The following is a 57,671-nucleotide window of genomic DNA, read 5'->3' as shown; positions in this document are numbered from 1 at the left end:
ACTATTACACAGCACAACCTTTCCTTTTAAGATGAAATTCAAATCGGTATATAAAATTTCTTTTTGTAAAGTTATTTTAGGTTTAAATTCGTTTGAAACAGTCGAATTACTTTCCATTTTGATATCGTATAATTTTCCGTCAATGGTATAATTATCAGGTGTTACATTATTAAAAACCACAACACCATAGGTATTGGTAGTACCCGACTGTACCACATCACCTTTTAAATTTTTGACAACAACATCTGCCTGTGGTAAAATTTCTTTGGTATATTTATCTCTAGCAGTTACTGCTAATGAATAAATAGGACAGCTTGCACAAACTTTTTCAGTTTTATTCGATGTTAATTTTAAACTAATTCCAGCAAAAACACCTATTGAAGAAATATCACTTTTTGAAGTTTTCAATCTCGTCACGGGACCATTTTTCGGGTCTAAAGTGGTCACGTTTTGCCCGTTTGAACCAACAGTACTAATAAAAGGTTGGTAACTTGAAGTAATTCCCAAAGAAGGATCTGTCATCTCTTCAACATCAAAATGTCTCATGTAATAAGCCCCTGCATGTACTCCAAAATAATTATTGAAGAAGTAATTCACTCGTACTTGTGCTTTGGCAGTAACGACATTGGTAGCATTATATCCTGCGTGAAAATTTAGCAATTGTCCTAATGGTACTGGAGCAGTAGTCGTTTCTCTCAATTCGGTACGGCCTCCTTTAATGCTGCTTAACCCTGCCCTTGTGTTTAATTCGTACACCCATTTTCCATTACTACTTTGGTGTTTAAAATCGGGACCAATACCGTAGAAGAATCGTTTTATTCCATTTTCAGATAAATCAAAACTTGTAAGCAGGATGTTTCTGCTGTTCAACAATCCTTGTGTTGGATAAGTACTTTCGGGACTGTTGGAAATATAATCTACATCAGCACCTATACCAAACCATTTCCAGTAGTAATCAACAGATAGTCCGATATCGAGGCCACTATTGTAATCAATATAAGGTGTATTATTAGAATAAAAGGGAGTATCGAATCCTCCTCTTGGACTAATTTGAAAATAATTTTCATTTTTCAAAGCTGTATTTTTAACTACAGATTTTGCTGTTTGTGCTGAACCTACTTGAAAGAGCATACTAACTAAAAGTAGAGCAATTAATTTGAAGTGATTTAAAGTTTTCATAATGTGAGTGTTTTAAATTATTATTTTTAAATAACTCCTATTCAATATTTATTTGAATAGTGAGTGGTTTACATCTTTATATCCCCAACACTTCAATATTGTTACCCATGAAATGAATAAAAAAATATAAATATTTCTAAAACCCACAATAAAAAAACTACTAATCACTCATTATCAATAACTTAAAAATTTTATTTTATTTTTTTAAATATTAAATAAGTCTCTTATTAACCAAAAAATAATCTGTTTTTAAAAATTTCACTTATCGAAAAGAGACAAATACTCATACCTTTTCATCACTAAAATAAGCAATCTTATTTTTTTCGAAAATTAAAAAGCAATTGATACTTATTCTAGCATCGCTTCTGCCGACAAATACAAATCTTCCAAAGCTTTTTTAGTTTCTAGAGATGGATTTTGCCATAAACCTCTTTGTATAGCTTCCAACATTCGCTCAGACATATCTTTCAAAGCCCATTTGTTATGTTTTTCGATAAAAGCATTATTTTCTTTGTTTAGTAAATAAGCCTCGGTGATTCCTTCGTACATAAAATCTTCGACCAAATTAGTGGTAGCATCATAAGCAAATAAATAATCCATGGTGGCTGCCATTTCGAAAGCGCCTTTGTAACCGTGGTCCCGCATACCTTGCATCCACTTTGGATTTACTACTCTAGATCGATACACCTTCAACAATTCCTCTTTCAAGGTTTTAATTTTTGGATTTTCGGGTCTGGAGTGGTCGCCAAAATAAGTTTCGGGTGTACTACCTTTAATGTGAGTTACTGCAGCATTCATTCCCCCTTGAAATTGGTAATAATCGTCTGAATCTAATAAATCATGCTCGCGGTTGTCTTGGTTCTGAATCACCAATTCGATTTTCGACAAACGTTTCTCAAAAGATTCGTGTGCAGATGTACCTTGGTTCTTAGGACCATGATAGGCATACCCGCTCCAATTAATATACACTTGCGCCAAATCGGCTTGAGTTTCCCAGTTTTTACCATCAATTAATCCTTGTAAACCCGCACCATACGCTCCAGGTTTGGAACCAAATACTCGGTACAAGGCTTTTTCTTCTGCTTTGTCTTCACTGATATTCTTTTCTATCCATTCATATTTTTCTAATTTAAATAGAGCTTTCAATGGATTCATACTGTCTTCTTCGTCTAGCTTGGCCACTTTTTCGACAGCAGCATTGAAAAGCGAAATCACATCTGGAAATGCATCCCTGAAGAAACCAGATATTCGCAACATCACATCCACACGAGGTCGGTTAAGTTTTAGCAGCGACAGGACTTCAAAGTCAGTTACACGCCTATTCATCCCTGACCAAATGGGTTTTACTCCCATCAAAGCAAAAGCCTGAGCAATGTCATCACCACCCGTACGCATGGTAGAGGTGCCCCAAACGGATAGTCCGATAGAAGTGGGATATTCTCCATGATCTTGCAAATACCTATCAATGATGTTTTGAGCACTTTTGACTCCCAATTCGTAAGCCGCCTGCGACGGAATAGTACGCACATCTACAGAATAGAAATTTTTTCCAGTTGGCAAAATATCCAATCGTCCACGTGTAGGTGCTCCCGATCCTCCTGCGGGTACATAACCACCATTGAGTCCCGTTAATAAGTTCGACATTTCGTCTGTGGTTGCATGGACTTTGGGAATGGTTTGATTTTTTATATACTCAATAACCGCCAATGTTTCTGGTCCTAGTTTATCAGATTCCAACTCATTATAGAGTACATCATCAATCAAGTTTTTGGCATGTAATTCCAAAGTTTCAACAGCTTGTCCATACGTTCTACAAAGAATCCCCATGACCTCTTTATTGAAAATTTGCTCATAAACTACATTAAGTGGGTCAAAATCCAAGGTCAAATCATTTGCAAGTGCTTGCGTAAAACCGCTCACACCTGTATTGGGCAAACGGTGCAAGGCTACAATTAAATCGGTTAATTTTTCTCCTTTTGGATACTGTCCAAAAATATGCAATCCTCCACGAATCTGCGCTTCCTTCAGTTCACACAAATAGCCATCAATGACTTCTAGCAAAGCATCAATATCTTTACCATCACTGTTTAAATCGCTATGAAGGTTTGTGCTACTAACTAACTTTTCTATTTTCAATTTAATTAAATTAGCCCGTTTGGGGTCTAGTAAAGCCGATTCGTAATACTCGTCAATCAACAATTCCAGTCGGAGTAAATCGCCATAATTCTCCGCTCGGGTCATGGGCGGAATTAAATGATCCAAAATTACGGCATGGGTTCTGCGTTTGGCTTGTGTTCCTTCGCCAGGATCATTGATGATAAAAGGGTAAAAATGTGGAATCTCATGCAATATCGCTGCTGGAAAACAACTTTCTGGACTCAAGGCCAATCCTTTTCCAGGCAACCACTCTAAATTTCCGTGTTTACCTACGTGCACAATTGCATCTGCTTGGTACAGCTGTTGCAGCCAAATGTAATATGCAAAATAAGCATAAGTAGGAGGTAAATCGGGAGAGTGGTAAGTGGCTTGCAAATCGATATCGTAGCCTCTGCTAGGTTGAATACTCACAAAAATTTTCCCTAAACAAATTCCTGGAATTAGAAAATGTCCGTTTCTATAATTGGGAGATTCAGTTGGATGTCCCCATTGCATTTCAATTTTTTCTCTTAATCCCACTGCAATGCGATTATAATGCTCATAAAAATCGGCTTCACTGATTGCTATTTCAGCTTTTCCAAAATGGAGTCGGTCTTGGTCGTTGGTAATGTTTTCTGTCAAACGTTCAATCAATTCGTCTGAAGTTTTTGGAACATTCGAACCTAAATCATAGCCTGCTGCAATCATTGCGTGCAAACAAGCAACTGTACTTTGGGGAGTATCCAAGCCCACACCATTGGCCAATCGGCTATCTTTGTTGGGATAATTGGGTACAACTAATGCAATCTTTTTATCATAATTCTTTTTTTCTGCTAAGTTAATCCATGCTTTGGCTTGCTTGGCAACTGATAAACATCCTTCATCAAAAGCCACATAACGTACCACTTCTGAGTCGGTTAGGATGTCTTTGTCTCCAGCTTCTTTAAATGAAATGACGGTTGTAATAATTTTACCGTCAACTTCGGGTAGAGCGATATTCATAGCTACATCTGTAGGAGGCAAACCAAAGCTTCCCTCCTGCCATGTTGTACGATTGCAACTTGCCATAATGGCCTGCAAGACAGGTACTTTTAAGGCATCAAACAAACCAGGCTCATTGCCTTGGTGGAAAGATTGCAACGAAAATCCGGTAGTATTCACAATCACAATAGGTTGAGATAATCCAACTGATTCTAGTACTTCCAAAATTTGGTCTTTGATCGATTGGTCTCTGTAACTCAATGCCATTAAAGTCACCGCCAAAACACCTTGATTTTCTAAAGCGGCTGTCAACTGAATCATGGGATCCAAATTATCGGCTAGAAAATAACTTCGGTATCCAAAAATCAAAACTAGTGCCTTGCCATTTTGTTCTATTGGAGCCGTAATTTGTCCATATTTTGGATGATACAAAAATAAATCCGGCAAACAGATGCGGTCTTCAATAGCAAAACTCCCTTCCAATGTGACATTAAAAATAAACTTCAACGCTTCTTTGGTATTCTGATTTCCACCAGATAGTAAATAATTCCAAACCAAATCAACAGTTTCCAAAGGAACAGTAGACAATTGCATCAACTCCAAATCGGGAGTATCGTCACCGGGTAAAAATAGCAGCTCAATATCATTTTCCGCAGCACATGCAACAATAGCTTCACACAAATACGGATAGTAACCCGTTCCACCCAGTAATTTCAAGACTACCACTTTCGCTTTCGAAACTACTTCTTCAATATAAGTATCAATCGTAAGTTCTTGCTTGAAATAGGTAAGGTTGGCCATTCGCAGACTCGGGAGAGCTTCCTCTGTTTTTGTTAACGTTTCATAAGCATTGCGCATGCTGTACAAATCGGTATCTGCCGCAGACAAATACAAAAGATCTCCAGGACTTTGTTCTATATAAAAAACACCGTCATCATTTGGATTCCAACCGCCGGGTATTGTTGCTATTAAATGCATGGAACTATTTTTTGAAGTGGATAAGTAGCAAAACTATTAAATTTCGTTATTCTATTATTTTGTTGGTAGCTGTCTTTTTATAAACTGTAAAATAAAGCCAGTACTTGCCTTGCATCTGTAGCAATGTAGACAACAAGAGTCCGGATTATTAGGGAATAAAGAGTATTATTGTAAAAAACCAAGCAATCAATTGTTATAAATAGACTGCTTGGTTTTGTTCCTTAATGTGAATGATTGTGATCATGATCATGATCCTGATCGTGTGCGTGAGCTGCTGCTTTTTTCACAGGATCAATGTTTCGACCAATAACTACCAAACGGGTTTGGCGCAGTTCTCCTTCTTTCCAGGCACGATCAAAATAATAATCAAAACGTTCTCCAACACCTTGTAATACCATGCGCATGGCCTTATTTGGAATATTTACAAAGCCTTTGATTCTATAAATTTCTTCTTCTTGCACGCGTTTTTTCAAGGCATTTACCAGTACTTTAATATCAGCTGTTTCTGTTTCTGTAATCATCACCGTATGCATGTCATCATTGTGATGGTGGTGATTGCCTAGTTCATGGTGACGCTCATGAAGTGAAATACGGTCGTCTAGATTGTCTTCCCCAGCAGCTTCAATACCTAGCAATACTTCATTGGTAATCATACCATTGACCATAGGAATAATTTTAGCAGTGCTTCTTGCTTTACTTTTTACATACGCTAGCACTTCTTCCAATCGCTCTGGAGCAACTAAATCTGTTTTACTTAACAGAACCAAGTCTGCACAAGCCAATTGATCTAAAAATAATTCTTCGATTGAGGTATCGTGATCCAATGTCTCATCGGCCAAACGTTGAGCTTGCACAAGCTCTCTATCACAAAGTTCGCCAGTTACGACACCTACTGCATCTACTACCGTTATTACTGCATCTACCGTAATGTGTGGTTTCAGGTCTGGCCAATTGACTGCTTTTACCAACGGTTTTGGCATCGACAAGCCCGATGTTTCAATCACGATATGGTCAATGGTATCTTTTCTTTCGATCATGGTTAACATCGTTGGCAAAAATTCCTCTTGAACCGTACAGCAAATGCAACCGTTGGGTAATTCTACCAAATTGCAAGCATCATCTTCACAACCACCTTTTATTAGTTCGCCATCAACATCTACTTCTCCAAATTCGTTCACCAAAACAGCTATACGCTTTCCGTTGGCATTTTTAATCATGTTGTGTACCAAGGTCGTTTTTCCAACGCCCAAAAATCCGGTCACAATTGTTATAGGTATTTTTCTCATGTTTGTATTGTATCTAAATTTATTATTCGCTAGGTGCTACTTTTTTCTTTTTTTTATATAAAAATAAATTCCATTTTTCTTCCGCAACACCATGCTTATCCATTTCGGCTCTGGCCATAATGAAAAACAAATCCGATAAACGGTTGATGTAAGCCGAAATATACTCGTGTACACATTCTGGATCCTCGTGCATTAACGTTACCAAGCTGCGTTCGCCTCTGCGCATTTGCGTTCTACACACATGACATAAAGCCGAAATTTCATTTCCTCCTGGTAGTAAAAAATAATCCGATGCAGACGAAATTCCACTTTCCAAGGCGTCTATCCACTGCTCACAAAATTCGGCACCATCCTTTGGTTCTGGATTTGTATTGGCTTTATTAGAGTCAGACGGACGCGCTAAATGTGACATCATATCCATCAAATCTTTCTGAATACGGTGTAGATTGGGTTGCCATTCGTGGGTATCACCCAATTTGCAACGCAACAAACCAATAGTCGAATTGGCTTCGTCTAAGCTACCCAAACATTCAATTCTAGGTGCATCTTTAAATTCTCTTTTACCACCAAACACACCTGTTTTTCCAGTATCTCCTTTTCTAGTGTAAATTTTCATACTTCCTTATTTTTTGTTTCTAGTCTTACTTATTCTATTTCAAATCCACATAAATCTGCAACTGCTTTTGGACTGCCCAAATAGTAGTGCATATACGAGGCACTTACATTTTTATAACGGTAAAATTGTGTTGTAACAGCCATCCCTCTTGCATTGGTAAATGTTCCAATTGTATTTTGCTGGTGATCATTTACAAGACTTGAATAATGAAATTCATGACCTTTCAAAACTACATCTCCCATCTGAAAGCTGCGGTATCCCAACGTCAATTTTTTATTTTCTAGTGTTGAGCTAAAGTCAAATACCCCCACCAAATAATGTTCTTTTCCCTCCAGGTCAATCAGAGATTTGCCCAAATACATCATTCCGCCACATTCTGCCAAAATCCGACCGCCTTTCTCGGCATACTGTTTTACGGCCTCCAACATCGATTGATTACTAGCCAATGCTGCCGTATATAATTCTGGATAGCCTCCTGGAAAATAAACCAAATCGGCTTTTGGTAATTCAGAATCGTGCAAGGGGCTAAAAAAACATACACTACCAAGTTCCTCCAAACTGGCAATATTTTGAATATAACTAAAATTAAAACTCTCGTCCTTGGCCACTGCAATTCGTAACTTGCCCTTGCCTTTTGGTATAGGAATTACTATTGGTTTCTCCTTATTTGTAGTCGCTTTCAGTAAGGAATCCAAGTCAACCGTTGCTTCTATGACTTCGGCTATTGTATCTATCAAAGGATCGTAGGTAGTAATTGCACTAATCGATAACCCCAAGTGCCGCGACGGAATCTCACAATCCGAAACCATCGGAACATACCCAAACGAAGGCATACCTACATCCTCACAAGCTTCCTTCAAAAACTGATAGTGCGACTCGGTATTCACTTTATTAAAAATCACACCCGCGATCGTTACTTTTGGATCAAAATTCTTAAAACCATACAACAGCGGTGCGACAGAATACGCCACCGATTTGGCATTGACCACCAGTACCACTGGCAAATCCAATACCTTTGCTACAGCTGCGGTACTTCCTTCATCTTTTCGAGCACCATCAAACAAACCCATCACACCTTCTACACAAACAACATCTTTTTCTAGCGAATAGGCCGCATACTGCTCCAAAATCTCCGCTTCAGACATCATGTATAAATCCAAATTTAAACTCGGTTTGCCATTGGCCAATTCGTGAAATTTGGGATCAATATAATCGGGTCCTACCTTAAATGCCTGTGTACAATTGCCTCGTTTTTCCAAAGCTCGCAACAATCCCAACGTCAAAGTAGTTTTACCCGAATTGGATGTAGGAGCTGCGATGATAAACTGTGGTTTTTCCATTTGGATTCTTAATGCTTCTAATTAATAATATGAATTTGGGCGTGCCCCTTCGTAAAAACTACGGGTCGGGTTTTTCGTTCCCGCTTTTTTTTATTTGGTCAAAAAACCAAATAAAAAAAGAGCTCCACTACACCCCCTCACGCAAAATAGGAGGGCGACAACAGCCTCCTAAATAAAATATTACTTCACCCTCAACGGCAATCCCGACACCATAAACGTGGCATAGTCGGCTTGTTGGGCCACATATTGATTGATTTTTCCTTGAATATCTACAAAATTCCGTATCGATGACTCCATCGGAATTACACCCATTCCTATTTCATTTGTCACCACGATTACCGTGATGTCTTTTTCACAAAGCAAATCCCATTCTTCCTGTGCATGTGCAATGGTTTTGGCTACATCGTATTGGTACGCATCAAAAATATTTGTAATCCAGAGCGTAATGCAATCCATCAGCACCACATTACCTTGAAAAATTACACTACCAATATTTATTTCTTCTTCGATAGTATGCCAAGCATCACTTCTTCTATTTTTATGAACAGTGATACGTTTTTCAAAAGCATCATCCCAAATTTTTGAAGTTGCCAAATAATTAGGCGCTTCTGATAAGCTCAAAGCTACCGATTCGGCATATTCACTTTTACCAGAACGTTGCCCACCAGATACAAAATGTATGGTTGCTTTTTTCATCTTAGTATAGTAAAGGTTCGTAATCCGCGCTAATTTTATAAGCAAATTTTTGTGCAAAAGCCAATTTAACTCCACCTCTTTCTGCATCAATCACTCGTTTGTGCTGTATTGATTTACAGTACATTTTGAAACCCAAAACAGCTTGATCAAAAGCATTCCCTTCCTCTGATGTGAATTTCCCATCTGTAACCATAATCAACTCTTGATTTTGGTTGTTATCTTGTCGTATAATTTCTTTTACTGCTTTAAATGCTGCTACTACATCTGTTTTTCCACCTGTTTCTATAGCATTCAAGGCAAGTGTAAATTCTTTTGTACTTTTTAGTTTTCGAGCCAAAACCTCTGCTTTATTATTAGAAATACTTACTAAAGAGAACAATGGATTCTTTCCCTTCTCTTGATCGGCTATCTTTTGTACCACTCCTTTTGCGTAAGCGATCACTTTGTCTTTCAACATCGATCCGCTGGAATCCAGTAAAAAAATAAGGTGTCTTTGCATTGGTTGTGCTTGTGCTTTGTGTTGCAATTCAAAACGATCTGTTGCGATATAATTGCAGACAGTCTTTTTTATATCTACACTTTGTTTTTGGGTAGCAAAGGCTTTTTTAATTGTGCCTTGTTCGTTCCCAATTGCAGAACTATCTTTGGAAACCTCATTAACGTCTACACTACTTTTTTTTAATTCCATGTTGGGCAGTACTGATTCAAATACTTGCTGCCTTCCTTGTAGCTTTGATTGATTTTCTTGCGGTTGTTCTTCTTGCGATGGGCTAGAATCCGACTCTGGGTTTGCCTTATCATTATTTGAACGATGGTTTAATACCAAATCTTTTATTAGTTGCACGTGAGCAACAGTCACCAGCGTATCTCCAACATAAGCAGTATAAGCTCTTGCTGTTTTCAATAACAAAATATCGGCGCGATGCCCTTCTACCTGATGATTTAAAACTAAGTCAACAATTTCTTCATATACAGCTTCATCAATTTTTATTCCATGTAACAATGCGATGGCTGCTTTTATACTGTGGTATACGTTTTGCTCTTGCTCAAAAAATAAACGTACAAATGCTGGTGCATCATCATCAAATGCCAATCTATTTTTTATAATTTGCAAACGTTCGCTAGCTTTAAGGTTAGTTTTTACCTGAACACTCAACCCAAAACGATCCTGCAATTGCGGACGCAATGAACCCTCTTCGGGATTCATCGAACCGATCAAACAAAAACGACTTTCCAAATAAACGGAGAGTCCTTCGCGCTCTAAATAATACCCACCAGAAGCCGCAGCATCCAACAGGCTATCCATCAAATAATCGTTTAATAAATTAACTTCGTCAATATATAAACATCCTTTATTGGCTTTCGATAATAAACCCGGAACAACTTGTTCTTTTTTGTCGTTGATTAATTTTTCTAGATGTATATGACCCAACACTCGATCTTCTGAAGCTCCAATTGGTAGATTGACAAAAGGAAAATCCTCTTGATTCTCCATCAATCCAGCCAGCGACCGAATTAAGGTTGTTTTCCCCGTCCCTTTGTCTCCTACGGCCAAAACCCCTCCGATACTAGGATCGATGCAATTGAGGAGCAATGCCAATTTAAAATCATCTTGCCCTACTATGGCCGTAAAAGGATATGTTATTTTTTTCATATTATACGTTGATTGTATTGTATAACCAAAATATTCCGATGAGCATGGATGCCAACCCAGCAATACCATTCATCCATTTGAATACAGCTACATTTTTTTCTAAAAAGCGACTCATTACAGCAATCAAACTATAACTGTAAACCCCCATCGCAATAATGATTCCGAGTGACTCAACACAAAGTATTATGATTGCGTCCCCTGTGGTCGCTGCGCTCAATACCAAGGCAGATGTTAAAGCACCTCCAGTTCCTGCCAAACCATGTAACATACCAACCCAAAAGGATCGATTCATGGGGTTTACTCCAATTTCTTCCCCCGATTTTCCGTGTAAATGTATCGCTTTATCTACATGTGCATGATCATCAATTTGTTTGTGTTGCTCAATTATGGCTGCAATTTTGTAATTACGTCTGATAGCTACAATACCCAACCAAATCATAATTGGACCCACAAATAAATCTGCCCAGAATGAAATACTCCCTACAAAATGTTCCAAAGAGGATTTAAAAATAAGTGCTATACCTCCAAACAATAACAAAGTTGCCGAATGACCAATTGCCCATTGTGATGCTCTAAACATTGTTTTTATAGATAGTTTTTTTTTACTTACTGCATTCTCTGCCGCCAATGCCGAAATAGCGGTTACATGATCAGGTTCAAATGAGTGCAACACTCCAGCCATCAATGGCCTAATTAAGTTTACTCCTAACATTATTTGATGTATTTGATGATTTCTCCATTTTTTCCAACTAAAAAGAGATTTAATTCGGTTTTACTCATGATTTTATGACTGTGTTGGTAACAATGTTTTAGCATTACTTGATAAAATATTTCTTCTTGTTCGAAAGGAAAAATTTCAATCAAACGTCCCCCCATATTCAGATCTAGAATAGCTTCTGCAATCTCATTTGTACAATATCCTGATTCTTGTGCCAACTCCACCACAAATTCTTTATCCCAACTTGATACACAGCTGTGCGTATCGGTACGACCTCCTGCTAGTTTTACTGCCTTGCCCAACATAATACCGATACTCACTTTTTGAATAGCCGAATTTTTAATTTTCTCTAAGGTTTCTCCAATCCAATTTCCGTAATGAATAAATGACTGCTCAATTAAATCGGGAAATAACCCTCGAATAAATTTTTCACTTCTCGCTCCTGAGTTGATGACCAGCTCGAGTATACCATTGGCAACAGCAACATCTACTCCTTGCTCGATACTTGCAATGTAGGACGAAGCCGAATAAGGTTTCACTATTCCAGAAGTCCCTAGAATTGAGAGGCCATTCATAATTCCAACTCTTTCATTCAAGGTTCGTTTGGCCAATGCCTTTCCATTCACCACAAAAACTGAAATAATGACACCCAATTCCAAATCGTAATCGTGCAATAGTTTTTGTACCGCACTAGTCATCATTTTTCTAGGCACAGGATTAATCGCAGGTTCACCAACGGCCAATTCCAAACCAGGTAGCGTTACGGTCCCGACTCCTTCTCCTCCCACAAACTGAATCGATCTGTCGGTGGTCAATTGTATTTCGCAACCTACCTCTGCTCCATTGGTTACGTCGGGATCGTCTCCTGCATCTTTGATTACAGAAGCTTTAGCCCAATTTTCTGTATATTCATTGCTATGTATCTTTATTTCTAATACTTTATCTATTGGCAATTGTACCTTTACATGATACTGATGGCACTGCTTTATAATGGATATCAAAGCTGCTTTGACTGCCGCCGTCGCAGAAGTTCCGGTAGTGAATCCGTCACGTAAAGGTCCATCTGGTATTTTTTCTAATCCCATTTTTTATACTTTTCGTATCGTATTTTCTAATGCTTCTTTGCTTTCCATCAAGATAAAATGAGCTGGTAATATTGGTTTTTTGATGATTAAAATCGGGATACCACAGTGTGATGCAGCAGCAATTTTTAGTGACAACGAACCGCTTTCGCCACTTTCTTTGGTAACCATAAACTCAATTCCTAAGGATTGTATTAGCTTTATTTCATTTTCTATTATTTTGTTTGGCATACCCAAAATCAATTGACTTTCTGGAAACTGACTTTCCAAAGCCATATCAATTGATGATTGTCTGTCTAAAATTCGAAAATAGCTACACTGCTCTTTCCAAAAATACTGCAGACGAGAAATGGTTTGTACACCTGTTAAAAACAAGCCTTTTTTATGGCTAAAGTTTTGCTTCAACTCTGTTTTTAATCCTTCGTAACTGTCTAGATAATTTACATTTTGTTCTTTTTGCCTTAAGGGATATTCGCGTTGCAAACGATAAACAGGAATTTGATGCTGTACCGCAGCAATTGCAATAGTTTGGTGCAACACTTCAGCAAAAGGATGTGAGGCATGAACAATCATCTTAATACCACTATTTTGTATATAATTACTTAGACCTTTTACTGTAAAAGCTCCAAAGCGATACGTTCCAAAATCTCCAACGACAGGTTCGATTTCTGTTTTTGTAGAATATACAAACGGCTTTCGAAGTGTATTTAACACTTCAATTACTTGTTTCCCTTCCGTTGTTCCTCCAAATACTAAAATCATGGTTGTTAAATTTGAATTATGGTTGTTTTCACGACAGTTTGAATGCTATTAAGTTTACCTATTTAAAATTGCTAATCAATATATATTTTGGTTTATTCTTTTTAATAGAATTAAAATCTTAACGTATTGAAACCTATATTGAGTTCATGCTCCCATTAGATATCAATGATAAAAAAGTTAAACCCCTATCTATTCATTAACCACAAATTTCTTGTTAGTTCTAAAAATGTGTTTCCATTCTGGACTATACAAGTACGATCTGTTTTTACGAGCGCCTATCGCTTTTCCAACAACAATCAATACAGTTCTTGTTTTCTTGCTATCTTTTACAATCTGTGCTAAATCTTTTAGTTTACCCGTGTAAACTGCTTCGTCTTTCCAAGTCAATCGGTACAAAACTGCTACAGGTGTATCTGCATCAAAATGTTCCAACAATTGAGCTTGAACATTTTTGGCTATTAAAACACTCAGAAAAATACACATCGTTGCGTTTGTTTTGGCAAAAGCAGCCAGATTTTCTCTCGAAGGCATCGGTGTTTTTCCTTCGCCACGTGTCAAGACAATCGACTGTACGACTTCTGGAATCGTAAATTCTGATTTCAAAACAGCAGCGGCAGCACTAAAAGAAGAAATTCCGGGAACAATAAAATACTCCATGTCCAAGGCGTCAAAAATGGTCATTTGCTCTTGGATGGCACCATACAACGAAGGATCTCCACATTGCAAACGCACAATCGCATTTCCTTTCGAATACTGTTCTTGCATGATTTCTATCTGCTCCTCTAGGGTCATCATCGCCGAGTTACGAACGATCGCTCCTGGCTTACACCAATTGGTCATTTCTTCAGGAATTAAACTACCAGCATACAAAACGCAATCTGCTTTTTCAAGATATTCTTTTCCTTTTACTGTAATCAATGATTCATCTCCAGGACCGGCACCAATAATTGCAATAGCCGATTTTCTTTCTACATTTTTATCCAAAGCCACCGCAAAAGTGAATTTTTCGTTCGTAGTTTCTATTCTATTTTTTTGTTTTTCGACCAATAATTTTTTGTTACCAGACAACAACATCGCTGTCGATTCTGAAACGCCATCTACGCCAATTTTCTCCAATACGACTGCACTAGGATTCGGAACTGTTACTTGGTTAATGTCTTCAGCTGTAAATGTTACAAATGGAATAGAATACTTAGTTGCCCAAACCAAGTATGCCTCCTGCTGCCCTTTTATGTCAATCGAACCCAAATTTTTAATTGCTTCGAATAGTAAACCTTGGTCTACTAAACGTTCTCGCAACTGCCCGTCAAAAAGTACTGGATCCAAACTTTTGGAACATCCTGATCCAATAGACAATACTTTTGGAATATAGGTTAAATATGGTTTCTTAAAATGATATATTTTATAAGTAACTGCTATAATTAACTCAAAATCAGATTCATTAATATCATTTACATCATAAAAAACTTTAACCTGCTTCGCTGATGTTTTTTCTAAAAAAGTAGTGCCTTTATCCTTAATATCCAATAATAGCGCCGTAGGTTTATTATTGACAAATAATGCAATAATTGTATTTAGCTTATCACTACATGCTATTGTCCATCCAAATTGATTGGCCAATGTATCCAAAGCCCAAATATTTTGTTGATCGCTTGAAGTCGATATAACTGCTTGAGCTCCCAACAATTGTGCAACCTTTAATGCAAAATCATTAGCACCACCCACATGACCACTCACTACTGACTGTACAAAAGTGGCCTGATCATCTACACAAATAACTGCAGGGTCGCTGTTTTTATCTTGAAGATGCGGTGCAATCATACGGACACAAATTCCTAATGCACTCACAAAGCAAATACCATCCAACTGGCTGAAATTATTTGCAACATAATTATCGATAGCTTCAATCGTTGATACATTGGGATCATTATGTTTACGTGTAGTTACTACCACCGATTTTGGAAATTGTTTTTGTAAAATCAAGGCTTTACTAATTGCGTGATCTGTAATGGCTATAAAGGCTACTTTTTTCATCTTCTTATTTTGTCTTCACTGCAGCGTGAATCATTATTTTATTATGTTCATTTACTTGTAATGCAAGGCTATCTATCGAAAAACCTTTGTCTTTTAAAACTGAATTAAAGACCAAACTTGTCTTTTCCTGCACCGCATTGGTAACCAATCTAATATTCGGATTTAAATCAAGGAGTTTCTCCAACATTTCTTCCAATCTATCTCCGTGACCTCCTATAAAAACGACATCGGGACAAGGATAATTTTGCAAATTCAATTCAAAAAAGTCTGCAATCACTACCTGAATTCCAGGAGCTGAGAAGCGTTCTTTATTTTCCTGAATAATAGCTTGACAGTTATCTCTTTTTTCGAAAGCGATGACTTTCAAGCTAGGCTCGTACCTTTTTACCTCAATGGCAACAGCTCCAGTACAGGATCCAATATCCCAAAACACTTCATTTTCGACACAATTTAATGCATGAATTGTAGTTAATCGAACTGGCATTTTGGTAATCATGTTCTCTCTATTAGGTAAGTGAACAAAGCGGTTATCTGTATTACCCAGTTGTTTCTCTTTAACTTTAATTCTTTCCAATAAAATACAATTTAAAGGACTATATTCCTTATAAATTATCGATTTTAAGTTGGTTTGAATAATCTCTTCATCATTACCATCCAAATTGACGCCAATTGTAATGCTATAATTATCAAAACCATATTGCAACATTCTTTTTGCAATAGCAGAGGGATTTCTGGTGCCATCTGTCAATACACCAATTAATGCTTCTTTGTTGATTAAGGCGGTATCCAAGGCCGACCAATCCCTTCCGTGAACCGAAACTGTTTTCAAAGTATTATAGTTAGTTTGCGTTTTATGGCAAAGTCTTTGAATACTATTAAAATAAGGATAAACAGTAAGGCTAGCCTTTGGTAATAAACGTTTGATAGTATTGCCAAAACCATAAAATAAAGGGTCACCAGAAGCAAATACTACAATAGATGCTGTTTGAGCAATATAGGCATCCATCAAAGCCTCCATACTTCCGCTAATGAAAATCCATTCGTGTATTTTGGGTAAATAGGGACTTACTAAATCATAATGTCGTTTTCCTCCCGAAAAAACATGATGACTACCTATAATTTCTTTTAATGTTACAGTAAACTCTGGTACAGGATGATTTCCTATACCAATAAGTATAATATTGCTCTTTTTATTTATTACTTTCAATTACTATATTAAAAATACTGATTAACAGTACGTTATTAATTAATTTAAAAATATTCATTCGCTTCCTCTAGTGTAAAGGCTGCGTTCACAATTGCAGCAGCAACATTACTACCTCCTCGATTACCTTCGATCAAAACCCAAGGAATATTTTTGTTTTGTGACAACTGTTCTTTCGATTCTATCACGTTAACAAAACCAACGGGAACTCCAATTACTCCTGCCAATTTTAAGTCTTGATTGGTGCGCAATTGGTCTGTGATTTCCATCAAAGCTGTAGGAGCATTCCCAACTACATACAAAGCGTTTGGATACAATTGCAACGCTTTACGAATTCCGGCTTGTGATCGTGTAATGTGTTGTTCGATCGCCATCGCAATAGCGTCTTCATCATTGAGGCAACACACAATTTGGTTGTGATATTGCGCACTGAAAGCCTTCGTTATTCCAGATTGCACCATAGTAACATCAGTCACGATAGTTCCGCCATTTTGTAAAAATTTTTGCCATTTAGTGATTGCGTTTGGTGTAGAGTTATAGAATTGGTGATCGTCTAGCACTCCCGTCGTATGAATGATTCGTGTAATGGCCCATTTGTCGTCTTTCGCTTTTGCTAAATCCTGAATATGGTTGGTAACAATTCTGAAACTCTCTTGCTGAATTTCTTTTCCTGTATGAGGTTTTCTATCTAAATAACCTCTAGGAGTAACCAAAAAGTTTTTGAATCTAAAGGTTTGTGAATTACCAATCATTACTAGACTGAACATATCTACATCTTCTGGATCAAAAGCTCCCAATGTGGTAATTTTGATGTGCTCTTCTGGTCGTGTCACTTGCTTGACAATCGCTACAGGTGTATCAGGGGAACGTTCTTCTAAAAATAATTTTTGTAAACGACCCAATTGCCAGTGGCGCTTGATACTCTTAGGATTGTACAAACTGGTTACAAAATCCCCCATTGCTGCCGCACGTATTCTTTTTTCGATTACGTTCCATGGTGTCATTAAATCAGACAAGGAGATACAGCAAAAATCATGACCAAGTGGAGCACCCAATTTACTACCCGAAGCCAAAAATGCAGAAACACCCGGTAAGGTTTCTAGTTCTAAACCAGCATGGTCTTGTTTGGCTACCATTTCATAGACGATTGCTGCCATAGAATAAATACTAGCATCACCCGAACCAATTACAACCACATACTTTCCTTCTTTGGCTTTTTCGATCGCTTTTTCGGCCCTCGCTTCTTCTTTACCCAAGGGCATTGAGATCAATTCGGCATCCTCTTTAAAAAAACTTTCTCCAAATTGAAAATAATAGTCGTACCCAATTACTACATCAGCATTTTGTAATGCTTTTTGAACTATTGGTAAAATATATTCTATGTCTCCGGGACCTAATCCTGCAACTGTTATTTTCATTTTTTTATCATAATTAAAGAGAAATACGGAATCACTCTTGTTCTTATTTCGTCCCAATTGGAAGAAATAAAGGTTTCTTTTGTTCCTAACTTTTCGCTATAGAAAACTTTGTAATTTGAATTCACGAGCACTTCATCTAGTATGGCTACCACAGAAACTATCTTCATCAAAACTACTGTATCGTTATTTTGAATCGCTTCCAACAACAAAACTGTAGATTGTACCCTTGGCAATATTAAGAAACGTTCGTTTTGCAAACACAAAGGTTCTTTGTGTAAAGCCGCGCCTGCTGCATACGAGCTAATTCCTGGTACCAAATCAACTTCCAAACCTTGTTCTTCGGCTTTTTCGAGCAAATACGAAAAAGAACTGTAAGTGCTAATGTCGCCTTCGGCTACTACAGCCACTGTTAAACCATTTGCTACATCCTTTTGAATAGCTACAAAAACTTCATTATAAATTTCCTTAGCTTGTGTGCGTGCCAAACTCATTTGGAGATAAAATCCGATACATTTATCAGGATCCAAATCATAATGTTCCAGAATAGATAAAGAATAACTCGTTTTGGTTCCATCTTTGTACAATGATCCCGGATAGTATATTTTATCAACGGATTTTAAAATATTGAGCCCTTTGACAGTAATCAAATTGGGATCACCAGGACCTAAGGAAATACCATATAATTTTGTTGTACTCATTTTTATATTCCTAAAACTTTTTTAATTTTCGATAAAAACGAATTCGATGCGTCAACCTTGTTATTTTCTTGAAATAAAATTCCTTTAACATTCAAATGATGACCAACTTGTTCTTGACCTTGCTCGGCTTCAAAACCTACAATTTGTTTGCGGTATTTACACAGCTGGCAATTCATATTGGCAGTACCATTGATAGCTTCTTCCAATCGTTCGTCAAAAGCTTTCAACACAAATTCATCAGATCCAAACGCATCGGTGTATACATATTCTTTGGTTGAAGTAGCATTAAATGCCTCAATTTGACCATAAATACGTTCCAATAATACTCCGGTAAAAAAGAAAAACGGAATCGCAATGGTTCTATCAAAAGGCAATTGATCCACCAATTGTAAACTTTCTGTTACCGATGGATATGCAGTACCACTGTAAGCTACGGTTGTAAAACCAAATCCCATTCCTTCCCCCAGCATACAGGCCAATTTATGCACATCAGAGTTCGCATCTGGATCTGTTGTACCTCTTCCTACGACTACCAAGCAGGTTTTTTTTCGATCTAGAAAAGGATGCTTTGCTTCTTCTTCCAAAATTCGTTTCTTGGACAACTCTAGTAAATGAGTATTGACACCCAAATGAGTTCCCATTTTGATGGTCAATCCTTCGTAATTGCGTTGGATCGTATTCATCTCAAAGGGAATATCGTTTTTGGCGTGTGAACCTGCAAAAAGAATTACTGGTAAAGCATAGATTTCTCTAATTCCTTTCTCATACATCCTAGCCACGGCTGCCTCGTACAAAGGGTGATTGAATTCTAGAAAACCATAATCCACTTCATAATCGGTGTATCGTTTTTTTAATAACGAGACCAATTGCTGGAAAGCAGCTGTTCCCGATTCTCTCCTTGATCCATGACCGCAAAGTAAAATTCCTTTTTTCATTTTGTAATTATATAATGATACCGTTATGCTTCGACTATAGGGTCTTGCATACCAAGTAATTGTATTTTTAAGCAATACTCCCAAAATAAGCTATCGCTTGGATTTATGTATAGCATAGCTATGAGTTTTCCGATTTTGTTTTTGAAACGAATTCCTTTCTGGTTGTTATCTATCGAAATAAAATACTCCGTACTCGAAATTTTTGATTGTGCCACTTCTAAAGATTCTTCTTTCGGTACACCACCAATGGTTAAAAACTCTTGTTTTTTATTTTTAAAATTTAATTCTAAAGTAAAAAGACTTTCATACACCACCGATTCCAATTCACTAATAGAATAGGTCAAATCCGATGCGAAAATAATTTCACCTTGAATATTTTGTTCTGATAAATATAAAAATAAGGGATACAAATATTGATCGGAACTAAAACCTTTGGTTATAAAGCAAGTTCCTAGTAGGTCGTCTTTTTTGACATCAAATGGTTTCGGTTTTACGGCAGCTATTTCCTTTTTGGAATTCATTTTAAAATCTTTCTCTTGGTATAAAAGATAAGCTTCCACCGGTTTCTGATGGTCTAGATGCGAGATCACGACCTCTTTTATTTTATCAGGTGTTAATTCTTTATACCAAAAATCGCCCGAATGAACGATACAAGTGGGTGCATCTTCGCAACGACCATTACAACGGGTTTTAATGGTGTGGGTATTCTCCCATAATCCATTATTTCGCAAATAAGATCGTGCAGCACGAACTACGTTTTCGCTTCCTGCCTTTTGGCAAGAACCTCCGTCGCAGAATAGGAAAGTTTGTTGTGATTTTACTAAATTTTTACCCATGACAAACCTTTAAATTGTTGGGATAAAACAGTAAAGTAGTTTTTTGTGGAAAATGTGTGTCCATGTAAATAACTCTTGTTTTACCGATAGAACACACAAAGAGTTAATACACTTACTAAAATAGTAGTGTTTCATAACACCTGGACCTTTCTTCCCGAAAATCCTGTATTGCAATCGAAAAAGTTATTGGTAGGTATTCTGACTCACTCTTGACTTTTGCAATCCTTCCCATTTAGAATATAAACAGTGGTTATGTCACAAAAGCGTTTTTTATACAAAAAACTAAGTTTACAGCTGCGGGTACAGTTTTGGATTTACACCAAATTCCCTATTAAACCTCTAGAAACTAAAGGTGCCAATAAAGTTCCAAAGATATTACTTTTATTGTAAAAGAGCTGTTGTTTTTTTCAAGATAAATTTAATTCGACTTTCAACCGAAACTTTAGACAAGATCACACAATTAAACCCGAAGCGCTGGTAAACCTCTTGAAGTTTCTCTGCTAAACCCTGAAGTTCACTATATTGCTGTGGTCTTTGTGGATCTATTTTGTAAATTTCTTGCCATGAAGGAGCAAAAAATACAGTCTGATGATAGTAAGTAGAAAAAGGAAAATTTAACAAATCATCAAACACCAATTTATTATAAAACTCCAAATAGGCAATAATATCTAGCATACTACGGTCTGTAAAAACGGCTTCTGGATTGTTTTTTAATCGGTTTTTTATCGCTTCAAAAACCAAAACTGCATAAGTTTCTATATCTTCCCATGGTACTGCTTTACCGTTGTTGAGTTGCTGAGCAATGATAATTTCTCTCGAAGCCTCCGGAATAATTATTACCCCTTCTACAGCCAACTGATTGATTAAAGTTGTTTTTCCAGCACCGGGTGGCCCGGTGATAATGTACTTTTTTACCTTCATATACTAAATAAATAAAGAGCTCCAAAAAAAACGAAAATAAAGGCTACACGGTAATTAATAGCAGCAACAAATTGAATTTCATGATGTTCCAATTTTCGATCATTTTCACCAATAAAGGGTTTATAAACCAATTGACCATGATATACATTGGGACCACCAAACTGACAAGACAAAATATACGCCAAAGCTGCCTCTGGATACCCTGCGTTGGGACTACTATGATTTTTTCCTTGAGTAAAAACAACTGACAGTCCTTTTAATTTTCCTGTTACCAATAACATCAATACCGCAGTAAGTCGTGACGGAATATAATTAGCAACATCATCTAACTTTGCAGAAAACTTACCAAATTGCTCGTAACGTTCACTTTTATACCCAATCATGCTGTCTAATGTATTGATCATCTTGTACACTAATGCACCTGTAATACCAAAAAAAATAAAATAAAACAAAGGAGCAATTACCCCATCACTAAGGTTTTCGGACATGGTTTCGAAAGTTGCTTTGCGAATTTGTTGGGCTGTTAATTTGGACGTATCTCTTCCTACAATCCAAGACAATCTTTTTCTACCGGCTTCAATTCCATCCTTTTTTAAGGCATTAAAAACGGATTTCCCCTCGGTAACTAAGGTTTTATTTGCCAAACAGTAGTACAGTAAGATAATTGAAATAATAAAATATACGACTTTGATTTCGAAATAAGTACAGACGAAAGACAACAATAAACTAGCTCCCCAAACTAAACCCACACAAAATAAGGTGCATCCCATTCCTTTTAAGAATTGCTTATTTCCATTATTCCATTTTTTCTCGCTCCAAGAAATTAAATTTCCAAATCCTACAATAAGGTGTGGGATCCCCCTTGGATCTCCAAAAATTAAATCTAAAACATAACCAACGAGTAGAACAATCATTAATTCCATTTTTCTAATGCTTTAATTAGAGCTTCATTCGAAGAGCTTTTTTGAACTGCTAACCGAATATATTCTCCTTCTAATAAATTAAAATTGGTAGCATCTCGAACTAATATTTGATGCTCCATCATCAAATACCGCTTTAAATCGGCTGCTGAACCTTTCAAAACTTCTACCAAAAAATAACTAGTGGCGGAATCTTCAACTTTTAGATTGGAAATTGTATTGATTTGGGCTTGGAACTTTTGGGTTTCAATTGTTAAATCAACTACCGAAAAAAGCAATTTATGGTAATTTTTAAAAATATACAAACCCGCTGCAATTGCTAAAGCATTTACTGTCCATGGTAGTTTATAAGCTAATAACCTCTGAATTATTTCGGGTTTACCAACCATATACCCCAAGCGAATTCCAGGTATGGTAAAGGTTTTTGTCAGAGACTTTACAAGTACTAAATTGGAATACTGCTCCACCAATGGCAGAGAAGAACAAGTTGCAGTAGTAAATTCAACATAGGCTTCGTCAATTACAAAAAGGCTTTGTGGTGCATTACGAATTAGAATTTCGATTTGTTCAGGTTGTAAAACTGTTCCTGTAGGATTGTTGGGATTACAAATAAAAACCAAATCAGAAGTGTAACAGTCAGGTAATTGTTCCCAAGAAACCATTTGGGTTTTAATTTGAAACATTGTACAAGCATCTTCGTATTCCGAAAATGTAGGCCCGACAATCGTAGCCGATCCTCCTGCATACAGTTGCGCTATCAAATAAAACAATTCTGTGGCACCATTACCAAATAAAAATTGATCTTTTGAAAGACCAAAATAGAGTGCTGCAGCGGCATTCAGTTCATTCGCTATTGGTGATGGATAACTTTCGACCGTAAAAACTTTTGATTTTATTTCTTCCAATAATCCAATTGCACAGCCTTTGTTGTATACATTCGAGCTAAAGTTATGCAACACTTTTTTTGGATACTGGTACGCATCATCCCCATGACCCTTAATCATTATTCAAGTTACTTTGCGAATACATGTATTCTATATCCAATGAGGCACGTAGGATAGTAGCTAGTGCATCAAAATTCTTTTCTTTAAATTCTTGATAGGTCTCTACTCGCTTGATCGAAAAACTTCCCAGTAAATCATCAATCACCAGTTGATTGTCTAAAATACCATGTACATAAGTTCCCCAGCAATTATTATTAAGCAGATAACCTTCTGGTTTTCCATCAATAGTATGTAATAAAGGTGCTGATTCTACTGTTTTTGATTCTCCCATATGTATTTCATAACCTTTGCAAACTGCTTTATTTTCTTTGAATAAAAATTCACGCTGTACGGTTACTTTTTCTTTGGTCATGATCGTTTTTATAGGTAATAACCCCAATCCTGGCAAAACAGTAAAACTACTTTCAACCTCGTAAGGGTCCTCTACAAGTTCCCCCATCATTTGGTACCCACCACAAATCCCAATGACTTTATTTCCGTTTTCATAACTATTCAAAATAGCTTGTGCAAGGCCCTCTTTTCTTAAAAAATGTAAATCACTTAAGGTATTTTTGGTACCAGGAAGAATTACAATGGCAGCTTTTGCTATTTCCAGCGGATCTTTGGTGTAGTACAAATTCACCCGTTCGTCTCTTTCCAATAGATTAAAATCAGTATAATTAGACAAATGGGGCAACAAAATGACAGCAATACTTATTTTATTTGAAAATGATCCAGCCGATACTTTTTTGGTATTTAATGCTACTGAATCTTCCTCTTCGATATATATGTCTTTTGCATATGGCACTACGCCCACTACCGGTATACCGGTTAATTCCTCTAGCTTGGTTCTTCCCGAATCAAATAAGCTGATATCTCCTCTAAATTTATTGATAATAATTCCTTTAATCAAGGCGCGCTCCCATTCTTCCAATAATGCAATCGTACCGTAAACACTACCAAATACGCCACCTTTGTCAATATCTGCAACCAGATATACACAGGCATTCGCATGGGCAGCCATACGTAGATTCACAATGTCACGATGTTTAAGGTTCAACTCAGAGATGCTCCCGGCGCCTTCCATAACCACTGGAAAATATTCTTTTTCGAGGGCATCAAAAGCAATTTTGGCTTCTCCAAAAAGGTTCTCTTTATTGTTACCCAAAAAATACTCTTTGGCAGATTGGTTGCCAATTGGTTTTCCGTGTAAAATAACTTGTGATCCAGTTAGTGAAGTTGGTTTGAGAAGCACGGGATTCATTCTTGTATCACACTCAATACTGCAGGCTTCTGCTTGCACAGCTTGCGCACGACCGATTTCCAAACCATCCTTAGTAGCAAAACTGTTCAAGGACATGTTTTGCGCTTTGAAAGGAGCTGGACGATAACCATCCTGTAGCAAAATCCGACAAAATCCAGCCGTAATAATGCTTTTACCCACGTCAGACCCTGTGCCCACAAACATAATAGGTCGCATTTTCATATTTTTTCTTTAAAAAACAAAAGTATCATTTTTAAAAGAAGTAAAATAAATATTCTGATGAAAGGTTTTTCTATCCCGAAGAAAAGTACAGCACAGAGTGTATTTGAATTTATTCTCGAATAAAAGAATTTGAAATAAAATTAGCAATAAGATCAAAAGCAATCACCACCTTTTAATGATTAGCGCAAATGTTTTTTAAAGTTTCAAAACTCAATAGAAAAAAAATGGATACAGTTCAATTAATGATATTTTGAAAGATAAAGAATATCAAAAAGGCATACTCTTTGCATACTTCTATTCATAACTTGTAATTGTTGAAAATCTAATTATAAACAATACTTTTGCTCAAATGAAAATCCATATGCGAAAAATTATACTTATAAGTTTTATTTCTATACTAATGATAAACTGCGGTGTGCGAACTACACGTAATTTATTAACGTCCGGAAACTACGATGAAGCAATCGACAATGCCATTTCGAATTTACGATCAAATAAAGACAAAAAAAGCAAACAAGATTATGTTTATATGCTAGAAGAAGCTTTTGCAAAAGCCAAACAAAGAGATTTAAACAGCATCAATCTAATGAAACAAGATGGGAATCCTGCCAACTTAGAGCGAATATACAATACATACCTTGCACTCAACAACCGCCAACAAAGTATTACCCCTATCCTACCGTTGAAAATAATAAACCTGAGACGAAATGCTATTTTCCCATTTGATAACTATAACAGCCAAATTGTAGATAGTAAAAATGCACTTGCTAGTTATTTGTATATTAATAGCAAAAAATTAATGCTTTCGAATAACAAAATGGACTTTAGAAAAGCATTTGACGATTTTAACTACATCAACCAAATTAGTCCTAATTATAAAGATATTTTAAAATTAAGAGATGAAGCTCAATTCAAAGGGACCGACTTTGTAACGGTTTATACACGCAACGAAACCAATTTGATTATTCCAACTCGCTTACAAAATGAGTTATTAGATTTTAACACGTATGGATTAAATGATAAATGGACTGTTTACCACAGTATCAAAACCAAAGGTATTGATTACGATTACGAAATGGCAATCAATTTTAGAGACATTCGGATTTCACCAGAACAGATAAAAGAAAGAGAATTCATAAAAGAACGTATCATTAAAGACGGATTAAAAAAACTATTAGATTCAAACGGAAAAGTTGTTTTGGATAAATCAGGAAAAGAAGTTTTAATAGATAATATGCTGAAAGCAACAGTTCGAATCTATGAAATAAGACAATTAAAAACCAGTATGGTTACTGCAAAAGTTGATTATTATAACACTCAAACCAAGCAATTGATACAAAGTTTTCCGATTAGCAGCCAATTCATTTTTGAAAATATTTACTCGAATTACAAAGGAGATCGACGAGCGGCAGATGACAATTACTTGAACTACTTTAATAATAGAGTAGTTCCTTTTCCTGATAATCAACAAATGATATACGACACAGGAGAAGACTTAAAATTAAAAATAAAAAACATAATAGCACAAAATCATTTTAACTAAAATTAACTGATTTTTTCAATAGTATCATTAAAACCATTAAAATTTTAAGAGTAATTACTTAAATATCTTAATGGTTTAACTTTTTAAAAACGTTCTTTTTTTTAAAAATTCAGATGAAGTCAATTTGATAATTTAAATAACTGTTTGTATTGACTACAAATCTATTTTTTAACTCTGACAAAAAGAACCAACTACAAGGCAGTTAAATTGACTAATTCATGACCCTTTTTCAAGATACAACAGATAACGATTAAATTGTTATAAAAAATAATTTCGTACTGCTAATTTTCAAAAATAATTGTACTTTTGTTCTATGAATAATAAACGTGTACATATTACTTCTAATTCACGGATGAACAGACCCGTTACCTCTCCCGAGGTACGGATGCTATTAGTATAGTATCTACCATGTTTGGCTCAATCACATTTTATTCATTTTTCATTTTTTTTGCTTTGGAATTGCAACTGTTATCTAGCATTGGATTAACAAATCCTATTTACAAAAGTTATAGTCAATCTTCGTATCCATTTATATGGTTGCACTGTGCTATTATATCTATTAGTAATTCCGAAAAACAATCAAAATTTGTCTCACAACGCAATAAATCAACTCTCAAATGAATATTGATATCGTAATAGCTCAGGAAGAGCATTTCAAATATGCACAAGAAATTTGTGATACCATAGAAACTTCTGCCAAGTTGAGAGGTACAGGAATAGCTAAAAGAACTCCAGAGTACGTTCAAAAAAAGATGATGAACCAAGATGCTGTAATTGCATTGGCCAATGGCAAATTTGCTGGTTTTTGTTATATAGAGGTTTGGGAACATGGAAAATTTGTGGCACATTCTGGATTGATTGTGCATCCTGACTTCCGTAATCTAGGTTTGGCTAAGAAAATCAAATCATTTGTTTTTGATTATTCGCAAAAGAAATACCCAGAAGCTAAGGTTTTCGGTATCACAACTGGATTAGCAGTAATGAAAATCAATTCGGATTTGGGGTACAAACCTGTTCCGTTTTCAGAGTTGACCACTGATCCAAGTTTTTGGAAAGGATGCCAAACCTGTACCAATTATGAGATTTTGAAAAGCAAAGAAAACAAACTTTGTTTGTGCACCGGAATGCTTTTTGACCCGAAAGAAAAACCGAAAGATCCGCCCAAACATCCTTTTAATGTCAAGGTATTAAACCGATTAAAAGCCATAAAGCAAGCCATTCTTTTGACTATCACAGAAAAAAAATAAAAAACAAGCATCATTTGTTAATAATGATGAACAACAATAAAGCAACATTCAATAATAATCAACTAGGTACCAAACGGACCTGGCCAAAAGTAAAAAATGATGAAAAAAGTAGTACTAGCATACAGTGGAGGTCTTGATACCTCATATTGCCTTAAATATTTAAAAAACGAAAAAGGATTCGAAGTACACACTGTATTAATCAACACAGGTGGATTTGACGATCAAGAACTTAACGATATTGAGGAACGCGCGTATGAGTTAGGTAGTGCCAAACATGCCAACCTTACTATTGTAGACAAATACTATGACAAAGCAATCAAATATCTAATTTATGGTAATGTCTTAAAAAACAATACTTACCCACTTTCTGTAAGTGCCGAAAGAGTTTTTCAAGCGATCGAAGCGATAAAATATGCTAAATCTATTGGAGCAACCGCTATCGCACATGGTAGTACAGGTGCAGGAAATGACCAAATTCGTTTTGACCTTATTTTCCACACCATCGCTCCAGAGATCGAAATCATCACTCCAATTCGTGACTTGAAATTGTCAAGACAAGAAGAAGTTGATTATTTAGCTCAAAACGGCGTGCACTACTCTTGGGAAAAAGCACAATACTCCATCAACAAAGGTCTTTGGGGAACATCTGTTGGAGGAAAAGAAACTTTGACTTCACACCAATCGTTACCAAACGAGGCTTACCCTTCACAATTGATAAAAGAAGGAGAAGAAAAAGTAACTCTTGAGTTCAAGCAAGGTGAACTAGTATCTATCAACGGCAAAAAAGACAAACCTTCGAACAATATTGTAACCCTAGAAAAACTAGCCAATGCCTATGCAATTGGTAGAGATACGCACGTAGGTGACACGATTATTGGAATTAAAGGTAGAGTTGGTTTTGAAGCTGCTGCTCCCCTAATCATCATCAAAGGGCACCATTTATTGGAGAAACACACACTAGGAAAATGGCAACAATATTGGAAAGAGCAACTAGGAAACTGGTACGGAATGCTTTTCCACGAAGGGCAATTTCTAGATCCTGTGATGCGTAACATCGAGGCTTTCCTTGAAGACACGCAAAAAAATGTAAACGGAAAAGTATTTGTAACTTTGAGACCGTATCATTTTGTGTTAGACGGAATCGAGTCTGAAAATGACTTGATGACAAACAGTTTTGGTCAATATGGCGAAATGAATAACGCTTGGACGTCTGACGATGCCAAAGGGTTTATCAAAATTTTGGGTAACGCTCAAAACATATTTTCGGCAGTAAACAACGAAACTTACGAATAAATAAAAGTTTTTCTAAGGAGCAGAAACATTTTGCTATGCAGGAAATTCCGTCCCGCTATTCGTTACAATCTTTTTGGGCTGAACCCCAGCCCAAAAAGGATTTTCACTGCTATCGGGGCTAAAGAGAAAGTTTAAGTTTTTCAAATGAACTTTTACAATCTTTTTAAACCATTAAGAAATCAAGAAAAATTCAAATGAATAAAACTTAATTTCTTAATGGTTAAAATAATAAAAATGTTTAAAAACAAAGAGTTATGATTTCAATCGGAATAATTGGAGGTTCGGGATATACAGCAGGAGAATTAATTAGAATCTTGATGTTTCACCCTAATGCAAAACTAGATTTTGTCTACAGCACCACAAACGCTGGAAAACCATTAACTACTGCGCACCAAGATTTGATGGGCGATATTGATATGAATTTCACCGATACCGTTAACCCAAATGTAGACGTGCTTTTCTTGTGTTTAGGACACGGAAAATCAATTTCGTTTCTAGAAAATAATACATTCTCTGACGCGACCAAAATCATCGATTTAGGAAACGACTTCCGTTTGACCAAAGACAATCAATTTGACGGAAAATCATTTGTTTATGGACTTCCAGAATTGAACAAAGCCAATATCAAAAAAGCACAACATATTGCTAATCCAGGATGTTTTGCAACCGCTATTCAATTGGCATTATTGCCACTAGCAGCAGACGGATTGTTGAGCGAAGATGTTCACATCAACGCAACTACGGGTAGTACAGGTGCAGGTGTAAGTTTATCAGCAACCTCACATTTTAGTTGGAGAAACAACAACTTCTCACACTACAAAGCATTCGAACACCAACATTTGGGCGAAATAAACCAAAGTATCAATCAATTACAAGCATCTTATTCAGATGAATTGATTTTTGTACCCAACAGAGGTGATTTCCCAAGAGGAATCTTCGCTACTTTATATACAAAATCAGAAGAAAGCTTAGAAGATTTGGTTGCCAAATACGAAGCTTTCTATGCAGACCAACCATTTGTTACCGTTACGACAACCAACATCAACATGAAGCAAGTAGTACAAACCAACAAATGTATTATTAGTTTATTGAAAAAAGGAAATCGGGTTTTGATAACCTCTGTTATCGATAATTTACTCAAAGGCGCCTCTGGTCAAGCCATTCAAAACATGAATTTAATGTTTGGATTGGATGAAACTACAGGATTGCATTTGAAACCGAGTGGATTTTAAAAATTTGTTTCAAGTTTCTAGTTTCAAGTTATTCCGAGAACTTGAAACTTGAAACCTTAAAACAAAAAAACAAAAAAAAATGAACTTATTTGACGTTTACCCATTATACCCTATCACACCTGTAAAAGCATTAGATTGCACCATTACAGACGACAAAGGAATTGAATATTTAGATTTATACTCTGGTCACGGAGTAATTTCTATTGGACATACGCAACCGTATTATGTTGCCAAAGTAACCGAACAATTGAACAATTTGAGTTTTTACTCCAATGCGATTCAAAATCCATTGCAAGTTGAACTAGCAGAAAAACTTGGAAAACTATCCGGTTATACCGATTATAGCTTGTTTTTGTGTTCTTCTGGAGCTGAAGCCAATGAGAATGCTTTGAAAATGGCTTCTTTTCATACCAATAAAACAAGAGTTATATCTTTTAATAACGCCTTTCACGGACGTACCTCTGCAGCTGTTGCTACAACAGATAATCCGAAAATTGTTGCACCGATTAATGCGCAACAAGTAGTTACTTTTTTACCCTTGAACGAAATTGATTTGGTAGAAGCCGAATTGAAAAAAGGAGATGTTTGTGCGGTTATCATCGAGCCTATTCAAGGTGTTGGTGGTTTGGACCAAGGAACAACGGAATTTTTTCAGGCGTTGGAGAAAGTTTGTAAAGCTCATGACGTAGTTCTAATCATGGATGAAGTACAATCTGGTTTTGGAAGAAGCGGAAAATTCTTTGCGCACCAATTTCACGGCATCACACCAGATATTATTTGCATGGCAAAAGGTATGGGTAATGGTTTCCCGATTGGCGGAATTTTAATTGCTCCTCAATTCAAAGCAAGCTACGGATTACTAGGAACTACTTTTGGTGGAAGTCATTTGGCTTGTGCTGCAAGTATTGCTGTTCTTGAAGTAATAGAAAAAGAAAACTTGATGGCAAACGCTACCAAAATTGAAGCCTACTTTTTGGAAGCGATCAAAGCAGTTCCGGAAATCATAAAAGTAAAAGGTAGAGGATTAATGATTGGAGTTGAATTTGATTTCGATGTAAGTGCCTTGAGAAAGAAAATGATTATTGAAAAACATATTTTTACCGGAGGAGCAAACAATAAAAATTTATTGAGAATCTTGCCTCCTTTGACAATTACTACTGCTGCTATTGATACATTCATTGTAGCATTGCAAGAGTCGTTGGCGGAGTTGAAAGGGTAAAGATTAACCTTTTTCAAGAGTTTTATTTTTAATAGAATATAAACTCAATTGTGCCACAGTATGTGGCACAATTATCAAATTGATTTAAATAGTTGAAATCATACTATTTTGCGTGAGGGATAGTAGTGGAGCTCTTTTTTATCAATTGCCACGGGTTTAAACCCGTGGCAATTGATAAAAAAAGCGGGAACAAATAGCCCGACCCGATAGGGACACGCCCAAAAACAATTAAAATAAAAACAATGAACAAAATACTTCCAATCGAAAAAAGAAATGCTGTTTTAACTACAATGGCAGCTTTATTAGAGCAAGAAAGAGAAAACCTAAAAGCGATTAACCAGCAAGATTTAGCCAATTACAACGGTGATGATTTGGCTATGGAAAAACGTTTACTGGTTGATGATGCCAAAGTGGACGGCATGATCCTTTCGATGCAACAATTGGCTAGTCAGGAAGACCCTGTTGGGCAAGTTCGTTTCACGTTTACACACGAGAACGGAATGAAAATCAGCAATAAAACGGCTGCTTTTGGAACTATTTTAATTATTTACGAATCGCGCCCAGACGTCACTGTCGAAGCGGGAGGAATCGCTTTTAAGTCGGGAAACAAAATCTTGTTGAAAGGCGGAAAAGAATCATTGCTTTCGAACCAAAAAATTGTGAGCCTTTGGCACCAAGCATTAGAGAGTAATGGCGTTGCTACAGAATGTGTTGAATACTTGAATTATGATAGAGCACAAACACAAGCATTCTTAGAAAAACCAACACAAAAAGTCGATTTAATCGTTCCTCGTGGTGGCGAAAAACTAATTGAATTCACTAAAAAGTTCGCTACTTGTCCAGTAATTGTAAGTGGTCGTGGAAATAATTTTGTTTATGTGAATCAATCTGCCGACTTGAAAAAAGCGATGGACATCATCATTAACGGAAAAACAACCAATATTGGAGTTTGCAATGCTCTTGACAAGGTTTTAATAGATACTAAAGTTCCGAATTGGGAAAGTTTTGCAAAGGAATTAGCTATCGAATTGCAAAAATTCAATGTAGAAGTTTTGGGAGATAGCGCCTTTGCAAAAGCGACTCAGGTTCCAGAAATTGAAAATGAAGTAATTTGGTACGAAGAGTTTTTGAATTATAAAATTGTAATTGGGGTCGTGAATTCTGATGAAGAAGCGATTGCTAAAATTAATAAATATTGTGGCGGTCACTCTGCTTCGATCATTACGGAAGTTCCAGATGATGCGCAAGTATTCATGGAGAATGTAGACGCAGCATCTGTATATCACAATGCTTCGACTCGTTTTACCGATGGTGGACAATTTGGTTTAGGTGGCGAATTGGCCATCAGCACTGACAAATTACACCAACGTGGACCAATTGGTTTACAGCATTTGGTAACCAATAAATGGTATGTTTACGGGGATGGACAAATACGATAGCTAATTAAGCTTTTGGCTATTAGCTATTGGCTGTATCCGATTTAAATATAAATGCAAACTATAACGCCAATAGTTAAAACTAAAGGCTAAAAGCATAAAATGAAAAAAAGAATTTTACTAAAAATAGGAAGTAACACATTAACCAAAGAAACCAATCATATTTCGAGAGGAAAAATTGAGGATATTGGTATGCAAATAGCGGCTTTGAAGGACGAATACGAATTTATAATTGTGAGTTCGGGTGCGATTGCGGCAGCGAAACAATTTGTAAAATTAGATAAAAATGACCAAGAAGTTTTTGTTAAGCAAGCTTTGGCGTCTATTGGACAACCTCATTTAATGCGGATATACCATGAAAATTTTAGTGATTTAGGATTGCATACGTCACAATGTCTACTCTCCTATTCTGATTTCGAAAAAGAAAATACCAAAGTCAATATTGTCAATACAATAAATGTGTTGGTTAAAAATAATTATATTCCTATCATCAATGAAAATGATACGGTGGCTACGGACGAAATTAAATTTGGTGACAACGATAAATTAGCAGCATTAACGGCTGTATTGCTGAATGTTGACATTTTGATCATCGCTACTAATACCAACGGAATCTATACCAAGGCTACTTTTCAGGATAAAAATCCAGAAACGATTTCGATTGTAACAGATTTGAATTTAATGCAACAAGAAGTAGGCGACTCAAAATCATCACATGGAACTGGTGGTATGCAGTCAAAAATTGAAGCTGCCGCAATAGCCAAAGCTGCCAATATTGAAACTTGGATTGTGAATGGGTTAAATGACAACTTTATTTTGAATGCTATAAATAATACAATACCTTTTACCAAGATTGTGTAGAGTTAGGACACGGATGAAACGGATTCGCTATCGCGAAAACGCAGATTAAAACGAATTTTTTTAATTCTATTGTGACCATTTTTGATTAGCTAAAGCTAATTTGAATTAAAAAGGATTTATTATATTGTGTTTCAATAGACTTATAGATGCTCTTAATTGTTTTTTCAACGCTTATGATTTAGAAAGTATGCCTTTACTACACGAAGTACTTACAAATGTTATCATCAAGACCTTTTATGAAGTCTACAATGAGTTGGGATATGGTTTTTTGGAAAAAGTATATCAAAACGCTTTATGTATAGAATTAAGAAATAAAAATTTAGTAGTAGAACCTGAAAAAAGAATAGCGGTCTATTATAAAGAACATCAAGTCGGTGATTACGTAGTTGACCTAATAGTTGAGAACAAAGTATTATTGGAATTAAAAGCAGTTGATCACATAAATGAACAATATGAAAATCAAATACTCAATTATCTTCGGGCAACAGATTGTGAAGTAGCATTACTAATGAATTTTGGTCCAAAACCAGAGTTTAAAAGAAAAGTATTCGAAAACAATAGAAAGCGAAGAAAATAAAGAAGAAGCTAAATCACATGCAACTTAAATCAGTACAAATCAAAATTAGCTTTAGCGAATCAGTATAATCCGCGTCCATAAAAACGCAGCAATAATAAATCAGTACTAATCAAAATTAGCTTTAGCTAATCAGTACTAATCAAAAAGAAGAATATCAGTTTTAATCCGCGTTTTCGCGATAGCGAATCAGTACAATCCGCGTCCATAAAAACACAACAATAGTAAATCAGTACAATTCAAATACATAAAAAATGAATTACATCTCAGTACAAAACATCGACAACCTATCAGACTGGGTTAAAGATGCCTTGAAAATCAAAAAAAATCCCTTAAAGAATAAGAAACTAGGAAAACATAAAACCCTCGGAATGTTGTTTTTTAATCCAAGTCTACGTACGCGATTAAGCACGCAAAAAGCAGCCTTGAATTTAGGAATGAATGTCATGGTCATGAACTTCACCAATGAGGGATGGACTTTGGAGTTTGAAGATGGAGCCATTATGAACAAAGGAGCATCTGAACATATAAAAGAAGCAGCAGAAGTTGTTTCACAATACTGCGATATTGTTGCCATCAGAGCTTTTGCCGGTTTGGTAGACAAAGAAAAAGACAACGCCGAAACCGTTTTGGCAGGTTTCTTAAAATATGCAACTGTGCCAATCGTGAACATGGAAGGTTGTACAGGTCACCCACTACAATCCCTTGCAGATGCAATCACAATGGAAGAGCACAAAACCGCACACAGACCAAAAGTAGTACTGTCATGGGCACCTCACCCAAGAGCATTGCCACAAGCGGTAGCCAACTCTTTTGTAGAAATGATGCAGTTGCAAGATGCTGATTTTGTAATTACCCATCCCGAAGGATATGAACTAAATCCTGAAATCACAAAGGATTCAAAAATAGAATACGATCAAGACAAAGCATTTGAGAATGCCGATTTTATCTATACCAAAAACTGGAGTAATTACAACGACTACGGTAAAATAACCAATTCTGACCCAAATTGGACGGTCAATGCAGCAAAAATGGCTTTGACAAACAATGCTAAATTCATGCACTGCTTACCTGTGCGTCGTAACGTTGTTGTAGCTGACGAAGTCTTGGATAGCGAAAACTCCATTGTAATCGAACAAGCAAATAATAGAACCTATGCGGCACAATTGGTGCTTCAAAAAATATTGAAAAATGAGCAATAAAAAAATAGTAACCCTTGTGAAAATTGGCGGAAACATCATTGATGATGCCAACGAATTACAACAGTTTCTGAGCGATTTTTCTAAAATTGAAGGGCATAAAGTATTAGTTCACGGTGGCGGAAAATCAGCTACCAAAATGGCCAAAAGCATTGGACTTGTTCCGCAAATGATTGACGGACGTCGCATTACAGATGCTGCTATGCTTGAGGTAGTTGTCATGATTTATGCAGGACAAATCAACAAAGAAGTAGTTGCTCAATTGCAAGCAAACAATACCAATGCCATCGGATTTTCTGGCGCAGATGGAAATTTAATTCAGTCTGAAAAAAGAAATCATCCCACGATTGATTACGGATTTGTAGGCGATGTCAAAAAGGTAAACACGACACTTTTACAAACGCTAATCGAAGCCGGAATCACGCCTGTTTTTTGCGCAATCACCCACGACAAAAAAGGTCAACTGCTCAATACCAATGCTGATACTATTGCAAGCGAATTGGCAATTGCTTTATCTGAGGTTTATGAGGTGACGTTAAATTATTGCTTCGAAAAACCGGGTGTTTTATTCGATTCAGAAGATGATAGTTCTGTGATTGCGAATATGAATGCCGAATTGTATTCAAAATTAAAAGACGAAAAAGCGATTCATTCGGGAATGATTCCTAAATTAGACAACTGTTTTAATAGTTTGAACAAAGGAGTACAAAAAATCCGAATCGGACACCACAAAATGTTGAAAAATACAGAAACTATATGTACAACGATACAATTATAAAATTAAACACCTAATAATCACTTTGACTTTCAAAAGTATATGTGAAATCTACTGAAAACTGTGTTTAAAAACCGATATAAATGAAAAATATAGAAATCCTTACGCAAGAAGCAATTTCACTTTTAGAGGCTTTAATTGAGACTCCCTCCTTTTCTAGCGAAGAAGACCAGACTGCACTTCTAATAGAAAATTGGTTCAATCAAAATGATATTCCTTTTAAAAGAGAGAATAATAATGTTTGGGCATTCAACAAACATTTTGAAGAAACCAAACCTACCCTCCTTTTAAATTCACATCACGATACCGTAAGACCCAATCAAGCCTATACTAACGACCCGTTTAATGCCTTTGTGAAAGACGGAAAATTATACGGATTAGGAAGTAATGATGCAGGTGGCTGCTTAGTTTCTTTATTATCTACTTTTGTCCATTTTTACGAAAAAGAAAACTTGCCCTACAACTTAGTTATGGTCGCATCTGCAGAAGAAGAAAGCAGTGGTAAAAATGGATTGAACAGCGTTTTAAAACATTTACCTGAGCTATCCTGCGCCATTGTGGGTGAACCGACTTTGATGCAGTTGGCTATTGCCGAAAAAGGATTATTGGTACTCGACGTCAAAGTCAAAGGAACACCAAGTCATGCCGCACACCAAAATGATGATAGCGCAATTTATAAAACACTGCCTATTATCGAATGGTTTAAAACCTATGCTTTCGATAAAATCTCAGAGCAATTGGGCCCTGTAAAAATGACGGTAACTCAAATCAATGCCGGAAAACAACATAACGTGGTTCCATCTGACTGTGATTTGGTGGTAGATATCCGTGTGAACGACTGCTATAACAATACCGAAATTCTAGAAACCGTTCGTGCACATGTGAACGCAGAGGTCAACCCGCGCTCCATGCACCTAAACGCCTCGTCAATACCCGAAGCTCACGGTTTGGTACAAGCCGGAATCGCATTGGGCCGCACTACTTATGGTTCTCCTACCCTCTCAGATCAGTCAGTTTTGAGCTGTCAATCATTGAAACTAGGACCTGGAGACACCCTACGTTCCCACTCTGCAGATGAATTTATTTATTTAAACGAAATTGAAGAAGGAATCGATTTGTACATCAAAATATTGGGAGATTTTTTGAAACAGTAAAATGATGGGGAGCTATTTCCCGCTATCCGTTACAATCTTGTGGGGGCAAAACAAAAGCCCCCACAAGGATTTCCACTACTATCGGGGCTAGGGATTTGGGTAAAGCAGTATATTTATAGTTAATCGATTGAAATAAGATGAATCTAAACCAAATTACAATACCAGTTTTAGATGTTGAGAAATCAATTGAGTTCTACCAAAAACTAGGCTTAAAATTGATCGTACATTCCACATCACATTACGCACGATTTGTATGCCCTGAAGGCGGAACAACGTTTTCACTCCATCAATCGGATGATAAAAATAATGGTAGTGGAATTTGGATTTATTTCGAAATAGAAAATTTAGACCAAAAGGTTAACGACCTAATTAAACAAGGATTTATTTTTGAAGAATTACCAAATGATAAACCTTGGTTGTGGAGAGAAGCTAGATTAAAAGATTTAGATGGCAATCAGTTACTATTGTATTACGCAGGAGAAAATCGAGTTAATCCGCCTTGGAAAATTAAATAAAAAATAAAAACTTTGCGAATCTCTGAGGCAACTCTGAGTATCTTTGCAAAACAAAAAACACAAACATGAAACTTTGGGAAAAAGGAATACCTACTGACAAGCAAATAGAACACTTTACTGTTGGTAACGACCGTGAATTGGATTTAGTACTAGCAAAATACGATGCTTTGGGCTCTATCGCTCATGCAAAAATGCTAGGTCAAATAGGACTATTGACAGCAAGTGAAACCGATTCTTTAGTCGAAGCACTAAACGAAATCATTGTGGATGCTGAAGCTGGAAATTTCGAAATCGAAGATAGTTTTGAGGATGTACACTCCAAAATCGAATACCTTTTAACGGTAAAACTAGGAGATGCAGGGAAAAAAATCCATACAGCACGCTCTCGTAACGACCAAGTGATGGTTGATGTGAACTTGTACCTAAAAGATGTTGTGATCGAAATGAAAGAACAAGTCAAAACAACTTTTGACTTACTTATGGAAATGGCTGATAAGTACCAAAATGTATTGTTACCAGGTTACACGCATTTGCAAATCGCCATGCCATCATCTTTCGGAATGTGGTTTTCGGCTTATGCAGAAAGTTTTATTGATGACATTACTTTGTTGAATGCCGCTTTGAAAGTTGTAGACCAAAACCCATTGGGTTCTGCAGCAGGTTACGGAAGCTCCTTCCCGATCAACAGAACCTTCACTACAAAAGAACTAGGTTTTGAAACCCTAAAATACAATTCGGTTGCCGCACAAATGAGTCGTGGTAAATCAGAGAAAATAGTGGCTTTTGCGATGAGTAGCGTAGCAGCTACTTTGGCAAAATTTTCTATGGACGTTTGCTTGTATATGAGTCAGAATTTTGATTTCATCGGCTTACCTGCACATTTGACCACAGGTTCTAGCATTATGCCTCACAAGAAAAATCCAGATGTTTTTGAATTGATTCGCGGAAAATGTAACAAAATTCAAGCTTTGCCATACGAAATCACTTTGATCACCAACAACCTTCCAAGTGGTTACCACAGAGATTTGCAGTTATTGAAAGAAGGATTGTTTCCTGCCATTCAAAACTTAAAAGCATGTTTGGATATTGCAATTTTCTCTATCAAAGACATTACTGTAAAAGACAATATCTTAGCAGATAAAAAATACAACTACTTGTTTACAGTAGATACATTAAACGAAATGGTAGTAGCTGGAATGCCTTTTAGAGATGCTTACAAAGCCGTAGCAGAACAATTGGAAGCAGGAACTTACGAATCTCCAAAAGCAACCCAACACACACACGAGGGAAGTATCAACAACCTTTGTTTAGCAGAAATAAAAGCAAAAATGAATCGCGCGTATTAATTCGCTTTCGATATAAAACCTAAAAAAGGCTGTTCAGAATGTAATTTCTGAACAGCCTTTTTCTGTTACCGAATTTTAAGATCGCTATTTAGCGTATTAAAAATATTGGCCAACACCAATTACCAAGCCTTGTGTTCCGTTTTTGGTAACACCAAAACCATAATCAATTCTAAAAATCGCATCAAAGATCGTTTTATGAATGAATCGTAGTCCAAGGCCTGAATAAATTCGAACGTTATTTGAATCGACCAAATCGCTCAAGTCACCACCAGCTTTTCGCCACGTTCCACTATCTACAAATGCATTTCCTTGCAATACAAACCATTTTTTTTCAAACAATGTTTTTCTGAATTCTGAATTTAAAACAATTGTTCCCGTACCGCGATCGATAATATTACCAACACCCCTAATATTCAAATTATTATCTACAGAAAAAGGAGCAAAAGGATCATTAGTATTAGAGGCGATACCTACACGCAACCTTGATGCCCAATTGCCTTTGTAACCCACTTTTTTAAAATACATAAGATCATTCCAAGCGATCAAAAGTTTATTTTGGAAATCATTATCAATATAAACGTATTGAAATTGGAATTTAGATTTAAAGCCTTCAATCAAATAAAAATCATATTTCAAATCATTGAAATTATAAATTAGCTTAAGCATCTTTTTTTTATGTTCAAGTGCTAGTGGTACTCCTGCTACTTTTGCGCCACTGAGATAGTCATACTTTTCATCAAATACATTCACACCTACCTTAAAACTATTTTTAATATCAAATTGATATAGCCCTAAAACTTCAACCGAAGAATTGCGGTAATCATAAGATGCTGCACCAGTTGATAAAAAAATAGGCTCTTCTGTAGAAATACTTTGTGCATTTATTTCTAATCCTGTTTTCTTCGAAAAAAGATAAGGCGCGGAAAATACGATGCCGTACGAATCATTTTTATTAGATTGATAAAAACCGCCTAAGGTGTTATTTTTGCCTAAAAAATTAAAATTATAAACTCCAACGCGATAGGCCACACTATTTTCGGTAGTCCAGAGTGACAGTGTCGGAATTAAACTAAATTGTTCTACAACATCAAAAGTAAGGTCGTAAAGATTTTTATCTACTTTCGTCACAGCATAAGTAACATTTGCTATTCCGTTTAGTCTACCCAAAAAAGCAACATCCTTTTGTATAATTGTACTATCTAGAACTTGATTTGCTTGAGTTTGAAGACACTTATTCAAAAAAGCAATATCCATTTTTTTTACATTATCAAAAGTGACATTTCTAATCGTTTTAACTTGCCCCTGAAGCGATGTACATAAAAGAAATAAAAAGTAGATATACCTCATTAAAATGAATTGTTGTTTTCACAAATATGAAAACAATTTTTATCAAATCCCAATTGCAGCAAATATTGGCTACTAAAAACGGAAAAGTGATAAATTAGTAGGAAGTAAGTTCAAAAGTAAAATATAATAAGGCTAGACAGCAACACTTTTCATCAAGCGATATAAAGTTGTTTTTTCTTACACTTCCGTTATCCCATATAAAACAACCAATACCACAAAACGCAGCTCATTAATTGTTACTATAAACTACTTCTATTTAATTAGTCTACAAAACTAATGAGTCGAACCATTGAAAATTAAGAGGTTTTGGTTAAATTGTGCTGAAAATGAATGATGATTTTGCTAACTAATACTTACATTTGAACTTCAACCAAAACCATTATGCAAGACATAGACCAAAAAGCATCATCCTCACTCTTTGAACAAGGATTCATCAACGAGGAACAGCTCAACGAAATTAAAAGCTATCGCGCACGGAACATCTTTTCCTTAAATGCCGAATTAAAACTATTCCTTTATTTATCAGTTACACTGTTCACAACGGGTATTGGCTTATTGATTTATGACAATATTGATACCATAGGCCATTCGATTTTATTGGCACTTGTTTTAATTTTAATGTTTGTTTGCTATTATTTCAGCTTTAAAAAAGCACCAAAATTTGAAAAAACGAAGACAGAATTTGAAAGTCCGGTTATGGAATACATCGTGCTTACGGCCAATCTACTGACTTGCATTTTTATTGGTTATTTACAGGTTCAATACACTGCTTTCGGTACACATTATGGCTTGGTCACTATCATTCCGACCGTAATTGGTCTATTCTCCACCTTTTATTTCGATAACAAAAATGTTCTTAGTTTATCAATTACGGGGCTTGCTGCCTATATTGGCTTAACCGTTACCCCACAATCTATACTTCAAAACGAAATCTATACCACTACTGCATTGAGCTTTGCCGCGCTAGCTTTTGGAGCAGTACTTTTGGCTTGGAATTTTTACTGTAAAAAGGCCAATTTCAAAACTCACTTTAGTTTTGTCTACCTCACTTTTGCACAGCACCTTATTGGAATTTCCTGCTTGAATAATCTCATCTATCAGGAAAATTATTTATTATTTGTCCCTGTTCTTGCAGCTGTCACCTATTACTTTTACCATTTAAGTTATACTTTAAAATCTATATCACTTTTTATATTCACCCTTATCTACGGCTTTGTTGGCTTTAATATTTGCTTTTTTACTATAATAGACGAGATAGATTTAGATGAGTTCTGGGAATTCTTACTGGTCCTAAGTCCACTATACACCATTGGAATGCTGTGGTTATTTGTTCAAATGATTAAGAATTTTAATACCGAAATAAAGAAATGATAGTGTACGAAACCCAATTTCTAGAAAATCAAAAGTTGATTGCTGAAGCAAAGTCCTTAGAAAATGCAGGATTTATTACGAAGGAGCAACGGAATGAAGTAGAGAGCAAACTACTTGAATTCAAACATCAAAAAAATATATTCCTCAGAATTGCTTTGTGCATTCTAGGCTCATTTGCCTATGGTTCAATCTGTGCTTTCATATCCTTGTTAGGACTAAATACAATTGAGAGGAATTTAACGGTATTCATTTACTTGTTCGCAGCAGTTGGCTTTGCAGGAACTGAGTTCTTTGCCAAGCAAAATATCAAAGGCCAAGGTTATGACGATACTTTTATCATAGGTGGACAACTTCTTTTGGCAGCCGCAGTGGGTGTGACAAGCGATGGTAATGAATTGCTAATTGCTATTGTAGCCTCAATTGCCGCTTGCTTGACTTATTTACGATATTTAAAAACCATTTCGATATTATTTTTCGCTATAGCAAGTACAGCTATTGTCGTTTTTGGTCTGTTTGAACTAGGGAGTATTGGTAAAACTATTTTACCTTTTGTTTTGATGATATACTCAATAACACTCTATTTTATTTGTAAAAAAGTGATTGTCAAGAATCCATTTTCTTATTATCGAAAAGGATTGGTTTGGTTGAAATACTTCAACCTTGTCCTTTTTTATATTTCTGGTAATTATTTTGTAGTTCGAGAATTATCAGTTGTTTTATTGGGTAACGAAATTGCACCCAATAGTGATATTACCATGGCGTGGTTCTTTTATGCATTTACATTTTTAGTGCCACTATTTTATATTAGTACTGCTCTCAAACAACAAAACCGAGCGATGTTATGGATTGGATTGGCAACTGGTGGTTTTACGATTTTTACCATTCGAAATTATTATCATGTACTACCATCAGCAGTAGCGTTAACAATTGGAGGCCTACTCGTTTTCGCAATAGCCTATTTCAGTATCAAAAAACTAAAAGACAAAACAACGGGTATTACTTTTCAGCCTGATCGTTTTATGAATACAAGCGACTTCATGCATACCGAAGCTCTACTCCTTACCTCACAATTTGGCCTCAAACCAGAAGTAGCACCCGAAGCTTCCCCTATGGAGTTTGGAGGAGGCGATTTTAGCGGTGGCGGTTCAGGAGGTAATTTCTAAAAACATTTTTAAAAGAAAAAGACACGAATTGCACGAATTTGCACGAAATTAATTCGTGGAAATTAGTGCAATTCGTGTCTAAATTTTAATTTCAATCTGCAGTTAATTAACACTCTTAATTCGTGCAATTACTTAAACATTTGAAAATTCGTGACAATTCGTGTAATTCGTGGCTAAATTTTAAATGTGTTTTCATCAGCGTTTTCGCGATAGCGAATCCGTTTCATCCGTGTCCCAATAACGAGTTCTATTGAAAACAAGGCTTCGACAAGCTCAGCCAGACAAAGAATTCCGTTTTCATCTTGGTCTTCGCGACACCGAATCCGTTTCATCCATGTTCCAAAAACTAGATTTTACTTTTCAACTCCACAGCATCGATATCACTGTGCGAAGCATCATAAACCGCTTTACCGTTTTTAATTACAATCAACTGCGGTGATTGATGAAACACACCAAACTTAGCAGCGATTTCGTTCGAAATATCACGGTGCTCCAATAAATCTAAGAAATAAGGAGTTACCTCTGCTTCCGAATCAAATTCATTTTCGAATTGCTTCAATGCCATACGGCTAATGCTGCAACGCGTACTGTGTTTAAAGATGGCTACTGGTTTTTCACTAGCCGCAATTTCGTTCAATTGGGCAATATCCGTCAATGCGGTCCAATTCATTTTATTATTTTCTTGTTTTGGAGTGTCATCACCCCCGAAAATATTTTTTAAAAAACTCATAATTTGTCTTATTTTCTGACTTTTTGTCGTTTCAAACTGATATAAATCAGTTTATAACCGTCAATTTGTCTTTACATTTGTTATGGAATACAATTTGTCGTTTCAATGACAAAGTTAGTTAATTAAGTACTAATCCAAATCATAAATAAAAATGAACATAAATAAATTTACAATAAAATCGCAAGAAGCCATACAGCTCTCGCAACAGCTTACGCAACGAGCTGGTCAGCAACAAATCGAAAACGAACACCTCTTTAAAGCTATTTTTGAAGTGGACGAAAACGTAGCGCCCTTCATCTTGAAGAAACTCAATGTCAATGTACCATTATTTTTACAAATTTTAGACAGCACTATTGCGAGTTTCCCAAAAGTATCTGGAGGAGATGTTGTTCTTTCTAGAGAGGCGAATAAAGCGTTGAACGAAGCCGAAACCATCGCACAAAAAATGAACGATGAATACGTTTCTATCGAGCATTTGCTATTGGCAATTTTTGGTTCGAAAAGCAAAGTAGCGCAAATCTTGAAAGACCAAGGCGTAACCGAAAAAGGTCTAAAAGCCGCTATTGACGAATTGCGAAAAGGAGAACGAGTAACTTCAGCATCGGCCGAAGAAACCTATAATTCACTTAACAAATATGCCAAAAACTTAAATGAATTAGCCAAATCGGGCAAACTTGATCCCGTTATTGGTCGTGATGACGAAATTCGACGTGTGTTGCAAATCCTTACCCGTAGAACCAAAAACAACCCCATGTTGGTGGGTGAACCAGGTGTGGGTAAAACTGCAATTGCCGAAGGATTAGCACATAGAATTGTAGATGGCGATGTGCCTGATAACCTAAAAGACAAAATCGTTTTTTCTCTCGATATGGGTGCTTTGATTGCTGGAGCCAAATTTAAAGGAGAATTTGAAGAGCGTCTAAAAGCGGTGGTGAAAGAAGTTACTGCAGCCGAAGGAGACATTGTGCTTTTCATTGACGAAATTCACACCCTTGTAGGTGCAGGTGGTGGCGAAGGTGCGATGGATGCCGCCAACATTTTGAAACCCGCTTTGGCCCGTGGCGAACTCCGTGCTATTGGTGCAACAACTTTGGACGAATACCAAAAGTATTTCGAAAAAGACAAAGCCCTAGAACGTCGTTTCCAAAAAATCATCATTGAAGAACCCGATACCGAAAGTGCGATTTCGATTTTACGTGGAATCAAAGAGAAATACGAAACACACCATAAAGTACAAATTAAAGATGAGGCTATTATTGCCGCTGTTGAGTTATCGCAACGTTACATCACCAACCGATTTTTGCCAGACAAAGCAATTGATTTAATGGACGAGGCGGCATCCAAAATCAGAATGGAAATCAATTCCAAACCTGAGGAATTGGATATTTTAGATCGAAAAGTAATGCAACTCGAAATCGAAATCGAAGCTATCAAGCGCGAAAAAGACGAAAGCAAAATTAAAATATTAGGTCTTGACCTGGCCAACCTCAAAGAAGAGCGCAACCAGATTTATACCAAATGGAAATCGGAAAAAGATGTTGTAGATAATATTCAGGCCATTAAAACCGAAATCGAAGATTATAAATACGAAGCCGAACGTGCCGAACGTGACGGTGACTACGGAAAAGTAGCTGAAATACGTTACGGAAAAATCAAAGAAGCTCAAGAACGTCTCGATATTTTACACAAAGAGTTGGTAGAAAACCAATCTGACGGAAGTTCGTTAATCAAAGAAGAGGTTACTCGCGAAGACATTGCCGAAGTTGTTGCTAAGTGGACCGGAATTCCGGTTATGAAAATGCTACAAGGTGAGCGTGAAAAACTCCTGCATCTTGAGGAAGAATTGCACCGCCGCGTGGTAGGACAAGAAGAAGCCATCGAAGCCGTGAGTGATGCCGTGCGTCGCTCTCGTGCCGGTTTGCAAGACATGAAAAAACCAGTGGGAACCTTTCTATTCTTAGGAACCACCGGAGTCGGAAAAACAGAGTTGGCAAAAGCCTTGGCCGAGTACCTTTTTGATGACGAAAATGCCATGACCCGCATCGACATGAGCGAGTACCAAGAGCGCCACAGCGTGAGCCGTTTGGTAGGTGCACCTCCGGGATACGTGGGTTATGACGAGGGTGGTCAGTTGACCGAAGCCGTACGCCGTCGCCCCTATTCGGTAATTTTACTTGATGAGATAGAGAAAGCACACCCAGATACTTTTAACATCTTATTGCAGGTATTAGACGAAGGGCGTTTAACAGATAACAAAGGACGTTTGGCTGATTTCAAAAACACCATCATCATAATGACCTCCAACATGGGAAGCCAAATCATTCAAGACCGATTTGAAAACCTAAAAGGAACAATTGAAGAAACCACTGAACTGGCCAAAGCAGATGTTTTGGGATTATTAAAACAAACCGTTCGCCCCGAATTCATCAACCGTATCGACGAAATAGTACTGTTTACGCCGCTTACCGTGGCCAACATCAAACGAATTGTCGAAATTCAGCTGAAATCGGTAACCAAAATGCTAGCCTTGCAAGGCATCGTCATGGATGCCACACCAGAAGCCATCGAGTATTTATCCCAAAAAGGATATGACCCGCAATTTGGTGCCCGCCCAGTCAAAAGAGTCATCCAACGAGAAGTCCTCAACACACTCTCCAAGGAAATCTTAGCCAGCAAAATCACAACCGATAGCATCATATTATTGGATGCCTTCGATGGTGAATTGGTCTTTAGAAATCAAACGGACTAGAGTAATTAAATATTCTACGTCAGTTCGAGTGTTTTTTGTGTAATGAAATGGAACAAAAAATGTATCGAGAACTTTTTACAAAACATCAGTCGCAAGATTGATGTTTTTTTTTTTTAGGAGCAGATGGTTTGGGATTTCATAAGGATGATTTGTCCTGCTTTCGGCTTTATCTCGTTCCGCTCCGCTGCACGAGGATATCGCCTCTATCAGGGCTATGTTTTGATGAGTTGGTTTTTTATTTGCGATTTGTAGGAAATAAATTGATATATTTGAAACAAAAAAAGCGAAACAAACCTTCGCTAATCTACCCTTATTTGGTTGGCTATACGAAGGTTTGATTCGTATATATACTAGTTGTAAGCAATATTAAAAAGATAAAACATTATAAAATGATAGATATAAAAGATTGGTTACCTGAATTTGAAGTTTCTGCAGAAACAGACAATGAGCTACAAGAATATTTTTTGCAAACTCCAGAGTTAGAAAAAATAATCAATAGTAAATATTGGTTATTATTGGGAAGAAAGGGAACTGGTAAAACTGCAATTTATAAATATTTAGAAAAATCTGAAGCTAACGAAGTTAATAATAATATTGTCGTATCGTTAAATTTTAAAGATTATCCTTGGCCTGCCCATAAATTATATAAAGAATCAATTGCTGGAGAATTAAGTGCCTATCAAAAAAGTTGGAGATTTCTATTTTTTGTTAAATTAATTTCTCGTTTGATTGAAATAAAAGAGAAAAATTCCGAACCATTATCAAAAGATTTAAAATGGGCAAAAAAATATATTGATAAAGTATTTGGGAATCCAGATCCAACGATTTTAGAAGTATTATTTTCTAAACTTGCACGAATAAAAAAGTTAGCTGGACCAGGTTTAGACATAGACGAGACAAGTTTTAGCGTTGGTGAAGTTTCTTTTGACGATGTAGCTGATGACAAAGAATTACAGAACACACTGCGTTCAAATGCCTTTAGCTTATTAAATTACTTTGAAGTAATTTTTAAAAATAATGTTGGTAGTCACAAATTCTTAATTGTGTTAGACCAACTTGATGAAAACTGGTTGTCAGGAGAAATCGAAGAGTATAGTAAAGTTCTCATAAATCTTATAAATGTTTGTAGAAATATTTCAATTGATGAATCACTCAAAAATAACTTGAAAGTAATTCCTTTTTTAAGAACGGATATTTATGACACTTTACGATTTAACGACAAAAATAAATTATATCAAGATAGTGCTATTGTTATTTCTTGGAATAATGATTCACTTGACTCAATGTTCTTTGAACGAGTTAAAAAATATAAGCCAAGTAATTTAATACTACAGTTAGATAAAAAATGTGAGTCAATATTTGAGGCTTCATTTGTTAGACAAGGTACTCCACCATTTAAATATATTACAAGGCGATCTTTTTTCAGACCTAGAGATATTATTACGTATTTTAATAACATACGAAAAGTCCATCAACCAAACAAATCGGGATTCTATACCACAAAAGAACTTTATGATGCAGCTGTCGAAGCTTCAGTAAGTGTTTACAATGAAATAATGGATGAATGGTCAAATCAATTTCCTGAAATTGAGGGTTTATTTTCTGTTTTACAAACTATACAAGTGGAAACTTTTGTATTTGAAGAGTTTGAAAAGAAATACAAAGGAGAGTTTCCAAAATCAACAGACGGTGATTTAAGGAAACATTTGAGTTTCCTATTTGACAATTCAATAATTGGCCAAAAGAAACAAGGTCGTTGGGAATATTTATCAAGTTTACCAAATTTAAAAATAAATATAGAAAAACCTTTTAGAACACATCAATCTCTAAAATATAGATTACAATTGGTAGAAAGTAGACCTGGCCAAAACGATGATTAAAAATACTGCTTACAACAGCTAAGGTTTCGTTGGGCTTGAAAAGCCAACAATGAAACCGCGGTTGAACGGAACCGCTCTACTTCCGCCACTATGGGGATATCGATAAACAAGTTTAGGTTATTTAAGAGGACAAAGCGTCCTCTTTTTTTTTGAGCCGTAAATAGACTGGTTTCATTGTGTTTTCCTTCACATTATCGCATACGTTGCCCTACCCATAAAACTAATTTTTACAGGCAGTTAATTTGTGGCTACCGCCAAGATACCAATCAGGCGGACCTCGCTGGTCGAAAATCAATATAGTGTGCAAATTGCCTGTTTTACAGCATTGACACTTTCTAATTTTCGATTCTTTGGCTACCTTTATTTGGGGTTTGACTTTTAGTTTTTCTTGTAAAACCTTTAGTTTCTCTCGCTTCCAATTACTACTCAAAAAACCGTAATGCCTTATTTTCACAAATCCCTTAGGCAAAATATGCATCGCAAAACGTCGGATAAATTCCTCGTGTGTGAGAGTCATGCTCTTACGTTGCCCATTCTGACGGTAGTCCTTGTAATGAAAACTTACATTTTGATCATCAATGCTTTTTATTCGGTTGTTGCTAATGGCTATTTTGTGGGTATAACGCCCTAGATATTCCACCACTGAATTGGGATTTCCAAAAGGCTTTTTGGCAAACACCACCCAAGATTTTTCCCAAAGCTGCTTCTTCACTCGGGTGTACTGATCAGGATCTCGCTGTTTTAAAGCATCGCAAAATTTGCCTCGATACATCTTTGATAAAGCTTTGACATTATAAAGATATTTTCCATCGGCTCTGATGCTTTTCCAATTGCCGTCTTTGTCCACACCACCGCCTGGAACAATGCAATGCAAATGAGGATGAAGCGATAAATTCTGTCCCCAAGTGTGTAAAACGGCAATCATGCCAGATTGGATTTCTTTTCGTACTCCAAAAGTCTTTAGCGTCGCCCAAGCCGATTCGAACAACAAATTATACACCAATCTTGGATCCTTTATCGCAAGTGGATTAATCCCTTCGGGCAATGTAAAAACCACATGGAAATACGGCACGGGCAAGAGTTCACTTTGCCGTGCTTGTATCCAATCTTCTCGGTTTTTACCTTGACATTTAGGACAATGCCGATTGCGACAGGAATTGTAACTAATACTGATGTTTCCGCAACTATCACAAGCATCAATGTGCCCGCCCAAAGCCGCCGTACGACACCGCCGAACTGCCGATAAGGTCCGCAATTGCCAACTGTTGAGTCCTAAATTCTCAATCTTTGTCCCGAGTTTTTCTAAAACATGGGCTACTTCACTTCGGCTTGGCTCAGTGCAGGCTACTTCTTGCGACACTTGGCAAACAAAGTATCGAGTGGACTAAAGGCTTTTTGAGTGTCAAGCTGGGCGATGTGCAAATACTCCATTGTGGTCTCAATTTGCTCGTGTCCCAAAAGGTTTTTTAAGCTAACAATATCAAGTCCATCCTCGAGTAAGTGCGTTGCAAAAGTGTGTCGTAGCGTATGTACGCAAACCTCTTTGGTGATGCCAGCAGCTTTACTAGCTTGTTTTACTGCCCATTGCACACCTCGTTGGGAATAACGAGAATCAAAGCCTGTGCTGAGCGTAGACGAAGTATCGCCTCCAGCACGTGCTACAGGTTGTCCGTTGAAGAGATAGATTTTTGGTTTTTCGGCTTCGATATATACTTTTAGCACCCGAATAAGATGCTCAGATAGCGGAACATAGCGGTCTTTTTTTCCTTTTCCCTGAACTACTTTGAGTTGCTGACGGTCAAAATCTAAATCTTGCAAACGTACCGATCGCGCTTCCATGCAACGAAGTCCACAGCCGTACAAAAGTCCGATTAGGACTTTATGCTTGAGCAACTGACAACTTTTGAGCATCCGCCAAACTTCTTCTTTACTCAAAACCGTAGGGAGTTTTTTATCGTGCTTGATTGAAGGTAAATGCAAATACTCATACGGCAATCCTTCAGACTTGAGTAGAAATCTCAGTCCATAAACACAATGTTTAAAGTAAGTTTGAGAAGGGGTTTTGGATCGTTTTTGCAGCATAAACAAGTACTCCTGTACTTGCTCTACATCCAATTCTGTTGGAATCTTACCAAAATGCAACGCCATCGAAGCCACATGGCGGGAGTAGTTGGAAAATGTACTTTGACTGCGTCCTAATACCGAAATTGTTCTCTCAAATCGATTCAACAAGGCTTCAAAATCAGGTACGTTTCGTATAGCCTGATTGATGATTTTGTTGTACTTTAATTCTTCTAGTGGTTTTTTTTATTCATCTTATAAAGTTTTTATTTACTTTTACAAAGGACTGCTATTTAACTCAATACACTACCGAAGGTTTAGTTCAACAGCTGTTTTGATATAGCTGGAATTTAGTGGAATTTCCGTTTCGCATCAAGTTTTCGTTAAACCGAAAATTGAGCGGTTACGAACTTCCAGCCATCTCAAAGCAGCAAAACGTTAGCACCAATTTTAAAAATAACGAAAATGAAAAAAATAACATTCATACTTTTAATACTAATTTTTACAAATTCAATTTTAGGGCAGATAACTAAAACCAAAATAGTAGGGAGTAAAGAAGAAATTTATGAAACACCATACGACAGTTTACGTAACTTTTTAGGTGCAGATGCTTTTCAATATAAAGGGCAAGACCTATATTTAATTGAAAAATCTGAAAATTCGAGAAAATTTGGATATGATAATTTTGTTTTAGATTATCAATACAATGGATATGACAAAAAATCTAATACTTATAAATGTTGTGATAGTTATAACTCAAAATACGACGAATTAAAAGGTAAATATTTTTCAGTAAAAGCTATACACAAAGTCCCCGTATACTTTGGAAGATTTTATTTGGAATTAGAAGAAAAAGAAACTAAAGACAAAATTTACTACAAGTATGATGGTTTAAATGAAAATGAATTTCCTTTTTTAGTAGTTGGTTTTTATGAAAAACTAAAAAGAAAACTTGTTGGAAATGAATTTGTTTTTAAAGACCGATTTTTAACAAACATAGAAACTGGGGAACGTATTACTATAAATATTAAAGAAAAGTGGAAATGCACTGATTTAACAATAGAGGAAAAAAACTATACGTTAGTAGCGATTCTCCAAAATTCCAGTGGTGTAAAAACATCTTGTGGTTACGACATTGTTACTGGTTCAAACTTCGGATTTAAAGCAAAAGAAGCAGAAAAATTTAAAATTCAGTTCGGAGCAGTTAATTTTGAGGCAATAATGAAAAGAGAAGTAATAATCGGAATGACAAAAGAAATGTGTAAATTATCTTGGGGAGAACCAAATGACATAAACCAAACAATTTCATCAGGAAGGAATTCAGAACAATGGGTTTATAGTGACAATTATTTGTACTTCGTTGGAAACAAACTAACAACAATACAATAAAAAACTGGTGCTAACCGCCGTTTAGCAAGATTGGGGTTTTAGTGGAATTAACGTTTTTTATCATATCTTCATTTCGGTAGAAAACACTCTGCTTTAAAGTCCCCAACCTCGCTAAGCGCCATAACGTTACCAGCACTAATAGTACAACTCAGGATGAAACAAAATCGAAAAATGAAAAAAACTTTGATAATCTTATATCTTCTTACTTCACTTACATTAACATTTGGACAAACTAAAGAAAACAATGCTGATTATAAAAAGTTGGAAGAGAAAATTGAAAAGATAGAATATGAGAATCAAAACATTAATAATCAATATAACAATCTTACAGTCCAATACCAACACACAAACGACAGACTTAATAATTACCTAACTTTCACAGCAATTGTTGCTTCTATTTTTGGAATTCTAATTGCATTAGCAGGTATTTATATAGGTTTTGAAAGTTTAAAATCACAAAACAGATCAAAAGAAGCAATTAAAACTCTTGAAGATGCAAAGGGTTATGTAAATGGTAAAAAAACGGAATTTGACGAGCTTATTGATGATAAAAAGAAGTTGTTACAAAGTGAATATGATAAATTAATTCAACTGATTAAAGATAAACTTCTAAGTGATATAGCAATTGAAACTTCAAAAATTAAAGAAGTTGCTGAAAAAAAGACAGAAGAAATTCAAAGTCTTTCAGTTGAACAACAGACTAACAAAACAATTGAGTTGCTTGAAAAAAGGCTTGAATTTTTTGAAAACGTTGGCATACCGGATGATCCAGAAATTCTTTTTTCAAAAGCAAAAATATTAAGAGAAAAAAATATGCACAAAGAAGCTATTGTATTACTTGAAAAATTAGTTGAAAAGACACCTTTGCATAAAGAAGCCTATTGGTATTTAGGCTATGAATATTCAGAATTAAAAGACAACGATAATTCAATTAAAAACTATAAAAAACAAATTGAAATTAATCCAACGGATTCTTCTGCATTTAACAATATTGCTTTAAAATACAAAGCTAAAGGCAACTTACTCGAAGCTTTAGATTGTCTTAATAAAGCTATTGAGCTTTCGAATAAAAAGGAACTTTATTATACTAATAGAATTGACATTCTTAAAAAGCTAAACAGTTTTGAACGTGCAATTGAAGATTACATTAGTTTATTAGAAATAAATCCTGACAAAGTTGACTACTACAAAGAGTTAATCAAGTTGCTAAGACATGAAAAGAGAATTAATGACACAACAAATTTCTTTGACAAAGCAATTACCCATTTCAAAGACAATGAAACTGAACTTTCTAATGATTTTAATTTTTCAAAAGCTATGTATTTAGGAGAAATTGGAAAAGAACAATCCGCAATAGAAATACTACAAACACTAATTGACAGTAATTACAAAATTGAAACTTGTTATATTAAAATTGCTGATTTAAAGAATAAGATTGGAAAAACCGAAGAAGCAATAAGTATTTTATCAAACGGAATTACTAACAACCCACTTTCTTCCGCATTATATATCTATAAAGCATTCATTGAGTCAGGTGCTAGTGAAAATAATTCTAAATCTACTATTGATATTGGAGGTAAATCAATTAATACAGAGACCTACTATTTTATTGTAGGACGTTTTTTTTACCAAAGAGATAAATTTACTTTAGCAAAACATAGTTATGAAAAAGCATTGACATTAATTGAACCAAAACTTTTAATCGAGAAAATTGAAGAAGGTGATATAATGAATTACTATGAAACACTAATAATTCTTCAAAAGCCTTTGACTAAATTTAACGAAGAATATCGCAAGCTTATAATTAGTGAAAAATATCTAATCGTTTTGACGGTATTAGATATAATTAATAGACTTAATACCAACTTTAATGATGCTAAAAAAGAAAAAGCAATCTTGGAAATAAAAAATCTAAACATAGAAGCAAAAGATAAAGATTTAATAAATTGGAATTTTAGTGATATTGGAGGTTTTATTGAGAAAACAAAAGGTGGAGACTTTGCTTCATTTACTGATAAATTGATAAAATATATAGAGAGAAAAATAAAATTAGATGAACTTTAATGTAATTACCCCAGCTCTTCGAAGTCTTTATCTAACAACTAAATATCATTAGGAATGCTGTGCGAATGTCTCCTAACTTCGCACACGCTCCTATTGTCTATAAAGTAAAATCAAATTATTTATACTTAAAAAATGATATACTGTACGTGATTGCTTCGTTCCTCGCAATGACTCAGTTTATGTGCTTTACTTGCCTAGAGATTCTTTCAGAAAGATAAACTAGGTGGAGATTGTTACCACGGCAAAAATTATATGCTCTTATATTTCTTAAATGGTTTAAAAAACCTTAGCGAATCTTTCTGTAAAACGCTATCTTAGTCTTACAAAATCAATTAACAATAATAACAAAGAGAATGTGCATAGTCTACAATACTATCGGAGCATTGAGCCATATAGAAGCTCACTTGGCTAAAAATAATATTGATGAGTTTAATTCTATTCCTGAATTAATAAAATACGAGAAAGACTATACTTTTCTTAAAGAACAAATCATTTTAAAACATCGAGATAAAGTTCGTAATGAAAAACAAGTTCTTGAAGAAGAAATTCCATTATTGACCGAAGAAATCTTGAACAACAAGCTTGAATTAAACCAAAAACTAGAGCAAAAGCTATCTACCTTAAATGCAGAAGTTGAAAAGTTGTTTTTGCCAAATTCAAATATTAGTACCATTCTTAAAGACTTATTTTTGAATAGTATTGTTTGGTCAAAAATATGGTCAGCTCCTATTTTAACTCGTTTTAACTTATTTCTTTCAACTCGAAAACTAAATAAGATTCTAAAACAAAAAAACTCAGTTTATGAGTTTTTAAAATATAATTTAGAAGAGGCTGTCAACCAAAGTAGTTCCAGCGAACTGCAAAATATTGTACGAAAAGGAACTGCAATAAAAGAGATAAACAATTTTATATACGGTGCCATAGGAGAGCATAAAGTAACGGAAGCGCTATCTAAACTTTCTAATGACTACATTTTGATAAACGATTTCACTTGTTCTTTCCAGCCAGCTTTATTCCGTAGCAATCAAAATGATTATATAAAATCGGTACAAATCGACCACATTGTAATTGCGCCTTCAGGAGTTTTTTTAATTGAAACCAAAAATTGGAGTGAAAATTCAATGAAAAACAAAGAATTACGTTCGCCCGTACAACAAGTTTTGAGAGCAAATTTTGCTTTGTTCAAAATTCTCGAAGGCAACACTTTAAATAATCATAATTGGGGTCACCGAAAAATCCCTGTCAAGAATATAATTACTTTCATTAATCAGAAACCAACAGAAGAATTCCAATTTGTAAAGATTCTTTCTTTAAACGAATTAGTAAATTACATTACGTATTTCCCTCCTTGCTTTTCAAAAGAAGAAGTTCAAAAAATTGCAGATTATTTGCTTAGAAATTGTGATACAAAAAACAACTATTGCAAATTGAGAATTGACTAATTACTGTATTTAATCTATTGTGTTTCTTAGTTTATGTGCTTTGTTTGTCTAGATATTTTTTCAGAATGACAAGCTTTGTGGATATGCATTGTGCATGGTTTGGCTATGAGCGTTCCAAAACTTATATGAACTTCTATTTAATCCAATTGTAGCGCTGTTAGAACTCTAGCAACAAAGAAAAACTTATATGCCTTAAATGGTTTAAAAAATTGCAACCCATTCGATAAAGAATAAATTGATATACTGTACTTGATTGCTTCGTTCCTCGCAATGACCCAGTTTGTATACTCTATTTGTGTACTTTGTTTGTCTAGAGATTCTTTCATAATGACAAATTTTGTGGATTTGCAATTTGTATCGCTTGGCACTTTTGAGCGTTCAAAATATTGTATTTATTCCTTTTATTCCAATCGTTTACAAGCGTTTTTGTTACTCATTTTAAGAAGTTTTTAATCTATTTTTAAGGTTATTTTATATTACAACCTAGTCTACCCCATTTGGATAGAAAAATTTAAAATCAATATATAAAGTATTTCCTATTTTTAATATGTATTTCCTATATTTGCACCAAAATCTAGCAACTCATGTTAGGTAAAAATTAACAAAATAATTATGAAAAAAAAACTTTACTTATTGGCATTCGTTACCTTTAGTTTATTAATGAGTAGCTGTACAAAAGACAGTGAATCATCAACAGAAGAAAAATCAAATTTCTTAAAAGTTGAAACTACGCAATACGAATTAACAAACGGATTAGCAGAAGATTACAGTCAAAGTTCAAATAATAATATTTACAATATTGATTTAACTTTACTAACAGCTGAATTTACTATAAATGGAGAACAATATACTGGAAATGGGAGAGGAATGTATTTTGAAGCTTTCTCTTCTGTTGCTAATAAACTAGAAACAGGAGTGTATCAATACAACAATACACAAAAATCACAATCCTTTGATGATGCTGTTTACTATGACAATACTGATGGAAAAGATTTAGAAATTGAGATAAAAAGCGGAACAATCACAATTACAAAAAGTAAAAATGATTATTACGAATTGACATTTGAATGTGTTGATGAACAAGACAGAAAAATTAGTGGGCGATATTTTGGAAATGTAAACTACGTTTCTAATTTAATGCAATAATGTAATCTCTTCTTCAATAAGCAGCAGTACTAAGTCTCTGACTTTATACTGCTGCTTAAAAGAAAAAGTAACTTGTATGAACTGTTATCTAATCCAATTATAGAACTGCTATAACCTTACTAAAAAGTAAAAACTTATAACTCTTATATTACATCAAATCTCCAATGATGAAAAATTAATTTATTATACCTGAACAAAATTGGCTGTGATGAATTTAAAATTTATAGAACTATTCACCTGCCATCAAGAAATGGTAAAGTAAAAATAGCCTACTATTATAAAACTTTCCTAATAGATTAGCACAATCAAAAAGGCTGTACTAACTTGTAATCTCAATAAACAGCTTTCCAAATAAACGATAAGAAATGAATTTTAGAAATATAAAAAAATCCACGATTCACAATATTATTTTCTTCGTGTTCATTGGTTTACTATTGTTCAGTCCTATGGGTACTTTTGTAAAAGTGCAACTAAACCGATTAATAGCGTTCTCTCCAAAGACGATTGCAGTAACGGATCAAAAGAAACTCTCTAGCTACGATTGGCAATTGATGGATGCTAACGGAAAGATAGTTTCGCTAAACGATTATAAGGGTAAAATTATATTCATTAATTTTTGGGCTACTTGGTGTCCTCCCTGCATTGCTGAGATGCCGAGTATGCAAAAGTTATATGATGATTACAAAAACAAAATGGTGTTTTTGTTTGTCACCAATGATGACTTTACAAAAACAAACGCTTTTTTGGCTAAACAGAATTTAAACTTGCCTATCTATTTAGCTGATGGTAATCCACATTTAGAATTGGAATCTTCGACAATTCCAGCTACTTATGTCATTGATGCGCATGGCAATATTGTTTTGGCTAAAATAGGAACAGCAGATTGGAATAGTGAATCTTTTCGAAAAGAGCTAGACGTTTACATTGGTGGATGATTAGTAAAATTCTATTGTTTATCTAAGCGCAGAGTGTTTTGACCCCTATAAAACAAGAGTATTATTCTAAATTTCGATTATTAATTATGCGGTTAATTTTTCCATTAAAATTAGATCTTTATCCTGGTTCCATTTTT

At 35.6% G+C, this 57,671-nt stretch carries 46 protein-coding genes and 1 riboswitch (1 of these 47 running past the window's edge); of the genes, 22 read left to right on the top strand and 24 right to left on the bottom strand.

Going from position 1 to position 57,671, the window contains the following annotated elements:
* The 20 genes from M2326_RS09800 to M2326_RS09705 form a co-directional block, all read right to left on the bottom strand.
* Window positions 1-1,179: the 5' portion of an OmpA family protein gene (locus M2326_RS09800; protein ID WP_264619383.1), read on the bottom strand. The gene continues 603 nt to the left of window position 1, outside the view; only the first 1,179 of its 1,782 coding nucleotides appear in the window; the start codon lies at window positions 1,177-1,179; the stop codon falls past the left edge of the window.
* Window positions 1,180-1,527: 348 nt separating this feature from the next.
* Window positions 1,528-5,274 (bottom strand): cobaltochelatase subunit CobN, encoded by a 3,747-nt coding sequence (cobN, locus tag M2326_RS09795; RefSeq protein ID WP_264619382.1) that lies wholly within the window; start codon window positions 5,272-5,274, stop codon window positions 1,528-1,530.
* Window positions 5,275-5,495: 221 nt separating this feature from the next.
* On the bottom strand, window positions 5,496-6,560 hold the full coding sequence (cobW, locus tag M2326_RS09790) for a cobalamin biosynthesis protein CobW (protein ID WP_264619381.1): 1,065 nt from the start codon (window positions 6,558-6,560) through the stop codon (window positions 5,496-5,498).
* A 22-nt stretch (window positions 6,561-6,582) separates the two neighbouring features.
* On the bottom strand, window positions 6,583-7,176 hold the full coding sequence (locus M2326_RS09785; RefSeq protein WP_264619380.1) for a cob(I)yrinic acid a,c-diamide adenosyltransferase: 594 nt from the start codon (window positions 7,174-7,176) through the stop codon (window positions 6,583-6,585).
* A gap of 29 nt (window positions 7,177-7,205) precedes the next feature.
* Window positions 7,206-8,516: a cobyrinate a,c-diamide synthase gene (locus M2326_RS09780; RefSeq protein WP_264619379.1), complete on the bottom strand. Its 1,311-nt coding sequence runs from the start codon at window positions 8,514-8,516 to the stop codon at window positions 7,206-7,208.
* Between the two features lie 180 nt (window positions 8,517-8,696).
* Window positions 8,697-9,212 carry a bifunctional adenosylcobinamide kinase/adenosylcobinamide-phosphate guanylyltransferase gene (locus M2326_RS09775; protein WP_264619378.1) on the bottom strand — a complete coding sequence of 172 codons (516 nt, stop codon included), beginning with the start codon at window positions 9,210-9,212 and terminating at the stop codon, window positions 8,697-8,699.
* A gap of 1 nt (window position 9,213) precedes the next feature.
* Window positions 9,214-10,866, bottom strand: a complete 1,653-nt coding sequence (locus tag M2326_RS09770) for an AAA family ATPase (protein ID WP_264619377.1) — start codon at window positions 10,864-10,866, stop codon at window positions 9,214-9,216.
* 1 nt (window position 10,867) lies between these two features.
* A complete protein-coding gene (locus tag M2326_RS09765) occupies window positions 10,868-11,578 on the bottom strand; it encodes a sulfite exporter TauE/SafE family protein (protein ID WP_264619376.1) in 711 nt (236 codons plus the stop codon).
* On the bottom strand, window positions 11,578-12,669 hold the full coding sequence (gene cbiD, locus M2326_RS09760) for a cobalt-precorrin-5B (C(1))-methyltransferase CbiD (protein ID WP_264619375.1): 1,092 nt from the start codon (window positions 12,667-12,669) through the stop codon (window positions 11,578-11,580). Before cbiD ends, M2326_RS09765 begins: the two co-directional genes overlap by 1 nt.
* A 3-nt stretch (window positions 12,670-12,672) precedes the next feature.
* Entirely contained in the window at window positions 12,673-13,428 is a 756-nt protein-coding gene (locus M2326_RS09755) for a precorrin-6A/cobalt-precorrin-6A reductase (protein WP_264619374.1), read from the bottom strand.
* Between the two features lie 189 nt (window positions 13,429-13,617).
* On the bottom strand, window positions 13,618-15,462 hold the full coding sequence (cobM, locus tag M2326_RS09750) for a precorrin-4 C(11)-methyltransferase (protein WP_264619373.1): 1,845 nt from the start codon (window positions 15,460-15,462) through the stop codon (window positions 13,618-13,620).
* Window positions 15,463-15,466: 4 nt separating this feature from the next.
* Window positions 15,467-16,669 carry a precorrin-6y C5,15-methyltransferase (decarboxylating) subunit CbiE gene (gene cbiE / locus M2326_RS09745; protein WP_264619372.1) on the bottom strand — a complete coding sequence of 401 codons (1,203 nt, stop codon included), beginning with the start codon at window positions 16,667-16,669 and terminating at the stop codon, window positions 15,467-15,469.
* Window positions 16,670-16,713: 44 nt separating this feature from the next.
* Window positions 16,714-18,084, bottom strand: a complete 1,371-nt coding sequence (cobJ, locus tag M2326_RS09740) for a precorrin-3B C(17)-methyltransferase (protein WP_264619371.1) — start codon at window positions 18,082-18,084, stop codon at window positions 16,714-16,716.
* Window positions 18,081-18,782 carry a precorrin-2 C(20)-methyltransferase gene (cobI, locus tag M2326_RS09735; protein WP_264619370.1) on the bottom strand — a complete coding sequence of 234 codons (702 nt, stop codon included), beginning with the start codon at window positions 18,780-18,782 and terminating at the stop codon, window positions 18,081-18,083. Before cobI ends, cobJ begins: the two co-directional genes overlap by 4 nt.
* Before the next feature lie 2 nt (window positions 18,783-18,784).
* On the bottom strand, window positions 18,785-19,717 hold the full coding sequence (locus M2326_RS09730; protein WP_264619369.1) for a sirohydrochlorin chelatase: 933 nt from the start codon (window positions 19,715-19,717) through the stop codon (window positions 18,785-18,787).
* A 23-nt stretch (window positions 19,718-19,740) separates the two neighbouring features.
* Window positions 19,741-20,553, bottom strand: a complete 813-nt coding sequence (locus tag M2326_RS09725) for a (2Fe-2S) ferredoxin domain-containing protein (RefSeq protein WP_264619368.1) — start codon at window positions 20,551-20,553, stop codon at window positions 19,741-19,743.
* Between the two features lie 171 nt (window positions 20,554-20,724).
* A riboswitch (cobalamin riboswitch) is annotated at window positions 20,725-20,928 on the bottom strand.
* Between the two features lie 6 nt (window positions 20,929-20,934).
* Entirely contained in the window at window positions 20,935-21,474 is a 540-nt protein-coding gene (locus M2326_RS09720) for an AAA family ATPase (protein WP_264619367.1), read from the bottom strand.
* Window positions 21,471-22,397, bottom strand: coding sequence for an adenosylcobinamide-phosphate synthase CbiB (gene cbiB, locus M2326_RS09715; RefSeq protein WP_264619366.1), 927 nt, complete (start codon window positions 22,395-22,397; stop codon window positions 21,471-21,473). Before cbiB ends, M2326_RS09720 begins: the two co-directional genes overlap by 4 nt.
* Window positions 22,388-23,398 (bottom strand): pyridoxal phosphate-dependent aminotransferase, encoded by a 1,011-nt coding sequence (locus tag M2326_RS09710; protein WP_264619365.1) that lies wholly within the window; start codon window positions 23,396-23,398, stop codon window positions 22,388-22,390. The genes cbiB and M2326_RS09710 overlap by 10 nt, the downstream gene beginning before the upstream one ends.
* Window positions 23,391-24,863 carry a cobyric acid synthase gene (locus M2326_RS09705; RefSeq protein WP_264619364.1) on the bottom strand — a complete coding sequence of 491 codons (1,473 nt, stop codon included), beginning with the start codon at window positions 24,861-24,863 and terminating at the stop codon, window positions 23,391-23,393. The genes M2326_RS09710 and M2326_RS09705 overlap by 8 nt, the downstream gene beginning before the upstream one ends.
* Window positions 24,864-25,263: 400 nt before the next feature.
* Between M2326_RS09705 and M2326_RS09700 the strand changes: the two genes are divergently transcribed.
* From M2326_RS09700 to argH, 13 genes are all read left to right on the top strand, one after another.
* On the top strand, window positions 25,264-26,406 hold the full coding sequence (locus M2326_RS09700) for a hypothetical protein (protein ID WP_319800837.1): 1,143 nt from the start codon (window positions 25,264-25,266) through the stop codon (window positions 26,404-26,406).
* 617 nt (window positions 26,407-27,023) lie between these two features.
* The gene (locus M2326_RS09695; protein ID WP_264619362.1) at window positions 27,024-27,653 is read left to right on the top strand and encodes a GNAT family N-acetyltransferase; all 630 of its coding nucleotides are present in this window, start codon (window positions 27,024-27,026) and stop codon (window positions 27,651-27,653) included.
* A gap of 99 nt (window positions 27,654-27,752) precedes the next feature.
* The gene (locus M2326_RS09690) at window positions 27,753-28,946 is read left to right on the top strand and encodes an argininosuccinate synthase (protein ID WP_264619391.1); all 1,194 of its coding nucleotides are present in this window, start codon (window positions 27,753-27,755) and stop codon (window positions 28,944-28,946) included.
* Between the two features lie 254 nt (window positions 28,947-29,200).
* Complete coding sequence (gene argC / locus M2326_RS09685; RefSeq protein WP_264619361.1) at window positions 29,201-30,178, top strand: N-acetyl-gamma-glutamyl-phosphate reductase; 978 nt, start codon at window positions 29,201-29,203, stop codon at window positions 30,176-30,178.
* Between the two features lie 79 nt (window positions 30,179-30,257).
* Window positions 30,258-31,397, top strand: a complete 1,140-nt coding sequence (locus M2326_RS09680; protein WP_264619360.1) for an aspartate aminotransferase family protein — start codon at window positions 30,258-30,260, stop codon at window positions 31,395-31,397.
* 242 nt (window positions 31,398-31,639) lie between these two features.
* A complete protein-coding gene (locus M2326_RS09675) occupies window positions 31,640-32,836 on the top strand; it encodes a glutamate-5-semialdehyde dehydrogenase (RefSeq protein ID WP_264619359.1) in 1,197 nt (398 codons plus the stop codon).
* A 99-nt stretch (window positions 32,837-32,935) separates the two neighbouring features.
* Window positions 32,936-33,694: a glutamate 5-kinase gene (gene proB, locus M2326_RS09670; protein WP_264619358.1), complete on the top strand. Its 759-nt coding sequence runs from the start codon at window positions 32,936-32,938 to the stop codon at window positions 33,692-33,694.
* A gap of 187 nt (window positions 33,695-33,881) precedes the next feature.
* Window positions 33,882-34,271 (top strand): GxxExxY protein, encoded by a 390-nt coding sequence (locus tag M2326_RS09665; protein ID WP_264619357.1) that lies wholly within the window; start codon window positions 33,882-33,884, stop codon window positions 34,269-34,271.
* 251 nt (window positions 34,272-34,522) lie between these two features.
* Window positions 34,523-35,470, top strand: a complete 948-nt coding sequence (locus tag M2326_RS09660; protein WP_264619356.1) for an N-acetylornithine carbamoyltransferase — start codon at window positions 34,523-34,525, stop codon at window positions 35,468-35,470.
* The gene (gene argB, locus M2326_RS09655) at window positions 35,460-36,245 is read left to right on the top strand and encodes an acetylglutamate kinase (protein ID WP_108740931.1); all 786 of its coding nucleotides are present in this window, start codon (window positions 35,460-35,462) and stop codon (window positions 36,243-36,245) included. Before M2326_RS09660 ends, argB begins: the two co-directional genes overlap by 11 nt.
* Before the next feature lie 80 nt (window positions 36,246-36,325).
* Window positions 36,326-37,396 (top strand): M20 family metallo-hydrolase, encoded by a 1,071-nt coding sequence (locus M2326_RS09650; RefSeq protein ID WP_108740930.1) that lies wholly within the window; start codon window positions 36,326-36,328, stop codon window positions 37,394-37,396.
* Between the two features lie 137 nt (window positions 37,397-37,533).
* Entirely contained in the window at window positions 37,534-37,911 is a 378-nt protein-coding gene (locus M2326_RS09645) for a VOC family protein (RefSeq protein WP_264619355.1), read from the top strand.
* A 65-nt stretch (window positions 37,912-37,976) separates the two neighbouring features.
* A complete protein-coding gene (gene argH, locus M2326_RS09640) occupies window positions 37,977-39,257 on the top strand; it encodes an argininosuccinate lyase (protein ID WP_264619354.1) in 1,281 nt (426 codons plus the stop codon).
* A 96-nt stretch (window positions 39,258-39,353) separates the two neighbouring features.
* On the opposite strand, the gene M2326_RS09635 is transcribed toward argH, so the two are convergent.
* A complete protein-coding gene (locus tag M2326_RS09635; protein ID WP_264619353.1) occupies window positions 39,354-40,604 on the bottom strand; it encodes a BamA/TamA family outer membrane protein in 1,251 nt (416 codons plus the stop codon).
* Window positions 40,605-40,985: 381 nt separating this feature from the next.
* Between M2326_RS09635 and M2326_RS09630 the strand changes: the two genes are divergently transcribed.
* Window positions 40,986-41,975 carry a DUF2157 domain-containing protein gene (locus M2326_RS09630; protein ID WP_264619352.1) on the top strand — a complete coding sequence of 330 codons (990 nt, stop codon included), beginning with the start codon at window positions 40,986-40,988 and terminating at the stop codon, window positions 41,973-41,975.
* A complete protein-coding gene (locus M2326_RS09625) occupies window positions 41,972-43,138 on the top strand; it encodes a hypothetical protein (RefSeq protein WP_264619351.1) in 1,167 nt (388 codons plus the stop codon). Before M2326_RS09630 ends, M2326_RS09625 begins: the two co-directional genes overlap by 4 nt.
* Window positions 43,139-43,484: 346 nt before the next feature.
* Here the strand turns inward: M2326_RS09625 and ytxJ are convergent, their stop codons facing one another.
* Window positions 43,485-43,868 carry a bacillithiol system redox-active protein YtxJ gene (ytxJ, locus tag M2326_RS09620; RefSeq protein ID WP_264619350.1) on the bottom strand — a complete coding sequence of 128 codons (384 nt, stop codon included), beginning with the start codon at window positions 43,866-43,868 and terminating at the stop codon, window positions 43,485-43,487.
* A 151-nt stretch (window positions 43,869-44,019) separates the two neighbouring features.
* On the opposite strand from ytxJ, the gene clpB reads away from it, so the two are divergent.
* The gene (gene clpB, locus M2326_RS09615; protein WP_264619349.1) at window positions 44,020-46,617 is read left to right on the top strand and encodes an ATP-dependent chaperone ClpB; all 2,598 of its coding nucleotides are present in this window, start codon (window positions 44,020-44,022) and stop codon (window positions 46,615-46,617) included.
* A gap of 389 nt (window positions 46,618-47,006) precedes the next feature.
* Window positions 47,007-48,497, top strand: coding sequence for a P-loop ATPase, Sll1717 family (locus M2326_RS09610; protein ID WP_264619348.1), 1,491 nt, complete (start codon window positions 47,007-47,009; stop codon window positions 48,495-48,497).
* A gap of 220 nt (window positions 48,498-48,717) precedes the next feature.
* Here the strand turns inward: M2326_RS09610 and M2326_RS09605 are convergent, their stop codons facing one another.
* Both M2326_RS09605 and M2326_RS09600 read right to left on the bottom strand, forming a co-directional pair.
* Window positions 48,718-49,857 (bottom strand): IS91 family transposase, encoded by a 1,140-nt coding sequence (locus tag M2326_RS09605; RefSeq protein WP_264619347.1) that lies wholly within the window; start codon window positions 49,855-49,857, stop codon window positions 48,718-48,720.
* Entirely contained in the window at window positions 49,842-50,726 is an 885-nt protein-coding gene (locus M2326_RS09600; RefSeq protein ID WP_413603267.1) for a tyrosine-type recombinase/integrase, read from the bottom strand. Before M2326_RS09600 ends, M2326_RS09605 begins: the two co-directional genes overlap by 16 nt.
* A gap of 297 nt (window positions 50,727-51,023) precedes the next feature.
* Here M2326_RS09600 and M2326_RS09595 point away from each other — a divergent pair, with 297 nt between their 5' ends.
* The 5 genes from M2326_RS09595 to M2326_RS09575 all read left to right on the top strand — a co-directional run bounded on the left by M2326_RS09595 (window position 51,024) and on the right by M2326_RS09575 (window position 57,534).
* On the top strand, window positions 51,024-51,947 hold the full coding sequence (locus M2326_RS09595; protein ID WP_264619345.1) for a hypothetical protein: 924 nt from the start codon (window positions 51,024-51,026) through the stop codon (window positions 51,945-51,947).
* Between the two features lie 171 nt (window positions 51,948-52,118).
* Window positions 52,119-54,011, top strand: coding sequence for a tetratricopeptide repeat protein (locus M2326_RS09590; RefSeq protein ID WP_264619344.1), 1,893 nt, complete (start codon window positions 52,119-52,121; stop codon window positions 54,009-54,011).
* 353 nt (window positions 54,012-54,364) lie between these two features.
* On the top strand, window positions 54,365-55,453 hold the full coding sequence (locus M2326_RS09585; RefSeq protein ID WP_264619343.1) for a nuclease-related domain-containing protein: 1,089 nt from the start codon (window positions 54,365-54,367) through the stop codon (window positions 55,451-55,453).
* Between the two features lie 612 nt (window positions 55,454-56,065).
* Window positions 56,066-56,599, top strand: coding sequence for a hypothetical protein (locus tag M2326_RS09580; RefSeq protein WP_264619342.1), 534 nt, complete (start codon window positions 56,066-56,068; stop codon window positions 56,597-56,599).
* A 365-nt stretch (window positions 56,600-56,964) separates the two neighbouring features.
* Window positions 56,965-57,534, top strand: coding sequence for a TlpA family protein disulfide reductase (locus M2326_RS09575; RefSeq protein WP_264619341.1), 570 nt, complete (start codon window positions 56,965-56,967; stop codon window positions 57,532-57,534).
* The last annotated feature ends 137 nt before the right edge of the window (window positions 57,535-57,671 follow it).

It is taken from the genome of Flavobacterium psychraerolatum, assembly GCF_025960985.1.
Taxonomy (GTDB): Bacteria; Bacteroidota; Bacteroidia; order Flavobacteriales; family Flavobacteriaceae; genus Flavobacterium.
This window is presented reverse-complemented; position numbering and strand designations above follow the sequence as displayed.

Bases quoted from the DNA above. Each gene is read 5' to 3' on its own strand.
- M2326_RS09675 (WP_264619359.1), top strand. From the start codon at position 31,640: ATGAACAAAATACTTCCAATCGAAAAAAGAAATGCTGTTTTAACTACA.
- M2326_RS09645 (WP_264619355.1), top strand. From the start codon at position 37,534: ATGAATCTAAACCAAATTACAATACCAGTTTTAGATGTTGAGAAATCA.
- M2326_RS09590 (WP_264619344.1), top strand. From the start codon at position 52,119: ATGAAAAAAACTTTGATAATCTTATATCTTCTTACTTCACTTACATTA.
- cbiB (WP_264619366.1), bottom strand. From the start codon at position 22,397: ATGGAATTAATGATTGTTCTACTCGTTGGTTATGTTTTAGATTTAATT.
- cobW (WP_264619381.1), bottom strand. From the start codon at position 6,560: ATGAGAAAAATACCTATAACAATTGTGACCGGATTTTTGGGCGTTGGA.
- cobM (WP_264619373.1), bottom strand. From the start codon at position 15,462: ATGAAAAAAGTAGCCTTTATAGCCATTACAGATCACGCAATTAGTAAA.
- M2326_RS09700 (WP_319800837.1), top strand. From the start codon at position 25,264: ATGATAAACTGCGGTGTGCGAACTACACGTAATTTATTAACGTCCGGA.
- M2326_RS09665 (WP_264619357.1), top strand. From the start codon at position 33,882: ATGCCTTTACTACACGAAGTACTTACAAATGTTATCATCAAGACCTTT.
- M2326_RS09775 (WP_264619378.1), bottom strand. From the start codon at position 9,212: ATGAAAAAAGCAACCATACATTTTGTATCTGGTGGGCAACGTTCTGGT.
- M2326_RS09595 (WP_264619345.1), top strand. From the start codon at position 51,024: ATGAAAAAAATAACATTCATACTTTTAATACTAATTTTTACAAATTCA.
- M2326_RS09730 (WP_264619369.1), bottom strand. From the start codon at position 19,717: ATGAAAAAAGGAATTTTACTTTGCGGTCATGGATCAAGGAGAGAATCG.
- M2326_RS09660 (WP_264619356.1), top strand. From the start codon at position 34,523: ATGAATTACATCTCAGTACAAAACATCGACAACCTATCAGACTGGGTT.
- cobJ (WP_264619371.1), bottom strand. From the start codon at position 18,084: ATGAAAATAACAGTTGCAGGATTAGGTCCCGGAGACATAGAATATATT.
- M2326_RS09705 (WP_264619364.1), bottom strand. From the start codon at position 24,863: ATGAAAATGCGACCTATTATGTTTGTGGGCACAGGGTCTGACGTGGGT.
- cobI (WP_264619370.1), bottom strand. From the start codon at position 18,782: ATGAGTACAACAAAATTATATGGTATTTCCTTAGGTCCTGGTGATCCC.
- M2326_RS09690 (WP_264619391.1), top strand. From the start codon at position 27,753: ATGAAAAAAGTAGTACTAGCATACAGTGGAGGTCTTGATACCTCATAT.
- M2326_RS09635 (WP_264619353.1), bottom strand. From the start codon at position 40,604: ATGAGGTATATCTACTTTTTATTTCTTTTATGTACATCGCTTCAGGGG.
- M2326_RS09625 (WP_264619351.1), top strand. From the start codon at position 41,972: ATGATAGTGTACGAAACCCAATTTCTAGAAAATCAAAAGTTGATTGCT.
- proB (WP_264619358.1), top strand. From the start codon at position 32,936: ATGAAAAAAAGAATTTTACTAAAAATAGGAAGTAACACATTAACCAAA.
- ytxJ (WP_264619350.1), bottom strand. From the start codon at position 43,868: ATGAGTTTTTTAAAAAATATTTTCGGGGGTGATGACACTCCAAAACAA.
- M2326_RS09680 (WP_264619360.1), top strand. From the start codon at position 30,258: ATGAACTTATTTGACGTTTACCCATTATACCCTATCACACCTGTAAAA.
- cobN (WP_264619382.1), bottom strand. From the start codon at position 5,274: ATGCATTTAATAGCAACAATACCCGGCGGTTGGAATCCAAATGATGAC.
- M2326_RS09785 (WP_264619380.1), bottom strand. From the start codon at position 7,176: ATGAAAATTTACACTAGAAAAGGAGATACTGGAAAAACAGGTGTGTTT.
- M2326_RS09610 (WP_264619348.1), top strand. From the start codon at position 47,007: ATGATAGATATAAAAGATTGGTTACCTGAATTTGAAGTTTCTGCAGAA.
- M2326_RS09780 (WP_264619379.1), bottom strand. From the start codon at position 8,516: ATGGAAAAACCACAGTTTATCATCGCAGCTCCTACATCCAATTCGGGT.
- M2326_RS09770 (WP_264619377.1), bottom strand. From the start codon at position 10,866: ATGAAAAAAATAACATATCCTTTTACGGCCATAGTAGGGCAAGATGAT.
- argC (WP_264619361.1), top strand. From the start codon at position 29,201: ATGATTTCAATCGGAATAATTGGAGGTTCGGGATATACAGCAGGAGAA.
- clpB (WP_264619349.1), top strand. From the start codon at position 44,020: ATGAACATAAATAAATTTACAATAAAATCGCAAGAAGCCATACAGCTC.
- M2326_RS09585 (WP_264619343.1), top strand. From the start codon at position 54,365: ATGTGCATAGTCTACAATACTATCGGAGCATTGAGCCATATAGAAGCT.
- M2326_RS09725 (WP_264619368.1), bottom strand. From the start codon at position 20,553: ATGGGTAAAAATTTAGTAAAATCACAACAAACTTTCCTATTCTGCGAC.
- M2326_RS09710 (WP_264619365.1), bottom strand. From the start codon at position 23,398: ATGATTAAGGGTCATGGGGATGATGCGTACCAGTATCCAAAAAAAGTG.
- M2326_RS09755 (WP_264619374.1), bottom strand. From the start codon at position 13,428: ATGATTTTAGTATTTGGAGGAACAACGGAAGGGAAACAAGTAATTGAA.
- argB (WP_108740931.1), top strand. From the start codon at position 35,460: ATGAGCAATAAAAAAATAGTAACCCTTGTGAAAATTGGCGGAAACATC.
- M2326_RS09650 (WP_108740930.1), top strand. From the start codon at position 36,326: ATGAAAAATATAGAAATCCTTACGCAAGAAGCAATTTCACTTTTAGAG.
- cbiD (WP_264619375.1), bottom strand. From the start codon at position 12,669: ATGGGATTAGAAAAAATACCAGATGGACCTTTACGTGACGGATTCACT.
- M2326_RS09765 (WP_264619376.1), bottom strand. From the start codon at position 11,578: ATGTTAGGAGTAAACTTAATTAGGCCATTGATGGCTGGAGTGTTGCAC.
- M2326_RS09695 (WP_264619362.1), top strand. From the start codon at position 27,024: ATGAATATTGATATCGTAATAGCTCAGGAAGAGCATTTCAAATATGCA.
- M2326_RS09580 (WP_264619342.1), top strand. From the start codon at position 56,066: ATGAAAAAAAAACTTTACTTATTGGCATTCGTTACCTTTAGTTTATTA.
- M2326_RS09720 (WP_264619367.1), bottom strand. From the start codon at position 21,474: ATGAAGGTAAAAAAGTACATTATCACCGGGCCACCCGGTGCTGGAAAA.
- argH (WP_264619354.1), top strand. From the start codon at position 37,977: ATGAAACTTTGGGAAAAAGGAATACCTACTGACAAGCAAATAGAACAC.
- M2326_RS09575 (WP_264619341.1), top strand. From the start codon at position 56,965: ATGAATTTTAGAAATATAAAAAAATCCACGATTCACAATATTATTTTC.
- M2326_RS09630 (WP_264619352.1), top strand. From the start codon at position 40,986: ATGCAAGACATAGACCAAAAAGCATCATCCTCACTCTTTGAACAAGGA.